Below are 42864 nucleotides of genomic sequence, written 5' to 3'. Positions count from 1 at the left end.
AAGGCCCGTCATAGCCACAAGCTAAGCCAAAAAACCCGGTTTCGACCGGGTTTTTTATTTTTGCAACATTCTCTGCAAATCTGCGTCTCGGTAAGAGAAGGAGTCCCCCATGCGCAAACATCTCAACTGGCTGGTGATAGTCGTCCCACTGTTCCTAATGATTTTAGGTAATGGAATCGCCTGGCCCCACCTGGCTGATCGCATTCCCATTCATTGGAATTTCAAGGGCGAAGTCGATAGCTGGGGAGGCAAGGGCATGATCTGGCTTTTGCCGTGCCTCTTCCTCTGGACTTCGTTTCTTCTGAGTATGATCACCTTAAGACTCCCAGGTCCCCATGACGATGCCAATCGCAAATCCGTCCTTTGGGTGCAGACGGGCATCGGCATCCTTTTCGTCTACATCCAGGGAGCCATTCTCAAGGTGGCCTCCGATTTGAAAACAGGCCTCTCCAGTGTGTTTATCGTGTGGGGCTTCGGCATTTTCATGATCACTCTCAGCTGGAGCTTCAAGGCCTGCAAACGCAATAACCTGGTTGGCATTCGAACGAAATGGACACTGGCGAGCGATGAAAACTGGGATCGCACCCATCGCTTTGCAAGTTCCATTTTCACCCTGGCCGGCAGCCTAATGATCGGCACGGCTTACTTTGTGAATCTTTTGGCCCCCGCCGGAATTTTCTTTACGGCGGGCGGACTTTTTCTGGCCGCAGTCCTTGCGACCCTCATCTATTCCTATAGGCAAAGACCAGCATGATTCGCCGCTATTTCACCCTGATCATGATGGTCGCACCCTTTGTGGTGGGTCGGACTTTCCGCGTGAGATTCCCCTGAGCTGGAATGCTCAAGGGCATCCCGATGCCTGGGGATCACGGCAACATCTATGGCTCTCGGGTTCGGTCGTCCATTCCTATCAGCTGCATAAAGGCTCCAGGTCTGCACCCGTCTCGTGATCGTCGAGCTGCTGACTCAATCCGACGATTTCAATCGCCCGCATCAGCGCCCGATTGATCGGCATCATCTCCAACGCCCAGGATCCGCCGATTTCCACCAATCTTTCATGCGCCGGCGTGAGGCAGGGAATGGCGAGCGAGCCGCTTTTCAATTGGGCTTCAACCTTTTGAATGCGCTCCGCTTCCAGCTTATGCAGGACGCGGCAGGCTCCATAACGCGGCTGCCCCGTTTTATCCCGTGAGCCCATATAACCAAAGAGCCGACATAGAACAGGACGGTGATCATAGCTCCGGCAGCGGCCTTTTTCCGGCTGACCCGGCAGCGCTTCGTACTGCGCGCAGGTCATCCCGCTCGCCTGCAGCCTTTCGATGACCGGGTCCACTTCGTCCCTTTCAAATAGAAAAAGGGCAAGCGGCAGCATTTCCGCTACCGTGGTTTCCACATGCGGACTGAGGCAACACGCCCCGCAACCGGGCGGGCAATGCATACCTGAACCTTTTACAAAGGATGCGACGTCCCGGTCGAGCTGTGCATAAAGATCCATGATGTCCGACGCTATCTGCGTCCATCTCTGATTCGACATGACATAGCACCGTGATGGAAAGTGGATAAGAAAATGATGCTACCATGGGTGGCAGCGAGTGGCTAAAGGCTTTCAAGGAGGGGGATGCGCCCCCGCGTTGACGTGGGGGCTAATGAGGATGATCAGTCAAGCGACTTGAATATCGCTTCCTGCTTCGTCTCCTGCATATCAATCGAGGACCTCACATCCATATCATGCTCGATGCAGGCCAGGGACATCACAAAATCCTGGATGAAAAGCGCGAGTCCGATCATCAGCAGAATCAGGGCCAGGATGAAAAAGAACTGTGGGATATAAAGCGCTTCGAGTCCATAGGTCAGCGAGAAAAACAGCACGAAAATCGTGATCGAAATACTGAAGATCGACACCACGCCCATGATGATGGACGTCCTGAGAAGCCGCGCGCGCTTATAAAGAGAACGCAGCTCACGATTCAGGTGATCCACTCCGATTTCCTTCCGATAGAGTTTCGGCCCGTCGCGGAGCAGAGTCCGGATGCGATCGATCACGCGTCCGTAACGCAAAGCCATGGTCGAAAGAATACCGCCGATACCTGTGATTAAAAACACGGGTGCGATGGACGCGGACATAAGTTTGGCCAGTTCAGAACTGTCCGTTGCCAACATGCTGGGAATCTCCTTGAGGGGGTCTTTCCATCTTAACAAAATGACGGACTTTACTTCACATGTCAATTCGACATTATTAATCCGCGGTAAGATTGCTCTCTTAATCAATGAGCATCGCAGCTGTCAAGAAGCGGACTGGTATTCTTCAGATTCCAGGTCTAGGATGTGTCCTCAACCAATTCGTTCGGACCTCAGGACCTAAGCATGCAAATCGCGACAGCCTTCGGGGCGGCATTAAAAAAAATTCGGCGCTCCCGTTCCTTGAGCCAAAAGCAACTGGCGCTGGATTGTGGCTTGGATCGTACCTTCATTTCCCTTTTGGAACGCGGCAAAAGGCAGCCGAGCCTCGGCACTGTGTTTCAGATCTCGAAGGCCTTGGACATTCCGGCGGTTGATATCATTCGATACACCGAAAAAGCCATGACACGCCCGGGACGGCGCCAGCTTCCTCTCAGGCGTTGAGGGTGCTCGTCCGTGACGGAAGGGAAGCCTGAGGAAGGAGTACCGTGAAGGTGGCTCCACATCCTTCGCCTTCGCTTTTCGCCAGAACCGTTCCCCCATGCATGTCCACAAGGTGTTTGACCATGGCCAACCCCAGGCCAAGCCCCCTGTTGGCGTGTGCCCCCGAGAGGCGGCCCGGTTGAAAACAGTAAAAGAGCTGGGCGATATCCTCGGCGGCGATCCCCTTGCCCGAATCGCTCACTTTAAAGCGCAGATACGAGTCCGCTTGATCGAGCGTGACTCTGATGCAGCCTCCGTCATCGGTGAACTTGGAGGCGTTGGATAAAAGATTCCAGAATACCTGATGAAGACGCGCCCCATCTCCATGCAGGCGCAGAGGAGCTTCCGGTATCATGGTTTCAAGCGTCTGCTGACGGGATGCGATCGTGGGCATGATGCTGCTCAGAACTTTTTCCACGAGTTCCCTCGCGTCCAGTTCCTCGCGAACCAGATGGACGGATCCTGAAATCATCTGCGAGATATCCAAAAGATCCTCGATCAGGCGCGACTGATGCCGGACACTGCGCTCGATCGTGTGCAGGGCATCCTGAGCCCGCGCAGGATCCACATCATCGGCTTGCATCCTCAGCACCCAACCCGTCAGCGCTGTCAGGGGCAGCTTGAGTTCATGCGACACGGCCGCGAGAAAATCGTCTTTGACCTTATACTGCCGCACGCTGTCCGCACGCCCATGCTCAAGAGCGCATCGCTGCTCGTCCCAAAGACTCAAAAGCCGCGCCTTATGCAGGGCCACTCCCAGCTGGCCAGCCAGGATCGTAAGGGTTTCCAGATAATCGTTGATGTCTTCACCGTATTCGAGCGTGATATGAATCTGGCCCAAAAACTGCTCGTGCCTTGCAAGGATGGGAATGCTGATGTGCTGCCGCACCGAGGCGATCCGCGGCATCATCGACACAAAACTCTTATCCTCGTTTTCATGGGGAATCGCGGCTCCGAGTGGACCTCGGGCAGGGATCAATTTGATCACGGCATGCGCATTCTGCAGAAGCGAGCGCAGCGCCCCATGCGCGATCTGGCAAATTTCGTGCTCGGTCGTGGCACCGGCCAGCGCGAAGGCCGAGTCGCTCAGGATTCTCCAGCCGGTGATTTCGCGATGCTTTTCCTTATGCAGGGCCAGCTGCTGCAGAAGGTTATCGGAGAATATTTCCAGCATATGACCGTGCATGCGCAGGCGATCCCCTGAAATCGGCGCCATCATGCGAATCTGCTGCCAGATTTCTTCCAACGGAATTTCAAGCACGTTCGCAAGGTGTTTCAGCGTCTCCGAATCCGCTCCGTGCTGAGGCACCCAGCCCAGCACAAAAACAAGGGCCACCTCACCCTGGTGGGAACAGGGCAGGGCGAGTTGCCCGAAAAGCCCTAGAATGGATTCCTGAACGGCCTCTTTCTGCCGAACGCAGCCCTGGACCAGCTGCCGTTCATGAGCCAGGCCCCAGCCGCCTTCATCCCATATGCCCGCGCGCGCCAAACGCGAGGCGAGACTCTGATTGAAGCAGGGCCCGCACAAGCGCCTTCCCTTGGGATCGTAAAGGCTAATGACCAGACCTGAAACCTGAGCAAATTTGAAAAGAGGTTCCGTCCATACGGAACGATCCAGGAACGGCTGTTCACCATCACCAGGGATTTGCTGCATTCAGCGTCCTTTCCTGCTCCGGGCTTTGCCTGTGCTCTCTTTTTTATCCTTGAGCGAGGATTTGGGCAGCTTGGACTTCGGCAGAGGCTTGCCCGCTGCCACATGCTCATCAATGATCGGACTGTGCCGCGTCGGAGCCCGGGCCAGGACACCGTAATAGCTGGACAAGGGCAGCTGCGGCACGCGTTCCACGCCCTCGACGGACTTATCATCGAGGATGGTGATGCCGCCCTGCTCGATCCGATATTCCCGCGTGCGATGATCGGGTTGACTGCCGCGCGACTTGGGAATGGTGATGGCCCGACGGATCATGGTGGAAATTTCAATGTAGTTCAGCAGCACGATGCTATCGGCGATGGCCGAGGACTTCATGCGATCATTGATCTGGGAAATCCCGAGCAGCTCGGGGCATTCAAAGTTGAAGATCGTGGTCACCATGCGGCCTTTCAGATAATTGGCCAGCGCCACAGAAAACTCACGGGATTCATCGGGCAAGGCGTTTTCATAGGTCGCCACGGAGTCGATGACCACCCGCGTGACATTGTGTTTTTCCACAAGGCCTTTGACCCAATAGAAATGTTCATCGAGTTCCACTTCCAACGGCGAATCGTAGTGAAGAAGGATATGCTCCGCTTCGTGGAGGCTACGGAAGTCGAGTCCAAGAGCATCGGCGTTTCTTAGGATTTGCTCGGGATGCTCATCCAAGGATACCAGAAGGCAGCGCTCCTGCGCTCGGGCGCCTTCGCTGAGGAACTGCATCCCCAAAATGGTTTTTCCCGTGCCCGAAACACCGCTGACCAGAGTGATGGAGCCTTTCAAAAGACCACCGCCGAGCATGCTGTCGAGCGACGCATTGCCCGAGGAAACGCGATACGTGGAGGTCGGCTGCTCCTCATTATCCCGAGGACGGGCATAAACGCGGGGAAAGACGGAAATGCCGTGCCCTTCGCGAATCTTAAGAGAGTGCCATCCCGAGATAAAGTCCTGGCCGCGCGACTTGGCTATTTCAATCGAGCGATGCACGCTGCGGCGCCTGGCCTGTTTGCGCAGGGTCATGACAGTATCACCCAGGTACTGTTCGGCCAGCGCCCCGGTTTCTCCAACAGGCCGGGTGCTGCTGATTTCTGTCGTGATCATGGCGGTCACCGGAATCTTGATCAGCTGATCGAGCAGTTTATGAAGTATGGCGCGCAATGCATAAGGACCGTTCTGCTCCGCCATGATTCGCAGCGGTGTCAAACTATCTATCACCAAGCGTTTCGCGCCCAGTCGATTCAGCTCCTGAAAGACAGGGCCTTCGCCATTCTGCAGATCATCCCAAAGGCCCTTCGGTTCCGGTTCCAGGATTTTCAATTTGTCCTGGCGCTCCAGTTCGAGCAGATCCCAACCAAAGCCCGCCGCATCCCGTCGCAGCTTTTCCGGCGAGGTTTCGAAGCTGAGCAGAAGCCCCGGCTCATTCATCTCCGCCGCGCCTCGATAAAGAAATTCCAACGCCAGCGTCGTTTTCCCGGTCCCGGGCATGCCCTCGAGAATGATCACGTTGCCCAGCATCACACCGCCGAGCAGGATATCATCCAATCCTGAAATTCCTGTCGGAACAAGCTTTCTCGTTTGAAGACCGTCCAAGGCCATAGTCGTCTCTTCGTGCGTTTCACGTTGAAGGGTTGCGCAAGAAAAATAGCCGGAATTTTCGTTCTTCGCAAGGTTCTTTGCAAGAAAAGAACGGCCCAGCATCTCGGTGATCAGAAAAAAAATGCAGACAATTGTCTGCAGCGTTCACAGGTATAAATCAGCGATTCCATCATGTTAAAGAATCCGGGAAATAAGGTGCGAAAAGGTGCGTGCGTTTTAATTAATTTCTGACGCAGAGCAAGGGATTGAAAAAATGGATACTGCGCATTACTGTTGAATGTCGTTTGAATAATATTGGAATCACACGATGAAAAATGATCCGACCGATCGCACCGTGGATCTCACCAACTGTGACCAGGAACCCATTCACATCCCTGGATCCATTCAGCCTCATGGCGTGCTTGTGGGAATCAAGGAAAGCAGTCGGGTCATTGAACTTGTCAGCAACAATATTTTCGATTTCTTCGGATACTCGGCCGAATCCATTCTGCAAAAAGACATTTCGATACTGTTTGATGAGCCCAGCCTGAAGAACATCTTCGACTGCCTCGGCAGCGTGAGTGATCCGCGCCTCTGCGGACCTTTGGAGGTCAAGCATCAGAACGCGGGCCAGAGCCGCCTGATGCAGGGCATTCTGCATCGCAGCTCGGGTCTTCTCATCATCGAGCTTGAGGATCATGGAAGCAGCGCAAACGGAATTTTCGACAATTACCATCTGCGCCTGCGGCAAACCATCTCCGGCATGCGGGAGATGGATAGGGTAGATGAGATGTGTCATCGCGCGGCGCAGGAGGTCAAACATCTGACAGGATTCGATCGCGTCATGCTTTATCGCTTTGACAGCGATTGGAATGGCCAGGTGGTGGCGGAAGCCAGGGAAGCCCACCTGGAGCCTTTCCTGGGCCTTCATTATCCGGCCTCCGATATACCGGAGCAGGCCCGGCGCCTTTATACCATCAATAGGCTGCGCCTGATTGCAGATCGCGATTACACCCCGGCTCCTTTGATCGCCCATTCTCAGTCCAAGCTGCACGAACCCATTGATTTGAGCCATTCCGTTCTAAGGAGTGTGTCACCCATTCACCTGCAGTATCTTCGCAACATGGGCGTTGAGGCGTCCATGTCGGTTTCTCTGGTGCAGGAGGGAAAGCTCTGGGGACTGATCGCCTGCCATCACTATGCCCCCAAGCATGTGTCCTACGATGTGCGACTCGCCTGCGAATCGCTCGCGCAGATCCTATCCTGGCAGATCGCATCCCGTGAACGTAGCGATCATAATTCGCCGCGCGCGGCCGCCGCCCAGTTCATGTCGGATATCCTCACCAGCGCTGCCGCAGCCTCATCTTTGATCGAAGGCCTTTTGCAGCGCTCGGCGGATCTTTTGCAGCTGGTGCAGGCTCAGGGCGTAGCCATCAAATATCGGAATCAGATCGCGACTGCGGGCGTCACGCCGAGCAAGACCGACATTACCGAGCTGGTGGCCTGGCTTCAGGCTCAGGATAAAAAAGACGTTTACGTGACTCATAAACTGTCCAGGGATTTTCCGGAAGCCGCGCGTTTTGCTCATACCGCGTCTGGCATCATTGTCATTCATCTGCATTCCGGACACGACGATTGCATCATCTGGTTTCGACCGGAGTTGGTCAGCATCGTCAACTGGGCTGGAAATCCCGGCAAGATTCAGGATCCAGAAACCAATCGTCTGACCCCGCGCGGTTCTTTTGCGCTGTGGCAGGAGACGGTGAACGGACAATCGCAGCACTGGCTTGATTGGCAGGTGGAAGCGGCCACGCGTTTTCTTTATCTCCTGGTTGCCAGCATCGTGCGTAAGGCTGAGGAGATTGAAAACCTGAACCGGGAGCTGCAGTATGCGAACCAGGCCAAGGATGAATTTCTGGCCATGGTCTCGCATGAACTGCGAACGCCTTTGAATTCCATGATCGGCTGGATGCAGATGATACGCGGCGGGCTTTTGCATGAAAGCGAATATGAAGATGCCTATCAAACCATCGAGCGCAATGCCTATGATCAGCTGCAGCTGATCGAGGATCTGATCGATATCTCGCGCATCGTCAGCGGCAAGATGCAGATCCACGCCGAGGTCATCGATGTGAATCGCGTGCTGCAGAATGCCATCAGTTCGGTGAAGCCCGCGCTTCAGTCCAAGGGTATTCAGCTGATCAATAACCTTAAGCAGCCGGTCATGGTCTATGCTGATCCCGATCGTCTGCAGCAGGTTTTTTGGAACCTTCTGAACAACGCTGTGAAATTCACGCCCAAGCAGGGGCGCATCGACCTTGAATTCGCGCAGGAGGATTCCAACGTCCGCATATCCATCCAGGACAGCGGTCAGGGTATCGAACCCGACCTTCTGCCTTTCATTTTCGATCGCTTCCGTCAGGGCGACAACAGCATGGCCCGCAAGCATCTGGGACTCGGCTTGGGCCTTGCCATCTGCCGTCACTTGATAGAACTGCACGGTGGTCGCATCCGGGCGCATAGCACGGGCAAGAATCAGGGGGCGCGTTTTGAGATCGAACTTCCGATCGCGCCTTTGGACATGGCCGTGCAGGGACTACGGGAGACACCGAGTGATTTTTTTCGCCTGGAGTGTCCGCCCGTCCTGCAGAACAAGCGCATTCTCATAGTCGATGATGAGCCGGCGTCACGCAAGGTTCTGGCTCTGGTCTTCACGCGGCTGGGGCTGACTGTGGAGCTGGCGGAAAGTGGCGAGGCGGCGCTGCAGATTCTGATCGGCAAGACCTTTGACTTTATAGTTTCCGACATCGGCATGCCGACGATGGATGGTTTTCAATTCGCCGAGGCCCTTAGGGCCCGTGGACGCACAGGAGGCGGCGCGATTCCGGCGATTGCCCTGAGCGCCTATACCCGAGGGCAGGATAAAACCCGGGCCTTTCGCAGTGGGTTTCAGGCTCATGTGGCGAAGCCCGTGGATATCAAGGAATTGCTTGAGGTGATGGAAAAGCTGTGTGAGAGCGGGACTTGAAACGTGGGGCGCGGGGGTTTTGAAAGACCTCCGCGGTTCGGGAGTCTCCGCGGTTTGGAAAATCTCTACAATTCGAAAAAAACTTTCCGTTTTCACAGCCGAAAAGAAAAAACCTCTCTGTTTTCACAGAGAGGTTTTAATCTTCGAATTTAAGTGGCGGGAGCGACGGGACTTGAACCCGCGGCCTCCGGCGTGACAGGCCGGCGTTATAACCAACTTAACTACACCCCCATCCGACGAGTTGTGAAGATACAGAAACTGGTTCCGCTTGTCCAACTTTTTTTTCAAAAAAATGAAGAATTTCAGCACTCTGCAATGACACGTCAAAAAGCCTCTCTCAGGGTTACTGAGAGAGGCTTTTATTTTTCTCGCTTAACGCGATACCTTGCAAAAATGGCGGGAGCGACGGGACTTGAACCCGCGGCCTCCGGCGTGACAGGCCGGCGTTATAACCAACTTAACTACACCCCCGCTAGGAGGACTCCATAATTATTGGTTTCAGATATTTTTGTCAACACCAAAGCCTGAAAAAAATTTCATTTCTTGGGCGAGAAGACGGTCGTACTTTCAAACAGCCATTTGGCAAGCTCTTTAGCCGATGACTCCCCTATCAAAAGCAGGTAGTAATCGTTACCATAGTTGGTGGCGATCAAATTCTCGTTCTGTCCTTTGAGGGAAGGGATCTCCGTTTGCAGCGCCATAGGCGAGCCTTCCAGGTCCTTGCCATACTGAAAGAACCAGGCATCCTTATGCACGAAGCTGCGCGTCTTCGGAAAGTGCCGCTTGGCAATCGGGAACATGGCCAGGCTGAACTGGGCGCCTTCAGGATGTTTCAGACGCATCATCAGCAGCGGGCGTTCATCCAGAGTCGTCTGACTGACGTTGAGCAGCTCATACTTCACAGCCGCTCTTTTCATGGCAAGGCCTTCATACGGCGTCAGCTGCTGCATCACAGCGTTCACCTCTTCCTTGTCCCAGGTCTTGCCGTCATGCCCCGGTGCGGGCGGATTTTTATGAAAGGCCACGAACTTTTCCACGAGCGCCGGGAAAGGCCCGATCTTCGAGCTTTCCACGCTGCGTGGAACTTTCTTGATGACGATGGTCATGTAAACAGCAGTCAGTGCTACCAGAGCGGCCAGAATCCAAAATACCACGCGGGCGTTGTAGGTCTTTTTGATCGTTGCATTCATCGAGCGTATCCTTAGACAGGTAAACGTTTGGTTCGAAGGGAAACATCAGGCTGCAGCGTCATCCAGGATAGAAACGCCGGATAACGGCGGCTCTGCAGCTTGAAGGCATCGGAAAATATTTCACGCCGCGGGGGCTGGCCACCGGGCAATCGAGCAAGCAAGGCGCGATATGGAGCGCTGCCGAACACAGCAGCCACTCTTTGATCAGCCCGCAGAGCACTCGCACGGCTGAACCACCAGAAGACGATCGCGCCCGGCAGAGTCAGAATCAGAATCAGACCGCCAGTGACAAAGAGTTCCGCAAAATCAGACGAGGTCGCTTCCTCTTCCGTCTGTCTCAGGCTGGTCCCCATCAGAAAGGCCAGCATGCGGGCCACATAAAGGGTGAAGGCGAAGATCATGCCTTCCATGAAAGCGAGGCCGATGAGGTCGCCACTTTTAAAGTGCAGGAGTTCGCGGCCCATCAGAATTTCCAGCTCGTCCTCGTTCAGGTTCTGAACCGCTCCGCGCGAGAGCACCAAAGTGCTATTTTTCAGGCTAAATCCTGCGATATACGCATTGATTTCCGGCTGCTCGTAAATCCCGAGCTGAGGCGCACGCGCGAGCTTCAGTCGCGTCACCGTCTTTTTCAAAACTGCCTCAGCGCGCGCGACATCCGCATCGACCTGATCCAGGGGCAGAAGGTCCACGCGCATGGCCCAGTTGGCAATGTGCCGCGACATGAAAAGGCAGCTGAATCCACCGACCAGGGCCCAGATGGCCAGCATGATCAGAACATTTTCGGGATTACGATCCCACTCAGCGAAGTGGGGAGCCAAAGGAATGACTTCGTACCAGAAGACAAAGGTCCCCATGATGCCAACGAAGGTCAGGAGCGAACCCAGGATTTGACGCAGCATAGGGCTGTCCTTCCTAAAGGGTGGCGGCTGCCGTCGAGGTCTTGCTTTGCGGGTGCAGGTCAGCCGTCGACGCTTTCTTTTCGGTTCGCATGGTCTTCAGCATATCATCCAGGGCGGCAATTTCCTGCTCATTCAGCTGACCCTTGACCCGGTAGCGCACACGTCCTTCCCCATCAATCAGGACACTTTGGGGAATGGCGCGGACTTTATACGTGACAGCCGTCGTGCCTTCCTCGTCCAAAAGCACGGTGAACGGCGTATCCTCCAGCATTCCCGAACCGCGCAGCGCGGCCTCGGTTTCATAGCTCGACACACCGATCACGATCATCGACCCGTCCTGATGCTTCTTGACAAGCTCCGCCAGGATCGGTTTTTCTTCGCGACACGGCGCGCACCAGCTGGCCCAGAAATGCAGAAGGACCGTTTGGCCCTTCAGGTCAGCCAGCGTCACGTTCTTTTTCCCGGCCAGCGAATCAGGCTTCACCAGCTTCTGCAGGGGCAGCTCGAAGGCAGGAGCGATTTCAAAACGCTCGTACTCGACCAGCTTGTCATCCAGATCACTGAACCAGCGCTGGATGGCAAAATAGGATCCGATCAGCACCACAACGGCGAAGACGGAAATGGGCCAGGACTTACTGTTGTTCTTCTGCGTTTCCACGTTTGACGGCTCGAATAAAGAAATAAATCACCGATCCCATGAAGATCAGCGGAATAAACGACAGCCAGGCCGTCGAGTAATTGTAAGCCTGCCGCACAGGTTCCGGCGTTGCCCCTGTGCAGCTTGCACAGGCCAGGACATCCGGGGCCTTCAGAGTCAGAACACAAAACGCCAGCAGGAGAAGCCGATCAGAAATAGACGAGACCATAGAAAAGAGGCCAGATAAGGACGATGAAAAACCAGAAAATCTGGAGTGCTTTGAAATGATCACTGTTGATCCTTCCCCGACTCATCAGTCGGTAAACTATCATCATAGCCAACACACCCGAGGCCGCGTGCAGACCGTGGCTGCCCACCAGGAGGAAGAAGGTCGCGCCGAAGACGCCCGAGGTCATGGTCAGACCGTAGCGAATCAGCTGGATCCACTCATATCCCTGAAGCGTGACAAAGAAGAGTCCGGTGACGATCGCCAAAGCAAAAAGAGTACGGGCCTTTTCTTTGCCGAAATTGCGACCAGCCAGGAACAGGAACACACCGCTGCTCAGAAGCACGAGAGTATTAAAGCCCGTGGTCAGGATCGGCAGACGTACGGATTCAGGCGGAGACCAGACGCCGGCTGTGGACTTGATCACAGTATGCGAGCTGACCAAGGCGAAAAAGAACATGATCTCCGTCGTAACGAAAATCAGCATACCAAAAACGCTACTGGGGATGGCAGTCTTGCGAGCAGGTCTTGATCCCGCGGATAGACTCATAGTCTGAGCCATAGGGACTCCTTGAGGGACAAGCAACCCGGCCGTATGGCACGACCGGGCACGCTGTAAATTTCAAAAATCAATGGGGCGCTGGCGTGCTGCCCTTGTGCTGCTCAATCAGCCGATGGGCGGCTTCGTTTCTCCAGTTGTTTCCATCGGGCTTCATGGTGTCAGCCGCGGTACCAAGGAAGAACAGGAAAACCATGAGGAGCATGGTATAGAGCATATACCAGATGTACTTCTTTTCGATCTTCAGATGCATGAAGTACGCAGCCACCATCAGAGCCTTGACGATGGCGATACCAAACGCGGTAATCAAGGTCAAGTGCCGATTGCCCAGCTCCGGACCGATGATACTGACCACAAGAAGGGCCAGAAGGACCCAGTAAATCTTAACGTAAAAAGCCGGACCGTGATGTTCTTCGTTATGCGCGTGATCTGCCATTTAAGCCTCCCAACCAATCATTTCGCGATATAGAGCAAGGGGAACAGAAAGATCCAGACGATATCCACAAAGTGCCAGTAGATACCGATAAGTTCGACGCGATGCATGTTTTTCTTCTGCAGAACATCGAAGGAGATAATTCCCATGATCACCATACCCGCGATAACGTGGACGGCATGGATCCCGGCAGCTGTATAATAGAAGGACCAGAACAGTTCCGAAGTGATCGTATAACCGGACATGATTTCGTTGGTCCACTCAATGGATTTTACCACGAGGAAGCCAAGACCACCGGCGATCGTCATCCAAATGTACTTGAAGGATTTCAGGTGATCCTTCTTCTCAGCATAGTAGTGAGCCAGAACAATAAACAATGACGAAGTCAAAAGGATGAAGGTGTTCAACGCGCCAGCCATGGTGGCAGTATGCGCCGAACTTTCAGCCCAATAATCGTACTTATTACGCAGCATAATATAGTACATCAGAAGACCGCCGAAGATCACGATCTCCGACCCAATGACCCACCAGACCGCCAAGCGGCCTGTTGGTATACCTGTTACACTGCGACCCGTCGCTACTGGAGTTTGCATTCCCACGTTCTCTTCCTCTGCAGATTAGGCTTTCTCGTTTTGTGGCCAGAAATCTTGAGCGCGACCTGGCACACTGAACTCATAAGGACCCCGATACACTTCAGGGAACACATCAAAGTTACCATGTGGAGGCGGCGACGGAGCAACCCATTCCAAGGTGTTCGCATTCCATGGGTTCTTGCCGGCTTTGGCACCACGGAACATGCTGTAGAAGAAGTTCCAGAAAAAGAGGAATTGGAAGCAGATCAGGATCACAACCGAAACGGTCGCGATAATGCGGAGATCCTGCAGACCTGGTGTCGCCAGCTGAGGGAAATTCGCATAGGTGAAGATACGGCGGTGGTCACCTGCTGCGCCTGTAAAGAACAGAGGCAGGAAGATCGTGTTGAACGGGAGGAAGGTACCCCAGAAGTGAATTTTACCCAAAGTCTCGTTCATGAAACGACCGAACATTTTCGGGAACCAGTAATAGATACCCGCAAACACCGCGATCACAGCGATCGGCACGAAGGTGTAGTGGAAGTGCGCGATCACGAAGTAGGTATCATGGAAGTAGATATCCGCGCCGCTGGCACCCAGGAAGATACCGGTCACACCACCGATGAGGAAGGTGGCCAGGAACGCCAGGGCGAAAAGCATGGCAGTGGTGAAGCGGATCGACCCGCCGTAAAGAGTCGCGATGTAAACGAAGAGCATTTCCGCGATGGGGATCGAGATCAAAACGGTCGTGACCGTGAAGATGTTCGCCATGCGCGGGTCGATACCGGCGATGAACTGATGGTGAGCCCAAACAAAGAAGCTCAAGACACCGGTTGCGATCGTGGTGAAAAGGACGGTTTTATAGGCAAAGAGTTTTTTGCGCGAGAAGGTCGTCATCACTTCAGCCACGATACCCATGGCAGGAAGAAGAACGACGTAAACCTCGGGGTGACCGAAGAACCAGAACAAATGCTGCCACAGGACAGGGTCGCCGCCGCGGGAGGGATCAAAGAAGCCCGTGCCGATGAGCTGGTCAAAGAGGAGCATGATAGCGCCGGCGATCAGCGGACCAACCGAAGCCATGAAGAGAATGCTGGCGATCACGATCATCCACAGAACGATGGGGATATCCAGATACTTCATGCCCTTGGCACGCGAGTTCATCAGAGTCGTAATGAAGTTGATACCACCCAGGAGGAAGGCCACGAATTCCAAAGCCACCGCCAGAAGCCAGAGACTCGAACCCCATGGCGTCAGGTTATATTCGGCCTTGGCCGACAGAGGCGGATACGCGGTCCAGGCTCCACCGAAACCGCCGCCTGGAACGAAGAAGCTGACGATCAGGATCACTGCGGACAGAAGGAAGATCTGGTACGAAAGGCGGTTGATGCGGGGGAACACCATATCATCCGCACCGATCATGAGCGGAATCAGGAAGTTGCCGAAGGCCGCGATCAAGACAGGCATCGCGAACCAGAAAATCATGATCGAACCGTGGTTGGTGATCAGAGCGTTGTATTCAGCAGCGGTCACGAGGCCGAAGAAGGGGACTTCTTTACCAGGGAAAGCGAGCTGCATACGGAAAACATAGGACATATAAGCACCGATAACACCCATAAGGATACCGGTGAGGAGGTACTGCATCCCAATGACCTTGTGATCGACAGAAAAGACGTATTTCTGCCAAAAGCTCATATGGTGATGATCGTCGTGATGTGCTGCGTGCGTGCTTGACATGTTTCACCTAATCGTTAAGCGAGATTCAAATCATCAGTGTGATTGGGCAACTTTCTGTTGGGTCGACAGCCACTGGTCGTATTCTTCAGGCGTCTGCACATGGATGCGGCCCATCATGATACCGTGACCAATCCCGCACATCTCTGCGCACTGGATGTCGAAGGTACCCGTCATCGTGGGCTTGAACCAGCCTGTGATCACGCGACCGGGGATGGAGTCCTGTTTCAGACGGAAGACCGGGACCGAGAAGTTGTGCAGAACGTCCGTCGTTTCCAGTTTGAAATGGTAGGTCTTGCCGACCTGAACGTGCAGGTCTTCGACCGTTTCCACGTCATCAGGCGTGCCGAGGATACCATCCTTGCCGGAATGCACGAAACGCCAGGACCACTGCTGACCGATCACGCGGATCGTGTCATCGGCAGGAGGCAGCTTCTGCTTCACGTTGTACCAAACATTGATAGCCATGATGATGATGGCGACGTCACAGAGCAGAATCAAGTTGTGAGGCCAATGAATCCACTTCATTTCCTCTTTCTTTTCGCCTGTGATGTACTGGGCGCGAACGCCTTCTTTATGGCGGAATTTAACAATCAGCCAGACCAAAACGCCTTCGGCGATCAGCCACCAGAAGCCGCCGAGGATCGCAACCCAGGCGATCAGGTGGTCAATGTCACGAGCGAAGGTCGACGCGCTTTCACGCAATAGAGACATAAAATCCAGCATAATATCTTATCCCTCAACGTCTTAGCGCAAAACAAAATACAGCACTGCGGCGCCGTAAGCTACGACCCCCGCAACGATGATGTAAAACAACTTCTTACTCAGCTGATCAGCGTCATCCGATTTCACCGGGCATCCTCAAGTCTTATTGTTTTGGTTGTTGCTGCTGTTTTTGATGAAGCAGGTTGATGTACGAAACAACATCAGCCATGGCCTTAGGACTGAGCGCAGTGGCCATAGGCCGCATGCTGGCGCCCGTGGGATCCTTGACTGGATCGCCGCCGCGAATACCCGCTTTGAAATTCTTCAGCTGAGTGACGAGATACCAGTCGCTGGCACCGGCCAAAGGAGGCGCGTTGAGTGCCTGGTTGCCCTGGGCGTTCTCGCCGTGACAGGAAACACAAACCTGGAACGTAGCCTGGCCTTTGATAGGACGGCCTTTGACAGTAGGCTGCAGCTGCGGACGGGGCAGACCGGCGACGTATTTAGACACGGCGTCGATGTCGTTCTGATTGGCAAAAAGAGTCCGCGCCATGGGACGCATTTTCATTCCGCCCAGATCCTGCGGGTGAAGACCCCGCGCACCTTCCGAGAACTTCGTGAGCTGAGCCTTCAGATACCACTCTGGCAAGCCTGCAATCGAGGGCGATGCCAAATCCTGACGCCCTTCACCCTGCTCCCCATGACAATAGGTACAGAGTTTATAGGCACGTTCGCCCCGACCTTCATCCTGAGACATAGCGTGACCAGGAGCGAAAAGGGCTGCAAGGGAAATAGAAAGAAAACCCACCCGGAAAAACTTCATCTAGCACCTACTGAGGTCCATATTGCGACGATAACGCATTTTAAAATCCGGCCTATTACATCATAACTCCGCAAAGGGAAGCAACCGAAAGCTGGTTTTTTTTTACCTTTGTACACCGCGTGAAATCCAAAAGACCGTAGGACTTCACGCGAACGAGCAGCGCAATAAAACGCGAAGGAATATCAGGCAACTTGCGGTAGAATTTAAGTTCGGCGAGATCCGTGGAAAAAAAGCAAAAAGCCGAAACACAGCATGCTTCGGCTTTTTGAGACGATTTAATTTTCAAGCGTCGTGAAGGAATCAGCTCAGAACGGTCTTCGAAGCTTTCGCTACGCGGACTTTTTCGCTCTTCTGGCCTTGGTAGGCGATTCCTGTTCTTTTCTTGGACTTGGGATCGACCAAGGCCACGTTGCTGATGTGCACAGGCATGGCTTTGTCGATGATGCCACCTTCAGTGCCATCGGCACCAGGACGGCTATGTTTTTTGAAAATGTTTTGACCGGCGACAAAGACTGCGTTCTTCTTGAAGTCAACGCGATCGATCTTGCCAACACCGCCTTTGGATTTGCCGGTGAGGATGACGACTTCGTCGCCTTTCTTCAAACGAAACTTTTCCTGATATTTCGTCTTTGTAGTCTGAGCCATGTCGGGTATCCATTTAAACGTTGATGATTCTGGTTTTTACAGCTTTTTTGGCGAATCTTGCCCTAAGCGAACTTCTCTAGTACGGGAAAGTCCCCGTCAAGTCAAGAGAACTTTGACCAGAGCTGGCCTTGGAGCCCGTCCGGCTTCCCCCGGACAAGTCCGTCGGTTATAAGAAATGAGAACCCTGTAGATGAGGAGTCTGGTTTTGAAATGTATCCGCCTGCTGCTTTGTATGATCGCCTTTTTGACTTTATCCGTCCAAGGCCTTGAGGCTCAGGATCTCGATCCGAACGCCAAGACCAGGCTCGACATACGACCAAATGACGTCATTATCTGGGAAGGTGTGCAGGCTGTGCAGGACCGCGACGGTCACCTGCTGGTCGGACTGCGTCTTCGTACCAAGGATAATTTCGCCATTTATAAAAGTAGATTGGAATTGCGCGCGCCCGGCGATTTCATTGTCGCCATTAAATCCGCTCCGACCGCACGCCTGCAGGACGATCCGATGGGTGAAGGCCAGGTGGAAGTCTACGATGGAGGCGATTTCGAGATTGAGCTGACCGGTACCCAGAAATACACCGAAACAACACTGCCACTCAGCGTGACGTTTCTCGGCTGCACCCATCAGATTTGTCTTTTTCCCTATACCGAAGACCTCAAGATTCCAGTCTACAACGAAGAAGCCACGGCAACACCGACCGCCAGCGGAACGCTCCAGGATCTTTCGAATCCGGATGATTCCGCGGCTAAAATCAGCGAAGGCGCAAGCAGCGATGATCTCACCACGGAAGAGCAGTATGCCGAGCAATTGAAAAGCGGCAAACTTTCCTGGGGCGTTGTGCTGCTCGTCGTCTTCCTCGGCGGCATTGCCACTAACCTGACCCCCTGTGTTTTCCCGATGATTCCCATTACTTTAAGGCTCCTGGCGCAGCAGGGTCATGCGCGCCTCGCGTCCACCCTCGTTTACGCTCTGGGTATCGTCGTCACCTATACAGGCCTTGGACTGCTTGCGACTCTGGGTGGCGGCGTGTTTGGTTCCGTGCTCGCCAATCCCTGGGTGAACGTAGGCTTCGCCCTTGTTTTCGGTCTGCTCGGGCTCACCATGCTCGGCTTCGGTGATTTGAGCAAGCTGCAGGCCTTCGGCTCGCAAATGGGCGCTGGAAAATCCTCGTTCCTGAATGCCTTTGGAATGGGCGCGGGCGCTGGACTGGTCGCCGCTCCCTGCACAGGTCCCATCATGGGCGCTTTGCTTGCGTACGCCACGACGCTGAATAGCACCTCGCAGTCGCTGGGGCTCTTTTTCCTCTATAGCGTCGGCTTCGCTTTGCCTTACGTCTTCCTCGGAATGGCGGCCAAGCGGGTCAGCGCCTTTAAAGTCAGCCCCCGCATCCAGGTCGCCGTGAAAATCATCTTCTCGGCCGCCATGTTCGCCCTCGCTCTTTACTATCTGAAAAATCCTTTGCAGGAGTGGATCAAACCTTTGCAAGGATACTGGTTCAAACTCTTCATAGGTCTTCTCATCATCACTCTGCCGATCCTGATTCTGATCGTCCGCGACGCGTCTTTGATTCTGCGCAAGGGTGTTCAGCTCGCGCCGACCATTATTCTCGGGTGCTCGCTCTTTGCGGGGATTCAGTGGCTGTCGGGCAGCGATATCGCTACGAAACTTCATTGGCTGAAGGACGAAAGCACAGCGTACACCGAGGCGCAGAAAACCGGCCGCCCCATCCTCATCGATGGCTGGGCCGACTGGTGCATCGCGTGCAAGGAAATGGATAAGACGACATTCCAGGACCCCGAAGTGATTTCCTTGCTGCAGGACGAATGGGTTACCGTTAAACTTGACATGACCCAGAGTTCAGACGCTGATATGGCTCTTGCAGAAAAGTACGAAATGCCAGGGCTTCCGACTTTGGTCATGGTTCCTCCTGACGGCGATCTGAGCAAGAGCCGCAAGCTGACAGGCAAGGTCAGCGCGAAGCGTCTGCTCGAAGAGTTGCGGGCTTTCAAAGGAAAATGATCATGCGGCAGTATCTGCTTTACGTTACAGCTCCATCACGTTCGGCGGCTATCATGGCCGCGCTCGAACGCCTTGGAGCCCGGAAGCTTCCCGACGACGGGGCCTTGAGCCAGAATTTCGAATTGAATCATCGTCTGCTGAAAGGCATGACGATGCGCATTCATATCATGACCGACATCGACGGCGTGACCCCTTTTCTGCGGCAGCATCCCGTCGATCTTCTGGTTTATGATGAGCGCGGCGACGATGCGACGGAAGCCGTGGCCGCCGTGCAGCATATCGCCCGCGACGTGAGTTCGCTCACGCAGCTTTGGGGTCCTGACTTTCATTTCCCCAATTCACGCATCGTCACCGTCCTGAAGCAAACGCCGGACGTCGATCACCGGGTCTTTATCCTGGGTCGCCTGAACGTGCGCGATGTGATCGTGGAACCGGAAAAGACCGCGCTCATGCTCCGCTGGTTGCGCGACGTCCTTTATGCCGGGATTATTCGGGAAAACAAGGTCGGGCTGGCCCTGAGCGGCGGCGCGATCGAGGGCCTCCTTTACCAGGCCGGAGCCATCCTGGCTTTGAAACACGCCTTTGAAGGCCGCAGCATTTATACCTGCGACGTGATTTCCGGTATCAGCAGCGGCAGCATCGTCGGCTCCATGGTCGCCAACCAGATCGAAGTCGAGGAACTGGTGCGCGGCGTCATGGATCTCACGTCCCGCTATCCGCCGTTCAAGCTCTCCACCATCTTCGATCTGGCCGGCCTGCACATTCTGAAGCGGATGATCAGCAGCTCTTTGAAAATGCGCCGCGTGAAGCTCAGCCAATGGCTGGAGGCCACGATGGAATCCATTCCAACCGGCTTTTTCAAAGGCGATAAGCTCGAAGCCTATCTGCACGAACTCTTTGTGGATCATGGTGTCAGCGATCAATTCGATGGCGTCAAACCCAAGCTCTATATCGGCGCCACGGATCAGGACACCTTCGATCATGTGACCCTCGGCCGCTTTCCGCACGATCGCATGCCCATAAGCGCTGCGATCCGCGCCTCCTGTTCCCTGCCGCCACTTTTTACGCCCAAGGCCATCGGTGACCGTTGGTATATAGATGGGCAGGTGACCAAGAGCTGCAATCTGGAATCGGTGGTCGAGGATGGTACCCGCCTTGTTTTCGTCATAGATCCGATGAAGCCCTATCGGGCCACGATCGCGGGCACGGCGGATATCAAGGGCGGTTACTATGGGGTCGTCCAGATGGTGAAAGCCCTGGTTTCCACGCGTTTTGAAACCTCGCTTCGCGCGGTCTCCGAACAGTATCCCGATGTGGATTTTCTGGTCTTCCAGCCCGATGAGGAATGCGCCCGACTCATGGCCGGCTCGCCTCTTCGGGCGCGCCTTCGCATCGAGGTGATTGAAGTGGCGTTCCAGAGCACGCTGCGAAGGCTGCGGGAGAGGCATCGCATCTATTCTGCCAAGACGAGTCGTTATGGATTTGAGCTCAAGAGCATAGATGCCTTGCGCAAACTTGAGAATTCATACAAAGACATCATTGAGAATATCGGCGATTCCATCTAAGGGCTTTCTATGCAAACGGCACTGACCCTCTATCACTACTGGCGTTCTTCCTGCTCCTGGCGTGTGCGCTGGGTTCTGGCACTCAAAGGCGTCCCTTATGAATCCATTCCTGTGAATCTTTTGCAGGGTGAACAGAAAGCGGAAGCCTATCTTGCCGTGAATCCCAGCGGACAGGTGCCCACCCTCAAGGTCGGCGAGCGCTGCCTCAGCGAGTCCATGGCCATCATCGAATGGCTCGAGGAAACCTATCCTTATGAACCCATCCTGCCCAAAGATCCCTGGGATCGGGCTCTGGTGCGTGAAATGGCTCTGATGGTGGTGGCCGGTATTCAGCCGGTGCAGAATCTGAAGGTCGGCCGCTTCTATTCCGAGGATCAAAAGCAGCGCGAAGCCTGGAACAAGCACTTTATCGAGGAAGGTTTTCAGGCTCTGGAAAAGAAACTCGCGGCTTATCCGGGACCTTTTGCCTTCGGCTCCCAGCTTACGCTGGCGGATATCGCGCTGGTCCCCCAGGTCTATAATGCTCTGCGCGTCGGCGTGGAAATGCGGCGTTTTCCGCGTATAGAAGCCATCTATTCCCACTGCATTAAAACCGATGAATGCGAGAAAGCGGCTCCGCATCGTCAGCCCGGAGCCCAGCCCTGAAGTGCTGTCGCTGCCAGGCACCAACGCACTCCAGGCGTAGCGGGACCCCAGGGAATAGAGGATAATCTCTTCGGCTCCATGGCCTGGGAGGACCTTATGAACTTGACCCGCTTTGTCCCGCTGCTCCTGATCCTGCATCTGAGCTTGGCCTGTGCACCTCAGGATAAGTCGCGGCGTTCGCCGCTGCTTTTGCCAACGGCAACAGAACCAGCCGAAACTCCGCTGCGTCCTGCGGATGAACCCACACCTCGGCCAGCACCCGCGCCGCCCCAGGAAAAGCCACCTCAACCCGCCAGTGGTCGTGACACAATAGCCGTGATGGGCAGTGGATTTAATCTGGGAAATCTTTTTGATCGTGCGGGCCAGCCCGCGTCACGCGATGATATCAAGGCCATCATTGACCTTTATTACGCCGCTGGATTTCGTCATGTCCGCATCCCCACGACCTGGATGGATGGCTTCGACGGCGATCACCTGGCCAATGCCAGCGCGGTCATCAACACGAAGCACCCCCGCTTTTTGGATCTTGTTTTTACGATAGATTATGCCCTCGGCCGATCCATGCACGTGGTGCTGAATGCCCATCATGAGCACTGGCTCAAGAAGGATTATCAGGCAGGAAGCTCGGATGTCCTCTTTGGAAAGCTGTGGCAGAACATCGGTCGATATTTTGCGAACTATCCGCATGAACTCATCTTCGAAGTTCTGAATGAGCCCGAGGGACGTTTCGGTGATTTTTCGGGAACGGTCAGTCCCTTTCAGGCTGAAGCCATTGCGCTGACACGTCACATCAATGCCGTGGGTTACGAAGCGATTCGCGCCTCGGCTCCTGGAAATAAAGAACGCATCATCCTGATCATGCCGAACGCCCAGGGCAATCAATCCCTGCTGGATGAAGTCTATCCCAACGCAGAAACCCTGCCCGCCGGCGGGCGCGATCCTTACCTCGCACTCTCAGTTCATACTTATGATCCCTGGGATTTTTGTGGTCAGGACGGATCCAATGCCAAATACCCGGGAGCCGCCAATATCATGGAGCGCATCCAAACCACAGCCAAACACGCTGAAAAGCTTGGGCTTGGATTGAACTACGGGGAATTTGGAGTGGGCCGCAAGACGACTCAGGACGAGCGGAATACCGACCTTGTGCGGCAGTACTATCGGATCATGGGAAAAACCATCCGCGATCATGGTTTCTCACCCACACTTTGGGACGATCGCGGTTGGTTCGGTCTGGTGGAAAAAACAGGCAATCAAGGCTGGCAGTTTCGATATGGATTGGCTCCGGCTGCCTTGCAGTAAGCCGAAGCCGGAAGATCACGGCACGCTGCTGGCCTGGTACTGGGACTTCTCAACTCCCGCCAGAGCCTGCGGCAAAAGCCCATCAAAGAGCGGCATGGGAGCATCGGCCCCTTCATACCAGCGCTTATAATAAAAATAATTCCGCATCACGAGCTTTACATAAGATCGCGTTTCCCGATAAGGAATGCGTTCGATGAAGACGATCATATCGCTGCTGTCGATCGACTCCAGCCAACGCTCCGTCGCCCGCGGGTTCGCGTTGTAGCTTGTCAGCACGAAGACCGGGCTCCGATATTTCTGAAAGAGCCGCTGCACATGCTGCACGCCCAGCGTGATATTCACTTCGGGCTCGCTCAGGATGGATTCATCATTCAGAACCCGATTCACCCGCGAGAGCTTTTCCGCCTCGACATAATCACCGCGCATGGCCCGGGCTTCCATCCGCGCCGTTCCCGGCATCAGCTGCATCAGGCCGCGTGCCCCCACTATGGACTGGGCTCGTGGATTGAACACGCTTTCCTGCCGAATGATCGCGTTTACATAGGCAGGATCCACTTTCAGTTTGTTCGCATAATGGGTCACAAGGGTACTGTAAGCGCGCGGGAAGAGAACCCGCTCCATACCGCGCGGCAAAGTCAGGCGATAGGACTTCGGCAGATTCTGATAGATGCGCACCGCGGCCAGCCAATCACCGGCGGCATACTGAAAAAGAGCCTTGGCCAGCTGCCGATGCGTGTCATTCGCGGTCGTACGAATCTCCTTGATCTCGCAGGCCGCATCATCCTTCATGCCCGCCAGCAAAAGTCTCTCTGCGCGCTCCAGAACCTTACGTTCCGCCAGTGGGAATTCCTTGAACATCTCGCCTTTATTGAAATTCGGCGCATGGACCGGTGGCAGCATGAAGCGCTTATGAGTCAAGCGCTCAAGGGAGTAGTGACCCAGCGCGCCGTAGAAGGTCGAATAAAATTCCTGAGCAAGACGGGCCCAGAAAAATTCAGCCCGACTGTTGTCACCCTTTTCCAGATAGATCTTGCCCGCCCAGTAAAGCGCCATCGGCAAGGCTGCACCATCGCGTTCATCCACTGGCTTGACGGCCTCAAGCTCAATCATCTGCAGAGCAAAGCGGAGAGCATCATCACTGCGCTTTTGCAGTGTTGCCAGCACGATCATGGACGAGAGAGCCTGGTTGGCCTGCTCATGTTTCGGATAGAGTTCGATGAAGAAGCGATACTTCTCGATGGCCTCGTCGAACTTGCCTTCGTTCTCGACGACCCGCGCATAAGTATAAAGAGTATCGGCATGAATCGCGGGATATTCCTTTTCCGAATCGAGCAGCATCTGGCTGAAGATCTTGCGCGCATCTTCAAATTCGTCACGTCCCCAGTAAATCAAACCCAGGCGTCTTTCCACCAGCGCTTCCCCAGGAAAACCATAGGCTTCCTTGAGCGGCGCCTGGAGTTCCTGCCAGTATGCGATGCGAACCTTATCACCCTTGGATTTGAAGCAGCCGTCGATTTTTCCGGCAACCGCTTCCACTGTGATGAGGTGCTGCTTGCCCGCATCATCCTTCACGCCCCGCACAAGGTTGTCCCGGGCTCCTGTGCAGTTGCCGTCACCGGCCTGTTTTTCCGCCTGATAAATCGGACCGAGCGCCTGGGCGCGTTTGCTGCTGTCGCCGGCGCTTTCTTCAAAAAGACCGGGATTGTCACTCACAAGGCGCGGGAAAGGCTGCAGCGCCGATGCGAGCTCGGCCCGCATCTCCTTCTGCGCAGTCGGACTCATTCCATAAAGAAGGGCCCGCAGACTTTCCTCCATAAAACCCAGCGCTCCAAATTCCTGGATCGTGCTGAGATACTTGCGCGCCACATCGGTTTTCAGGCTGCCTTTATCCTGGGCCCTCAGATCCTGAAGTATGGTTTTTTTCCGTGGGCAACTGATGCCGCCACGCTCCAGAAGAAGGCTGCGTGCCTGCGCCTTCTCCTTCGCATCAAGGGCGGGATGATCCACCAAAGCCTGCAATACGTAAGGGTACATGGATTCATTGGCAAGCTGGCTGCCAGTGTCGAGGGCCTGAGCCAAAGCCCCTTTGGCCACGGTCTTATCCGAAGTGGCCTCGGTGCGCCGCAGACGGAAGAGCCATGCGCTGGCTGGATCCCAGCTTTGCAGCGCAGCTTCAAATTCCTTGTCGCTGGTGGCCGCGAGCGGTGAGCGGCCATCATGAATTTTCTGAAGCCAGACTTCCAGGGACGGATCGGCCTGCGCATAACCCATCTTATGCTCGCGCAGCACATGCGTCTCCGGAGGAGTCGGGGCTTCAGCGCTTACAGAATAGGTTAAAAACTGGAAAAGGCCGACGAACACAAGACACCATAAGGCTCGCAGCATATCTTCTAACCACGTGAATGGCTTCTGGGATGAACTCTGAAAACAAGTCTACCATAGCAAGGGAAGAGAGGTTAAGCGGCCTTTTTTGGGGCCGCATTAAGATTCAAAGCGTGGGTTTTTCCGCGGAAGGCTCGTTTTGCGAAGTCTGATAAGAAAAAAAATTTTTGCCAAAGATCGCAAGGTGTTCGCGCGGAATCCAGCCGCTTTTCCCGTCCGAGAGTTGGACCTTGTACCAATCCCCTGATTCATTGATCACGGCAAAGGGCGCCCCTTCATGCAGCTGGAAAATCACCACTGCGTTCCGGACGGTGGGACTTGCCAGCACGTCCACTTCTGCCGTTCGCACTGCCCCCCAATCCGGCGCTTGCCATAAAGCACGGGCCAGACTGAGCCCAGGATAAAGGGCACCGATCAGAAGGAGGAAAGCCCCGATCCAGGACAAAAGCGAAGCCTTGCCTGTGAAAAGGATCCAACCGACGAGACTGAACATCATAATCAGCGCGATCGACGTCCACCAGAAAAGGACCCTTTCGGTAAACCAGCGGCTCGCGCTCCATTCACTCAGATGGTCGCCTGGAAGCTTCGTATCCAGTTTATCGCGGGTTTTTTCCTGAAGAAAACGCAGATTGTAGCGAATGTCAGGATCGGAAGGATCAAGGCTCCTTGCGCGCAAAAGGGCCGCCACGGCCGAACCCAATTCCCCGTTTTTATAAAGGCTGGTCCCGAGGTTGTAAAAAAGGCTCGCGTTCTCTTCACCATCCTGGATGGCCGCAAGATAAATATGAATGGCCTCTTCAAAATCACCCTGGCGATAGGCATCCTCGGCGGCCGCATAGGAACCGCCTTTTCCCTGGGCCCAAAGAGGGTTCATGAAACTCAGTAACAGGATGAACATCAATGCGCGCATCGCTGTTCCACCTCCGTGAGAAGCTGATTCACTTTCTGCAGGGCCTCGCGTCCCTGGTCCTGATCCGCGGACGCGGCCGCAAAACGCAGCTGATCAAGATTCTGCCAGACCTGCCGCATCTCGGTGAGCGTCGGCCCCGACAGCCCATGCTGCACGAGCTGCTGTTCAAGGTCGCGCAGGGTAAGAGCACTGCCTTTGATATTGAACTTATCGCTCATGTACTGACGAATCGAACTCTGGGCAAGGCCCACGGCCGCTTGAATATCCTTTTGATCCAAAAGCTGACGCGCTTCCAGCAGCTGGCGACTGGCTGCGCGCAGAGCCCGATCGGCCTTCTTTCTTTGTTCATGCTGTCCGCCCTGACGCCGGATCCAGGCGCGCCTCGCGCCCCAGCCTAAAAATCCCAGGCTGCCGACCAGCATGACAGCGGCCGCGATCACATCCAATGTCTGAACTGTTTCATGCGTCCGAAGACGCTCGGGTGGATGCGGTTCCAAAAGATCCCGGGCGAGTGACTTCACTTCCGCAGGGGCATTGGATGAGGGAGTCGAGGGCCTGGTTTCTGCCGCCTGCGGCTGAGGACTTGCCGCAGGAGGTGCTGCTGCCGCGGCCGGCGAGCCTGTGACCTGCAGGTGCCCCAGGTCAATCGTCATATCCTGATACTGTCCGACGGCCGTGTTGAAATACTGGATTTTAAGGGTTCCGAGCGCCAGATCCCCAGGCACGCTCGGAACGATCGCCATTTTTATGAGGCGCTGCCCGAGCACACCCTCCTGCGCATCGAAGGTGTCATCGGACTGCGGCTTATCCTTATAAACCTTCGCGCGATCCCCAAGGCCAAGCTCGGGATCGGCCATGCCACTGGTCGCGCCGCGGCCTTCGATGGTCAAAGTCAGAGTCACGGTCTCGCCCACTTTCACCGCACGCGAGGCGATCTCTGCGCGCCCTTGGAATTCTCCGACCAGCCCACTGAAATCCGAGCGGCGTCCCGCCACGGGAAGCGGCAGGACTTCAATCGAGGCCGAGCCGCTGCGGAAATGTTTTTCCACCGTATTGCCCTGGCCCCAGAAATCTTCGAGCAGGGAACGCGGCGTGCGGCGCGGTTTGCTCGTATCGACAAAGCGCACATCAAGTCCGGCCGCAGGAATTTCAAAACGGCCCTCCTTGGTCGGAATCAGAATGGCATTGATTTCCGTGACGTTGAAGGCCTGGCCATCGACCAGCTTGGAATAGTTTTTCTCGCCGTCGATTTTCTTCACTTGAAAACCATCGGGATAACGAAAGTCAGGCTGCGCACCCAGAATACGGACCCGTGAATAAACGCGGATGCTCGAAGGAACAGCTTCCCCGACGTAGACTTTATCTTTGGCTACGACGCGCTCTAAAAATAGCGGTCGATCCGCCTGACCCTGGGGGCTCGTGCCGGCGGCCGTGACCCGGAATTCAATGGGCAGCGTCTGCTCTTTTTTTCCGTCCACCGTCATCACGATCGGAGGAATGGTATAGCTGCCTGCTTTGTCCGGGATGATGACGAATTGATACTGCACTTCACGCGACATGCGGCCGTTGATAATGGAAACACTCTGGCTCGTTCCCGCCTGCCGAATGCTAAGACCAGGAACTTCGGGAAACGCCGGTTCACCATCGGCGGAACCCTGCACTGCAAGCGTGTAGACGAACTGGTCTTCGACACTGCCCTCGGGCTTATCCAATTCGCCCGTGATCATGCCGGCCAGCGCCGCGCTCGCGAAACACCAAAAAGAGATGAAGATGCCTGCGAGCTTACCAATCCTTGCCATTGCGTGACTTGCCCTCCGTATTCGCCTGTTCCGGGGTCAGAATATAAGTTCCTATGCGATCATCCACCGAGCGCAGGATTTTTTCGGCCTCCTGCTTTTTCAAATCCTTGACCGTCAAAACCCGCTCGCCTTCCTGCGGCTGCGCCCCTGGGCTGCCTTCCCCCTGCCTGCCCTTCTCGCCGGGCTGGCCTGGTTTTTCCTGCGCCGCCTGTTGCTGGGCTTCGACCTGCCCGGCCTTCTCCTGCCCGGCCTTCTCCTGCCCGGCCTTCTCCTGTCCGGCCTTCTCCTCCGCCGTCTTCTTCTCGGCTTCCGACTGCCCGGATTTTTCCTGCGCCGCCTGTTTCTGAGCTTCTTTCCCCTGCTCAGATTTCTGCTGCTCAGGACTTTGGCCCTGGCCCTTTTGATTCTGAGCCTGCTTCTCCTCAGGCTTTCCGCCCTGCGGTTGACCCGGCTGATTCTCGGCCTGTTTCTCCTCGGCCTTCTCTTCCTTCTTCTGCTGCTGATTATTCTGGGCCTGCTTGTCCTGAGGCTTATCCTCTTTCTGTCGATCCTTCTGTTCACGTACGAACTGAAGGTTATCCTGAATCATCTTATTGTCGTTGTCATAACTCAAAGCATCCTGGAACGCGGCCTCAGCCTCGGCCCACTTCTGCTTCTGAGCCAGGGCCACACCTTTGTTATAAGCCGATCGACTCTTCAGACCCGGATCAGGCGACTGCATGGCCCGATCAAAATAAGTCATGGCTTCCTCGTGCGCGCCTTTCTGAAAAAGCGCGACGCCGGTGTTGTAGAGCTGATCATAATCCTCGGGCTGCTTCTGCGCGTGGGATTGAAAACCTTTGGCGGCCTCTTCGAACTGACCTTTTTCATAGGCCCGGTAGGCATCCCCCAGCGAATCCGCCTGCAAGGGAAGCGCGGGCAGAAGGAAAAGCCCGCCCAGGCCCAAGGCCCAATTCCATGTCATGAAAGCGCTCCGCGCCTGAGCTCGTGAATCCATGCCTTGACCTTTTCCCGCCATTCCTGTGATTCAGCGGCATCCCGCCACTGACCGGCAAATTTCAATTGGTCCGCCAGACTCAGAAATTTTATCAGGTCCTCCTGAAAATTTGCTGAGAGAGCCGGACTTTTCTCCAGGCTTCGTTTGGTTTCGGCCCAGGTTTGCCCGGTAATAGGCAGGCCGGTGCGGAGTTCCAGGGCCTCACGCAGGGCAAAACTGAGGCGGAAGAAATAATCCTCGCAGGCTTCGCGGGTCCAGGGTTCAGCCAGGGAAAGCCCATCCATCGACAGTTCCAGGCGTTGCCAGGGATCCTCGGGCCGCAGGGCTGCGGTCTCGGGCTTCAGAGCGGCTCCAGAGCGCAGATGCTTCCAGACCAAAAAAGCGATCAAGGCCAGGAGCACAAGGCCAAGACCTATCAGAATGACAGTCATCCAGGGAAAAGACTGGGGTTGAAGCCCCATGATTCCATGGGGCAATTGGGAAGAACCTGCGACTTCAGGCATCAGCTTTCCTCACGGCGCATCGACATGAGCAAAGATATCGGCAATCATCTGCTCGACTGCAATGTTTTCCGCTTCCGCTTCATATGTGGGCAAAACGCGATGCCGCAGAATATCGACGCCGACGTCTTTCACATCCTGGGGCGTGACATAGGCGCGGCCTTGAAAGAGCGCATTCAAACGCGAGGCGCGTTCCAGATTGATGGAAGCCCGCGGACTGGCTCCGACCTTGATCAGGCCCTCCAATTTCCTGAGCCCGTACTGCCCCGGTTTGCGGGTCGCAAAAACCAGTTCCACGATATAGCGCCGAATTTTATCCGACACATGAACCTGCTTCATCAGATCCTGGCAGCGCAGAATGTCTGAAGCCTGCATCACCTTTTCCAGCTGAATGTCATCACCGCTGGCCATGCGCTGCACGACTTCGATTTCCTCGTCCAACGTATTGTAATCGACCTTCAGTTTGAAAAGGAAGCGGTCCATCTGCGCTTCAGGCAGGGTATAGGTGCCTTCCTGTTCAATCGGATTCTGCGTCGCCATCACCAAAAAAGGTTTGGGCAAAACATAGGTCGTATCCCCCAATGTCACCTGGCGTTCCTGCATCGCTTCCAGCAAAGCCGATTGAACCTTGGCCGGCGCGCGGTTGATTTCATCCGCGATCAGCAGGTTGGTGAAGATCGGACCTTTTTTCACTTTGAATTCAGCCTGGCGTGGATCATAGATCTGCGTGCCGATCACATCAGCCGGCAAAAGGTCCGGTGTGAATTGAATGCGGGTGACCGCCAGATCCGAGCAGTCGGACAAGGCTTTCACCGCCGTGGTCTTGGCCAGACCGGGCAGACCTTCCAGAAGCACGTGCCCCTGGCCAATCAAACCCATGAGCAGGCGTTCCATCACCAGCTTCTGTCCCACCATGCGTTTGCCCACGGTCGTCAGCACAAGGTTGATGTGGTTGGCTGCGTTCTCCACATCCCGATCCAAATCGTGTCCCATCATGGGCGCTTATCTCCTCATTGTCTGTTCAGGCCGTTCAACGCCAGCGGCGGCGACTGACAAAAAGCAGAGGCAGCGCCAGCCAAAACCAGGACCATGCGGAAGAGGCTCCGGCCCCCACCACTCCACAGCCGGCACGCACAAGATCGTTTCTCTGCGTTGTCACCGGCGGGGATTGATCGAGCGTGGGATCCAAAGCAAGGTTGGCATTGACGACACCGCTGCCCAGCATGGGCACCAGACCCATGCCTTTGATATTCGGCCGATACCCGTTATTCACGGAATCGGAGTAGAGTTTATCGGGCTCGGCGGTATCAAGCAAACGTCTTTCCACCTGATCCGCGGTGAGTGTCGGATCCTTCGACAGAAGAAGCCCGGCAATCCCCGAAACGATCGGCGCTGACATCGACGTTCCTACTTTGCACGACGCGTAGCCACCCGGCACGCTCGACAGAATACCAGGACCATCAGGGCATTGTCCGTCACCAGGCGCGGCGATATCCACCCAGGTTCCATAATTGGATGACTCGCTTTTTTTCGGCGCCGTGACGCTGCTGTAGACATTAGATACCGCGATGACGGAATCAAAGCCCGCCGGATACTGACGGCGCATGGTGTCCTCGTTTCCCGCAGCCGCGACCATCAGCGTTCCGCGACCAAACGATTTCAAGGATTTGATGAAGAGTTCCACCGAGCGTGAGCGTTCGAACTTTCCAAAGGAAGCATTGATCACGCGCACCAGGGGCTCACCCTTCTTTTTGAAACCGGAAACATAAGCCAGGCCCGCAATGATCGACGCGTCCTTGATCACAAAGGCCGTATCCGTTCCGTTCTGCTCCAGGTCCACCACCTTCACCACCAGGATCTGGCAGTAAGGGCACATGCCGACGTAATCATCGGCATCGCGCGCGGCTATGATACCCGCGACGTGTGTTCCATGCTGGCACTGACCTTCCTGACCACAGCTCTGATTGAAGTCGGAGGTACCGGCCGGATAAACATTGCCATCGCCCAGGTTTTCCTTCTTGGCGACTGTCGTATTGCAGCCATAGATATCATCCTTACAGAGCTTGTTTTGCCCTGTTTCATTCACATAGATGGCCGGCCGCACATTGGGATGGAACACATCCACGCCACTGTCCATGACGGCAATGACGGGCGGATCCTCGATGCTGGAAAGCTGACCCATCTGCTGAATGGCGGGCAGAAAGGCGATCTGCTCCAGCCACGGCGTCATCTGCTGCTTGTCTTTGAAGCGATCTATGATGGAATCTTCCAGCGCGCCCTTCATCTCACTGCGGTCGTTCGGTTCCGCATAATAAATGCGGCCTTCGTCGAGCCACTTTTTGAGCGTCGCGCGCGCCTCCTCATCGCTCGCAAAGGTCACTTCCATCAGGCTGGCCATACTTTCAGCCGTGGATCCCTGCGGGCTCTGCCGCAGCAAAGCTGGCCCCAGCGTGGCCGGCGGCGGCGTGAAGGACTGCGAAAGGTCAGAAAGGTTCAAAGACCCCAGATAACGCGGCTGAACCGTTCCGAGATCCCGCGAGAAGCTGCGCATCATGGCCTGCATATGCGTCCGAAGTCGCGCAGGGAAGGCTGTATAATGGTCCTGCGTGTTATCCAGAAGACGCCGGAAGGCCACAAGATAACTCTGGGGCTTCTGCGACGTCTCCCCATCCACTGTGGCAAAACGTAGAAGCGGCTCCTGCGTAGCCGCCTGGTCCAGTTGCGAATCCTCTTGTCGACCACAGCCCCAGACGAGGCAGGCCAGACCTATCCACACAATCAGCTTCCGCACTGTATGCTCCCTTCACCAGGAAAAGCGCGGCTGAACAGCCGCCAGACAAGCCTTCGGATCCGATTTTCGACCGAGGCATGATTGAGCCTGTATGATACGTCTGCCTTTCCGCATACCACAAGCAAAAGTCTGCATACCCCGTCTGCCGCGATCCTGGTAATAACCCCTACACATCACAATTGACACTCTATCCAGTGCATTGTGGACCGTTTGATGTTATCCACAGGCTCAGTGGATAAGCCACTTAATTAGGCTAATTTAGTTAAACATTTCAATATGTTAATCATTTTGCTTAAATTTTAATCATAGCGTGAAGGCTTGAGAATTCACGCTATATGTGGTAGCTCATAATGACTCGAAAAATCCAAAACACTTTAGCAACCGCAGCCATGATCGACGTCATGAATGGATTGATGTGGCAGGTGTTCGACTGCAATTCCGACGGTCGAGAAGAGCTCAAGCGAAGTCCGGGTGCGATATTCACGGGCATAATAGATTTTGCGGACGTTGCCGAGGTTGATCAAACGCTTGGCGCACGCAGCACAGGGCATGTGGGTCACGAACACAAGCTTCTCGATGAAGCGGGGACTGTCGCAGTTGATGACAGCGTTTTCTTCGGAGTGAAGGCAGCCGCAGTTGCCGGGTTCATCGCGATCGCAGCCATTGGGAAGGCCCGTGGCGTTGCCGTTATAACCGACCGCCAGCACCTTGCGAAAGTCCGTGCTGGTGATCACGGTCCCCACATGCAGCCGTTTGCAGGTGGAACGTCGCGCCAGGCTGAAAGCCAGATCCATATAAATCTCTTCAAAACTTGGACGCACTGCAGATACCCCCGGTCAAACTATGAAGTCCTTTGACTTACCGTGGGACCGGATATCTGTCCAGATCATTTCGCCTGACGCCGTTTCAGACAGGCGGCGGCCACTTTCCGGTCGTCAAACGGGAATTTTTCTTTGCCGATGATCTGATAATCCTCATGACCTTTGCCGGCAATCAGAATGCTGTCACCCCGCTGGGCGCCCTGAATAGCCCGCAGGATGGCGCTTTCCCGATCGACAATAGCCTGATGTTTTGACTGTGTGAGCCCTTGAAGGATGTCCTTCAGGATGGTCTCGGGATCCTCGGTACGTGGATTATCCGAGGTCACCACAAGGACGTCCGCCTCTTTCTCAGCCACTGCGCCCATCAAAGGACGCTTGCCCCGATCGCGATCCCCACCACAGCCAAAGACCACCCAGAGGCGTCCCTGGGTCAGCTCACGCAGTTTATGCAGCGTTTTTTCCAAAGCATCCGGAGTATGTGCATAGTCGACGATCACCGCGAGTCCATGCGCAAACGCTTCTGTGACAGGCTCAAAACGTCCAGGCACCGGCTCAATGTGGGACCAGGCATCGGCACTCACACGACCGGGCAAAAGGCTTTCCACAATCAAAAGCGCCAGAGTGAAATTGGCAATGGCAAAATCCGCCCCAAAGGGCAGATGGCCCTGCCAGGTTTTGGAATCCAGCGTCACCGAAAAATCCGTGGACTGAAGGGTCATGGCCGCGACTTCATAATGCGAATCGCCCTTTTGCATCGTGCGTCCACTGCGTGCTGGCCCATAGAAATGCAGACCGCGTGTAAAAGCATCGGGCGGCAGCCATTCCTCGATTCCATGCGACAGCCAGCCCACAGCTCCCGGCTTCAAAAGCTGGGAAAAAAGCTGCCATTTGGCGGCAAAATAATCGTCCATGGTCGGATGAAAATCGAGGTGATCACGCGAAAAACTGGTAAATCCGGCTGCATCAAAGCGCAAGGGCCCGAGGCGCTTTTGCACGATGGCATGCGAAGAGACTTCCATGGCTGCCCACGAAACGCCTTTTTTTACGGCCAAAGCCAGTTGCTGGAAAAGTTCATCGGGATCCGGCGTGGTATGGGTGGCAGGAAATTTTTCTTCACCGCAGTAAACACCGAGGGTGCCGAGGATCAAACAGGGTTCCTGAATCGTGCGCAGAAGCTGCCGCAGAAACCAGACCGTTGACGTCTTGCCATTCGTTCCCGTAATTCCGATCAGGCGCAAACGATCCTGAGGATTTCCATGACTATGAGCGGCCAGCCAGGCCCAGGCCTCACGGCTATCTGTCACAAGACAGGCAAAAACATCCTGAGGCAAGGCCTCGAAGGCCTCCTTCTGCTCCACGATGAAGCCCAGGCCGGATTGATTCTGCTGAAGGTCCTTCAGAGCGCTGTGAGCATCGAAACTGACGCCCTTATAGGCAATAAATAGCGAAGCAGTCTGCACCTGCCGCGCGTTGGTCGTGTGCCCGTTGAAGGTCTGATCGGGACGCGGGGCGCGATGGTTCAGCAGCAGTCCGGCTTTCTTCAAAACAAGGACGATATCCTGAGCGATCATAGGCAAGGTCATGGCAACTCCCTTTCGGATCGCCCCTATCCTAATCGCTCTTTTTGGGATCTGTCCACGGACATCAGGACTCGGAGGCCTTTTTCATTTCCAGGACCAGGTCACGCACCAGCCGATCGAGCACGGAATGCAAACGGCGGTCGGTATCCTGATCCACGGCCTGCCAGCTCAGTGAGCATTCGATCATAAGCCGCGAACTCGTCTTGTCCTCGCGCACGGCAAAGCGTCTTTCTCCCTTCAGCGCCTGCCCCCCTTCGAGTCTCAGGGTGACTTCGCCCTTCTGGGGATCGAGACTGATGCTTTCCTGAAGATCGAGATGAGCGATCTTCAGCTGCTGCCGGGGCGTTTGAACGCCGCCCTGGGGAACGGCGATCCGGGACACGGATTGCCAAACTTTTTGATAGGGAGCATCGACCAAACATCGAAAGGAAGCATAGGCCATGGGATAGCCCTCTCACTGTCGTTTGACTTGCGACGTGCAATGTCACCCTATCTTACCCCATTTTCAGCGAACTTTGGGATTAAAAGTCGTTTTGATCCCTTGCCAGCAGGCGGCGTAATCCTTCTGCAGGAGTCCCCCTTCCAGGGCAAAGCGGGTCGGACGATACAGCATGCAGGATTCAAACATGAAGGCCATGGTCTTATCCATATACTGGGGCTTCAGTTCCGCATGCGTGGCTTCTTCGAAGGCCTGGGCCTCAGGACCATGCGCCAGCATGCAGTTATGCAGGCTGCCGCCGCCCGGATCGAAACCTCCGGAGGGCTTGGCATCATAGACGCCATAGATCAGGCCCATGTATTCGCTCATCACGTTCCGATGGAAATAGGGCGGACGGAAGGTATTCTGCGCCACCATCCAGCGCGGGGGAAAAATCACGAAGTCCACGTTCGCCCGGCCCTCATGATCAGTGGGCGAGGTCAAAACCGTAAAGATCGAGGGATCTGGATGATCATAACTCACGGTGTTGATCGTATTGAACTTGCGCAGATCGTATTTGTAGGGCGCATAGTTCCCGTGCCAGGCGACAACATCCAAAGGCGAGTGCTGCACCGACGCTTCGAACAGTTCGCCGCCGAATTTCAAAAGAAGCCGAAAGGCGCCCTCGCGATCTTCATAAGCGGCCACCGGCGTTTCAAAATCCCGCGGATTCGCGAGACCGTTCGATCCGATCGGCCCCAGATTCGGCAGGACGAAATGCGCGCCGTAGTTCTCGCAGATATAGCCGCGGGCCGTGGCCTCAAGCAGATGGACCTGAAATTTAATGCCGCGGGGAATGACCGCGATTTCACCGGGGATGACATCCATGATGCCGAACTCAGTCCTGAGTGTCAGGCCTCCGCTCTGCGGGACTATGAGAAGGTCACCGTCCGCGTTCTGAAAGAAATCCTTGTCCATGGACTGATTGCACGCATAAAGATGCACGGCGTTGCCGGTCTGCGCATCCGCGTCGCCGTTGGCGGCCATGGTCAAGAGTCCGCGGACGAAATCAGTTTTTTCCTGGGGGATGGGCAGCGGGTTCCAACGCAGTTGCGCGGCGGGTGTGATGATATCACGCGGCGCCCCGGTCACGATCGAGCGTTTATCCAGAAGTCGGAATTCACCGTGCAGAACCGAGGGGCGAATGCGGTAAACCCACGACCGCAGGTTTTCTGATCGTTTGACAGTGAAGGCCGTGCCGGACACGAGTTCAGCAATCAGTCCGTATGGCGGTCGCTGTGGGGAATTCTGGCCTTCCGGCAGCGCCCCGGGCAGGGCTTCGGTGGCAAAATGATTGCCAAAACCGCTTTGGTATTTTCGATCAGAAAGCATAATGGCCCCCTCTTTGAGCGCAGTTATCGGAATCTGACCGAAACGTATCAAATGGAAGCCCGCCTGCCAAGAAGCCGAAAGGGGCAAGCCCGAACGCCGGCTTAACTTTTTTCGTGAAGCGCCGATAGGCCTCGTAGCTCACTTTTGTCAGGGAAAAAAGGAGTTATGCTGTGAAGGCTATATGGTTTGGCGTTATCGCTCTTATGCTGACTACCAGCGCCTGTGAAAAGCGCAAAGGCACGCTGATGCCGCCGCGTGATGCAGCCCACAAAGCCGACTCGAAAGCCCAGGCCGCGGCCCCGACTGGTGAGCGGAAGCATCTCAGCGCCAAGGCTTTGCCTGAAGGCCTGATGGATGAAGAAAACAGCGAACAGAACCTTGTGCCGCTCAGCGATGGGGAAGCCAAGGACCTGCAGAAGGTGAAGCAGGAAGCTCTGGAGCGCATCAAAAAAAGCCCCGAGGACAGGCTCGCCGGACATACCGCTGCCAAAGGCAAGGCCGCTGCTCTTTATCAGCAGGGTCGCCGCTTCGCGTCCAAGGGAAATTTCGAGGAAGCTCAGGAGTATTACCTGGTCGCCTGTCAGTTCGGTCACTCCGAAGGTTGCCACAAGTTCGGCTGGCATGAAGAACGCATGGGCAATCTGAGCAACGCGCGCCAATTCTATAAGACTGCCTGCGAAGGCGGTTTGAGCAAAAGCTGCAATAACCTTGGTTTTCAGCTGGAAAAGCTCCAGCACTGGGACGAGGCCCTCGACTTCTATGCGCGGGCCTGCCTGGAAAAACATGAAACCGGCTGCGACAATCTGAAAAGACTGCGCGATCAAAGACTCAAACTGCGCTGATCATAGAGCATCGTTCGCCAGCTCGTCCCACTCTTCCTCTTCATCATCGGGACGATCGAGACGATGCTGTTCGCACCACTCGATGATATCCCCCACAACCTGATCGCGCTCCTTGTGCAAAAGGAGATGATGATCCTGACCTTCATAGCGCAGCACCGACTTGTCCACCGAAGCGATGGCATCGAGCCAACGTTCCAGAGCTGACGCGCGATTGGTCACTGCTTCCAGAGTATGGATGGAAAGTATCGCAAACGGCAGCTGCTCGCTGCTCTTTTGTATGGATGCGCACGCGCCTAGAATCTCCCGCACCGTCGTCGGCCGCACCGGACCACGGAACGCCAGCGAGTCCTCTTTCAGTTCGCCTTCGAGCGCCGGACCTAAAAGAGCCTTCTTCACATCCTGCATGCCCTTGGAATTCTGCAGGAGAAAACCTGCATGCTTCATCAGAAGGCGTTCCATGGCGCCGACCGGCAGATCCATCACGAGTCCGCACAGGATCAGCCCCCGCATCCGCGGCTTGCGCGACATCGCATAGCAGGCACCGATCAAGGCGCCGAGGCCCTGGCCCAGGATAAAAACCGGCTGGTTCGGTTCCCGATCCTTGACCCGCGCCATCAGCAGATCGAGGTCTTCCAGATAATCATCAAAGCGCGTGATCAATCCCCGTTCCCCTGGGGATTTGCCGTGGCCGCGCAGGTCAGCCGCGTAAATGCTGTACCCCTCCTGACAGAGGCGATCAAAAATCCCGCGATAAACGCCGCAGTGTTCGCCGTAGTCATGCACAGCAAGGATGACGCCCTTTGGGGCCGGGCCGCTGTGAACCTCGCAATAGATATCCAATCCGTCAACGGCTTCCAGGGATTCCACCCGGGTCTGGCAGGCCATAGGTTCTCCTCGATTCGCGATGTCAGGGTTACCTCATATATTTGGCATATTTTACCCTTTTTGACCAGCTTGTTCGACGGTATTTGTCCTCAAACAGCGGAAAAAGCTGTGTTCCCTCATCCTGAAAAAGGGTACACTCCAGCGCCGTACTGCGCTTATTTATCGAGTGTTTACAAAGGTTGAACTCATGCGTTACCAAGACATTAAATGGGAAGATGAATCCGAATTCGAAGACGAAGGGAAAAAGGCCGGCAAAAAGCAGGTCGATGAACTTTCGTTTGCTGAGCTTTTGGAGCAGGAATCGGTTCCCGAAATCGAAATTCGCCGCGGTGCCCAGGTGAGCGGCGTGATCTCAGCCATCAGCGCCACCTCGGATAACGTCCTCGTCGAGCTGGATGCCCTGCATACGGCTGTGATGGATAAGAACCAGATCTTCAATGAAAAAGGTGAACAGCAGTATCACATCGGTGATCGCATCACCGCTTACGTCGTCTCCTATACGGCGGACGAAATTCAATTGAGCATGCGTCTCAGCGCTTCGAAGCAATCCTTCGAAGATTTGCTCAACGCACGTCAGATGCAATTGCCCGTCCGCGGCAAGGTCACCGGAGAAAACAAAGGTGGCTTTGAAGTGACAGTCATGGGTAAACGGGCCTTCTGTCCCGTGTCTCAGATTGATACGCGCTTTGTCACCAACAAAGCCGAATTCATGGGGCGCGAGCTTAACTTCCTGATCGAAAAGATCGAGGAGGGTGGACGCAATATCCTTGTGTCCCGCGCCAAGCTCCTGCGGAAGGAAGCCGAACTCAAGATCGCTGAACTCGAAGAGCGCAAGAACCAGGGTCAGGAGATCATCCTCGATGGTATCGTGACCGAACTGCGCGACTACGGTGCCTTCGTTGACCTCGGTGGTTTCGATGGCTTCCTGCACGTCTCGGAAATGAGCTATGCCCGCGTGAACCGCGCGTCCGACTTCCTGCAAAAAGGCGACAACGTTCGCGTGAAACTGCAGAAAATCGAAACGACAGCGGACGGCAAACGCCGCATCAGCCTCAGCATGAAGGCCATCCAGGAAGATCCCTGGGCGACCATCGGCAGCAAATACGAAATCGGCAAATCCTATTCGGGAACGGTCACACGCCTCGAAACCTTCGGTGCGTTCGTGAGTCTTGAGCCCGGTGTGGAAGGTCTCGTTCACATTTCGGAAATGTCCTGGGAAAAGCGCATTCATCATCCGAATGAAATCCTCAAAGTCGGTGACAAGGTGGATGTGCGCATCGTCGATATCCAAACGGGATCGCAGAAGCTGTCCCTGAGTCTGAAGAACATCGAGCAGGATCCCTGGGCTGCGATCGACGCGAAATTCCCCGTCGGTGCCAAGGTCAAGGGCACGGTGGAAAGCCTGAAGGGCTTTGGTGCCTTCGTCGTGCTGGCTCCCGGCGTCACGGGTCTGGTTCCGACCGAGATTCTGAAAAAAGTCCACGGCGAGTCCTATAAGAAAAAGGCTTCGCCTCCGCAGGAACTCGAAGTGGTGGTGCGGGAACTGAATGTGGCGGAACGCAAGATGCTTCTGTCCTTGCCTGAAATCAAGGATGATGCCGACGACATCCAGGCTTATCACGAATACATGCAAACGCAGCAGGACAAGGCGAAAAAGGAAACCGCCAAGACCCCACGCGGCAGCTTCGGTGATATCCTGGCAGCGAGTCTTGAAGGCAAGAAAAAGTAAACCCGAGGAACCACCATGCGTTTGGATGATTACATCCGCAACATACCTGACTTTCCGAAGCAAGGGATCTCCTTCAAGGACATCACGCCCCTTTTGAAGGATCCCAATGCGCTGCAGTACACCTATCGGGCGATCGCCAACCAGTACAAGGAAGACGAAGTCGATCTGGTGGTCGGCGCGGAGAGTCGTGGGTTTCTCTTTGGAGTGGGCGTTGCCCTTCTGATGAACAAGGGCTTCGTTCCCATTCGTAAACCGGGCAAGCTGCCCGCTGCTGTCTTCAAGGAAAGCTACGATCTGGAATACGGCACGGACACCCTGGAGATTCACCAGGACGCGATCCGTCCCGGCCAGCGCGTGCTGCTCGTCGACGACCTGCTCGCTACGGGTGGGACGGCGAAAGCTGCGATTGAGCTGGTGAAAAAGTGCGGCGGCATCATCGTCGGCTGCGCCTTCGTCATCGAGCTGACCTTCCTCACAGGTCGGCAAAAACTGTCTCCCTATCCGGTTTACAGTCTGATTCGCTACTGATTCATCCAGCCGGGTCCAGCCGGGCCCGGCGTTTTTTGCCCTTAAAAATGTGCTAAACTCTTCTTATCAACCCATGATAAGAGGCGCGCAGCTATGCTGGAATTTTCCTTGCCTGGTGGTGGTCTTTGGGGAATTACACTGACCGGATTTCTTTATGCCCTGCGGGATCGCAAGGCTCTTCCTGAGGTCATCAGTGGTGTTTCCTCGGGAAACCATGCTGGATATCTGGCCTTCAGTGACGCTGACTATCAAAAAGCCCTGGCGTGGTTTCGTACCAGCGGCGAATTCCTGAAAAGCCGTCCGATCCGCCGCTTCCTGCCGCCTTACGATATGAACGGCGACCACATCAGCAGCTTCACGCTGCCCTTCATGGTGGATAATTCCGTCCTGGTCCGCAACGGTCTTCGTCACTTCTACGTCGGTTATATTCAGACCAAAAACATGCAGTTTGTGGCCGAAGATGTCCTGCTTTACAACACCTATGAAGTCTTCCGCACCATTCTGAAATCCTCATCCATTCCCTTTATCACCAACTTCGTCCCCCACTTCGGCGGCGGCATCGACGGCGGTTTTGCGAAAAACAATTTCCCTTCGCCCGTCGATTCCCGCGAACGCTGGATGATCAGCTACGGCCTTGACCCGAATACGCCGCTCGATCGCACCATCTGGTCCCGACGCATCGTCCTCCCCCGGCCCAAAGGCAATCCCATCCTTCTGAATGAACAGCATCTGGTGGATAACTTCCATCGGGGTTATGACTTCGGAGCGACGCTCGCCGGTCTTTGAAAACGCTCTTGAATCTGTCCAGTCTCCCTCAGACCCTGTGTGGTTCTGAGATTCACTCCTCATTCTTTCGACAGATCATGAAATTCCACAATGGGAACCGGCTCTCGAACATGCTCCTGAAGGTCGAAAGCGCCACAACTCCAATGCTTCTGTAGATTTCCCCAACAGCTCCTGGAATCACCTAAATAATATCTATAGTCGGCTTCACGCGGAAATGATTGGAACTCTATGCGTTTTCCAATTCCTGAAGGGCTTGGCCCGCACTGTGCTTAATCCTGGGAAACACACTTTCATTGTTGAACTGAGCAGCCAGTTCATCCCCAGGAGGTCTTCGCGATGAGAATAAAGCACCTTGTTTTTCTAGGATTCATGCTGGCCACGGTGGCCTGCAGAGAGAACAGTCAACCCTCAACTCAGGAACTCGATGCGGCCATTGCTAAAAACGCCGAGCTTACCCGCGAGGTCGAACTCCTGAAGCTGGAAAGAGCGCGTATCAATGATGATCTTGCAGGCAACTATCGCACAACTGAGGACCTGAAGAGTCAGATCACTCAGTTGAACTCAAAAGCCGAACTCGAAACCAAAGCCTATTCGACTGAGCGTTCCGCTCAAGTCACAGCCCGGCAGCAGCTGGAAAGCGATCTGACCGTGCTCAAAGCCCAGCTGGATAGCGCGGCTCAGGCTTCGGCGACCGAAAAAGCCAATCTACAGAAAATGATCAATACGAAGCAAAGCGAACTGAATAATGTCAACACGCAGATCCGGAATCTGGAGCAGCGCGTTCAGACTCTTGAAAGCAATAACCAGGCAGCCGTTGCCAAGGTTCAAACTCAGCTCGACGCCAAGAACGCTGAGTTGAGCAAGATCAGCGCCGAACTCAATGACTCCAACAGCAGAATGCTGGAGCTGACGGCTGAAATGAAGCTGGTAAAAACCGAAAACGTCGAACTTACGAATAAGCTCAATGACGAGAAAAAGCTTCGTGTCGAGAAAGAATCCGAGGTCGCCACGCTGAATGGCAAGGTGAAAGAGCTTGAACAGAAAATGGCCGCAGCCGAGAACCCGGATCAGTTGAACAAGCTCAAGGCCGAAAAGGAAGCCGCAGACAAGCAGCTGGCGACAGCCACGGCGGATCTTGACAAGCAAAAGCAGCAAATCAAGGACCTGGAAAGCGAACGCGATGATTTGAAAGCCGACAATTCGAAATTGAACGAGGAGATCGAAAGGCTTAGAGCCGAAAATGCCCGCCTTTCCAAGCAACTGAACGAGATGACCGCCCAGAATGAACTTCTGAAAGAGCAGGCTGCTGGGTTGGAAGGTATCAAGAAAAGCCAGGCGGCCACCATTTCATCCCAGGCGGAAACAGCCCAGGGTTACCTGAAACAAATGGAAACCATGGAGAAGCTCCATCAGGCTGCCATTGACTCCTTGAAATCACAGCTCGCGGGAGAGCAGCAGACAGTCAAGGATCTGGAAACTCGTATCGCTGATTTGATAAGACAGCTCGATGCGCAGAAGGCTGCGACGGCGACGGCCCAGGCCGCCGAGAAAGCGGCCAAAGACGCTCTGGCCGCAGAACGAGCGAACGCGACTCA

General features: G+C 55.0%; 39 protein-coding genes and 2 tRNA genes (1 of these 41 cut by a window edge). 12 read left to right on the top strand and 29 right to left on the bottom strand.

Features of this window, described 5'->3' with window-relative positions; all coding sequences use genetic code 11:
* The first annotated feature begins 109 nt into the window (after positions 1 to 109).
* A complete protein-coding gene (locus tag VFO10_RS01560; protein ID WP_325136905.1) occupies positions 110 to 754 on the top strand; it encodes an SdpI family protein in 645 nt (214 codons plus the stop codon).
* Between the two features lie 156 nt (positions 755 to 910).
* Here VFO10_RS01560 and VFO10_RS01555 read toward each other — a convergent pair whose 3' ends face one another.
* Both VFO10_RS01555 and VFO10_RS01550 read right to left on the bottom strand, forming a co-directional pair.
* Positions 911 to 1534: a YkgJ family cysteine cluster protein gene (locus VFO10_RS01555; protein WP_325136904.1), complete on the bottom strand. Its 624-nt coding sequence runs from the start codon at positions 1532 to 1534 to the stop codon at positions 911 to 913.
* A gap of 122 nt (positions 1535 to 1656) precedes the next feature.
* Positions 1657 to 2160 (bottom strand): DUF2721 domain-containing protein, encoded by a 504-nt coding sequence (locus VFO10_RS01550; RefSeq protein WP_325136903.1) that lies wholly within the window; start codon positions 2158 to 2160, stop codon positions 1657 to 1659.
* 204 nt (positions 2161 to 2364) lie between these two features.
* Here VFO10_RS01550 and VFO10_RS01545 point away from each other — a divergent pair, with 204 nt between their 5' ends.
* Positions 2365 to 2622 carry a helix-turn-helix transcriptional regulator gene (locus VFO10_RS01545; RefSeq protein WP_325136902.1) on the top strand — a complete coding sequence of 86 codons (258 nt, stop codon included), beginning with the start codon at positions 2365 to 2367 and terminating at the stop codon, positions 2620 to 2622.
* Here the strand turns inward: VFO10_RS01545 and VFO10_RS01540 are convergent.
* Both VFO10_RS01540 and VFO10_RS01535 read right to left on the bottom strand, forming a co-directional pair.
* Positions 2612 to 4315: a HAMP domain-containing sensor histidine kinase gene (locus VFO10_RS01540; protein WP_325136901.1), complete on the bottom strand. Its 1704-nt coding sequence runs from the start codon at positions 4313 to 4315 to the stop codon at positions 2612 to 2614. The two genes, VFO10_RS01545 and VFO10_RS01540, sit on opposite strands and share 11 nt — an antisense overlap.
* Positions 4316 to 5947, bottom strand: a complete 1632-nt coding sequence (locus VFO10_RS01535) for an ATPase domain-containing protein (protein ID WP_325136900.1) — start codon at positions 5945 to 5947, stop codon at positions 4316 to 4318.
* A gap of 307 nt (positions 5948 to 6254) precedes the next feature.
* On the opposite strand from VFO10_RS01535, the gene VFO10_RS01530 reads away from it, so the two are divergent.
* A complete protein-coding gene (locus VFO10_RS01530) occupies positions 6255 to 8954 on the top strand; it encodes an ATP-binding protein (protein WP_325136899.1) in 2700 nt (899 codons plus the stop codon).
* 154 nt (positions 8955 to 9108) lie between these two features.
* Here the strand turns inward: VFO10_RS01530 and VFO10_RS01525 are convergent.
* From VFO10_RS01525 to rplX, 13 genes are all read right to left on the bottom strand, one after another.
* Positions 9109 to 9185: transfer RNA gene (locus VFO10_RS01525), tRNA-Asp, on the bottom strand.
* 163 nt (positions 9186 to 9348) lie between these two features.
* Positions 9349 to 9425, bottom strand: a tRNA-Asp gene (locus VFO10_RS01520).
* 65 nt (positions 9426 to 9490) lie between these two features.
* Positions 9491 to 10144, bottom strand: a complete 654-nt coding sequence (locus VFO10_RS01515; RefSeq protein WP_325136898.1) for a hypothetical protein — start codon at positions 10142 to 10144, stop codon at positions 9491 to 9493.
* A gap of 11 nt (positions 10145 to 10155) precedes the next feature.
* The gene (locus VFO10_RS01510) at positions 10156 to 11043 is read right to left on the bottom strand and encodes a M48 family metalloprotease (RefSeq protein WP_325136897.1); all 888 of its coding nucleotides are present in this window, start codon (positions 11041 to 11043) and stop codon (positions 10156 to 10158) included.
* A 13-nt stretch (positions 11044 to 11056) separates the two neighbouring features.
* Entirely contained in the window at positions 11057 to 11701 is a 645-nt protein-coding gene (locus VFO10_RS01505; RefSeq protein WP_325136896.1) for a TlpA disulfide reductase family protein, read from the bottom strand.
* Positions 11676 to 11909 (bottom strand): hypothetical protein, encoded by a 234-nt coding sequence (locus tag VFO10_RS01500; RefSeq protein WP_325136895.1) that lies wholly within the window; start codon positions 11907 to 11909, stop codon positions 11676 to 11678. The genes VFO10_RS01505 and VFO10_RS01500 overlap by 26 nt, the downstream gene beginning before the upstream one ends.
* Entirely contained in the window at positions 11890 to 12468 is a 579-nt protein-coding gene (locus tag VFO10_RS01495; RefSeq protein ID WP_325136894.1) for a cytochrome c oxidase subunit 3, read from the bottom strand. The genes VFO10_RS01500 and VFO10_RS01495 overlap by 20 nt, the downstream gene beginning before the upstream one ends.
* A 67-nt stretch (positions 12469 to 12535) precedes the next feature.
* Positions 12536 to 12901 (bottom strand): cytochrome C oxidase subunit IV family protein, encoded by a 366-nt coding sequence (locus VFO10_RS01490; RefSeq protein ID WP_325136893.1) that lies wholly within the window; start codon positions 12899 to 12901, stop codon positions 12536 to 12538.
* Positions 12902 to 12918: 17 nt separating this feature from the next.
* Positions 12919 to 13491 carry a cytochrome c oxidase subunit 3 gene (locus tag VFO10_RS01485; protein WP_325136892.1) on the bottom strand — a complete coding sequence of 191 codons (573 nt, stop codon included), beginning with the start codon at positions 13489 to 13491 and terminating at the stop codon, positions 12919 to 12921.
* A gap of 24 nt (positions 13492 to 13515) precedes the next feature.
* Positions 13516 to 15165, bottom strand: coding sequence for a cytochrome c oxidase subunit I (locus tag VFO10_RS01480; RefSeq protein WP_325136891.1), 1650 nt, complete (start codon positions 15163 to 15165; stop codon positions 13516 to 13518).
* A 75-nt stretch (positions 15166 to 15240) separates the two neighbouring features.
* Complete coding sequence (locus VFO10_RS01475; protein ID WP_325136890.1) at positions 15241 to 15930, bottom strand: cytochrome c oxidase subunit II; 690 nt, start codon at positions 15928 to 15930, stop codon at positions 15241 to 15243.
* A 142-nt stretch (positions 15931 to 16072) separates the two neighbouring features.
* On the bottom strand, positions 16073 to 16666 hold the full coding sequence (locus VFO10_RS01470) for a c-type cytochrome (protein WP_325136889.1): 594 nt from the start codon (positions 16664 to 16666) through the stop codon (positions 16073 to 16075).
* Positions 16667 to 17032: 366 nt separating this feature from the next.
* Positions 17033 to 17377: a 50S ribosomal protein L24 gene (gene rplX, locus VFO10_RS01465; RefSeq protein WP_325136888.1), complete on the bottom strand. Its 345-nt coding sequence runs from the start codon at positions 17375 to 17377 to the stop codon at positions 17033 to 17035.
* A gap of 205 nt (positions 17378 to 17582) precedes the next feature.
* Here rplX and VFO10_RS01460 point away from each other — a divergent pair, with 205 nt between their 5' ends.
* The 4 genes from VFO10_RS01460 (at position 17583) to VFO10_RS01445 (ending at position 22909) form a co-directional block, all read left to right on the top strand.
* The gene (locus VFO10_RS01460; protein ID WP_325136887.1) at positions 17583 to 19397 is read left to right on the top strand and encodes a protein-disulfide reductase DsbD family protein; all 1815 of its coding nucleotides are present in this window, start codon (positions 17583 to 17585) and stop codon (positions 19395 to 19397) included.
* A 2-nt stretch (positions 19398 to 19399) separates the two neighbouring features.
* Entirely contained in the window at positions 19400 to 20962 is a 1563-nt protein-coding gene (locus tag VFO10_RS01455) for a patatin-like phospholipase family protein (RefSeq protein ID WP_325136886.1), read from the top strand.
* A gap of 9 nt (positions 20963 to 20971) precedes the next feature.
* The gene (gene maiA, locus VFO10_RS01450; RefSeq protein ID WP_325136885.1) at positions 20972 to 21607 is read left to right on the top strand and encodes a maleylacetoacetate isomerase; all 636 of its coding nucleotides are present in this window, start codon (positions 20972 to 20974) and stop codon (positions 21605 to 21607) included.
* A 96-nt stretch (positions 21608 to 21703) separates the two neighbouring features.
* Complete coding sequence (locus tag VFO10_RS01445; protein WP_325136884.1) at positions 21704 to 22909, top strand: glycoside hydrolase family 5 protein; 1206 nt, start codon at positions 21704 to 21706, stop codon at positions 22907 to 22909.
* Between the two features lie 15 nt (positions 22910 to 22924).
* Here the strand turns inward: VFO10_RS01445 and VFO10_RS01440 are convergent, their stop codons facing one another.
* From VFO10_RS01440 to hmgA, 11 genes are all read right to left on the bottom strand, one after another.
* Positions 22925 to 25294 (bottom strand): transglycosylase SLT domain-containing protein, encoded by a 2370-nt coding sequence (locus tag VFO10_RS01440; RefSeq protein WP_325136883.1) that lies wholly within the window; start codon positions 25292 to 25294, stop codon positions 22925 to 22927.
* Positions 25295 to 25397: 103 nt separating this feature from the next.
* On the bottom strand, positions 25398 to 26201 hold the full coding sequence (locus VFO10_RS01435; protein ID WP_325136882.1) for a tetratricopeptide repeat protein: 804 nt from the start codon (positions 26199 to 26201) through the stop codon (positions 25398 to 25400).
* Positions 26189 to 28000, bottom strand: a complete 1812-nt coding sequence (locus tag VFO10_RS01430; protein ID WP_325136881.1) for a BatD family protein — start codon at positions 27998 to 28000, stop codon at positions 26189 to 26191. The genes VFO10_RS01435 and VFO10_RS01430 overlap by 13 nt, the downstream gene beginning before the upstream one ends.
* On the bottom strand, positions 27984 to 28964 hold the full coding sequence (locus VFO10_RS01425; protein WP_325136880.1) for a tetratricopeptide repeat protein: 981 nt from the start codon (positions 28962 to 28964) through the stop codon (positions 27984 to 27986). The genes VFO10_RS01430 and VFO10_RS01425 overlap by 17 nt, the downstream gene beginning before the upstream one ends.
* Positions 28961 to 29500 carry a hypothetical protein gene (locus VFO10_RS01420; RefSeq protein WP_325136879.1) on the bottom strand — a complete coding sequence of 180 codons (540 nt, stop codon included), beginning with the start codon at positions 29498 to 29500 and terminating at the stop codon, positions 28961 to 28963. Before VFO10_RS01420 ends, VFO10_RS01425 begins: the two co-directional genes overlap by 4 nt.
* Before the next feature lie 9 nt (positions 29501 to 29509).
* Entirely contained in the window at positions 29510 to 30493 is a 984-nt protein-coding gene (locus VFO10_RS01415; RefSeq protein ID WP_325136878.1) for a MoxR family ATPase, read from the bottom strand.
* A gap of 34 nt (positions 30494 to 30527) precedes the next feature.
* Positions 30528 to 32288: a S8 family peptidase gene (locus VFO10_RS01410; RefSeq protein WP_325136877.1), complete on the bottom strand. Its 1761-nt coding sequence runs from the start codon at positions 32286 to 32288 to the stop codon at positions 30528 to 30530.
* A 374-nt stretch (positions 32289 to 32662) separates the two neighbouring features.
* Positions 32663 to 33109: a deoxycytidylate deaminase gene (locus VFO10_RS01405; RefSeq protein ID WP_325136876.1), complete on the bottom strand. Its 447-nt coding sequence runs from the start codon at positions 33107 to 33109 to the stop codon at positions 32663 to 32665.
* 65 nt (positions 33110 to 33174) lie between these two features.
* The gene (locus VFO10_RS01400) at positions 33175 to 34692 is read right to left on the bottom strand and encodes a UDP-N-acetylmuramoyl-L-alanyl-D-glutamate--2,6-diaminopimelate ligase (protein WP_325136875.1); all 1518 of its coding nucleotides are present in this window, start codon (positions 34690 to 34692) and stop codon (positions 33175 to 33177) included.
* Between the two features lie 61 nt (positions 34693 to 34753).
* Positions 34754 to 35131 (bottom strand): hypothetical protein, encoded by a 378-nt coding sequence (locus VFO10_RS01395; protein WP_325136874.1) that lies wholly within the window; start codon positions 35129 to 35131, stop codon positions 34754 to 34756.
* Positions 35132 to 35194: 63 nt separating this feature from the next.
* Positions 35195 to 36499 carry a homogentisate 1,2-dioxygenase gene (gene hmgA / locus VFO10_RS01390; RefSeq protein ID WP_325136873.1) on the bottom strand — a complete coding sequence of 435 codons (1305 nt, stop codon included), beginning with the start codon at positions 36497 to 36499 and terminating at the stop codon, positions 35195 to 35197.
* A 170-nt stretch (positions 36500 to 36669) separates the two neighbouring features.
* Between hmgA and VFO10_RS01385 the strand changes: the two genes are divergently transcribed.
* Entirely contained in the window at positions 36670 to 37341 is a 672-nt protein-coding gene (locus tag VFO10_RS01385) for a hypothetical protein (RefSeq protein ID WP_325136872.1), read from the top strand.
* Here the strand turns inward: VFO10_RS01385 and VFO10_RS01380 are convergent, their stop codons facing one another.
* The gene (locus VFO10_RS01380) at positions 37342 to 38226 is read right to left on the bottom strand and encodes an alpha/beta fold hydrolase (RefSeq protein WP_325136871.1); all 885 of its coding nucleotides are present in this window, start codon (positions 38224 to 38226) and stop codon (positions 37342 to 37344) included.
* A 187-nt stretch (positions 38227 to 38413) separates the two neighbouring features.
* On the opposite strand from VFO10_RS01380, the gene VFO10_RS01375 reads away from it, so the two are divergent.
* The 4 genes from VFO10_RS01375 to VFO10_RS01360 all read left to right on the top strand — a co-directional run.
* A complete protein-coding gene (locus VFO10_RS01375; protein ID WP_325136870.1) occupies positions 38414 to 39955 on the top strand; it encodes a S1 RNA-binding domain-containing protein in 1542 nt (513 codons plus the stop codon).
* 15 nt (positions 39956 to 39970) lie between these two features.
* Complete coding sequence (locus VFO10_RS01370; protein WP_325136869.1) at positions 39971 to 40483, top strand: adenine phosphoribosyltransferase; 513 nt, start codon at positions 39971 to 39973, stop codon at positions 40481 to 40483.
* Between the two features lie 93 nt (positions 40484 to 40576).
* Positions 40577 to 41269: a patatin-like phospholipase family protein gene (locus tag VFO10_RS01365; protein ID WP_325136868.1), complete on the top strand. Its 693-nt coding sequence runs from the start codon at positions 40577 to 40579 to the stop codon at positions 41267 to 41269.
* Positions 41270 to 41605: 336 nt separating this feature from the next.
* Positions 41606 to 42864, top strand: partial view of a hypothetical protein gene (locus VFO10_RS01360; protein WP_325136867.1) — the 5' portion only. It continues 13 nt past the right edge of the window; the window shows 1259 of its 1272 coding nt (coding positions 1-1259); the start codon lies at positions 41606 to 41608; its stop codon lies beyond the right edge, outside the window.

Source organism: Oligoflexus sp. (assembly GCF_035712445.1).
Classification (GTDB): Bacteria; Bdellovibrionota_B; Oligoflexia; order Oligoflexales; family Oligoflexaceae; genus Oligoflexus.
Note: the sequence above shows the minus strand (reverse complement) of the source record. Positions and strands in the feature narration are given on the sequence as shown.

Coding starts and splice junctions, on each gene's coding strand:
- VFO10_RS01560 (WP_325136905.1), top strand. CDS start 110: ATGCGCAAACATCTCAACTGGCTGGTGATAGTCGTCCCACTGTTCCTA.
- VFO10_RS01555 (WP_325136904.1), bottom strand. CDS start 1,534: ATGTCGAATCAGAGATGGACGCAGATAGCGTCGGACATCATGGATCTT.
- VFO10_RS01550 (WP_325136903.1), bottom strand. CDS start 2,160: ATGTTGGCAACGGACAGTTCTGAACTGGCCAAACTTATGTCCGCGTCC.
- VFO10_RS01545 (WP_325136902.1), top strand. CDS start 2,365: ATGCAAATCGCGACAGCCTTCGGGGCGGCATTAAAAAAAATTCGGCGC.
- VFO10_RS01540 (WP_325136901.1), bottom strand. CDS start 4,315: ATGCAGCAAATCCCTGGTGATGGTGAACAGCCGTTCCTGGATCGTTCC.
- VFO10_RS01535 (WP_325136900.1), bottom strand. CDS start 5,947: ATGGCCTTGGACGGTCTTCAAACGAGAAAGCTTGTTCCGACAGGAATT.
- VFO10_RS01530 (WP_325136899.1), top strand. CDS start 6,255: ATGAAAAATGATCCGACCGATCGCACCGTGGATCTCACCAACTGTGAC.
- VFO10_RS01515 (WP_325136898.1), bottom strand. CDS start 10,144: ATGAATGCAACGATCAAAAAGACCTACAACGCCCGCGTGGTATTTTGG.
- VFO10_RS01510 (WP_325136897.1), bottom strand. CDS start 11,043: ATGCTGCGTCAAATCCTGGGTTCGCTCCTGACCTTCGTTGGCATCATG.
- VFO10_RS01500 (WP_325136895.1), bottom strand. CDS start 11,909: ATGGTCTCGTCTATTTCTGATCGGCTTCTCCTGCTGGCGTTTTGTGTT.
- VFO10_RS01495 (WP_325136894.1), bottom strand. CDS start 12,468: ATGGCTCAGACTATGAGTCTATCCGCGGGATCAAGACCTGCTCGCAAG.
- VFO10_RS01490 (WP_325136893.1), bottom strand. CDS start 12,901: ATGGCAGATCACGCGCATAACGAAGAACATCACGGTCCGGCTTTTTAC.
- VFO10_RS01485 (WP_325136892.1), bottom strand. CDS start 13,491: ATGCAAACTCCAGTAGCGACGGGTCGCAGTGTAACAGGTATACCAACA.
- VFO10_RS01480 (WP_325136891.1), bottom strand. CDS start 15,165: ATGAGCTTTTGGCAGAAATACGTCTTTTCTGTCGATCACAAGGTCATT.
- VFO10_RS01475 (WP_325136890.1), bottom strand. CDS start 15,930: ATGCTGGATTTTATGTCTCTATTGCGTGAAAGCGCGTCGACCTTCGCT.
- VFO10_RS01470 (WP_325136889.1), bottom strand. CDS start 16,666: ATGTCTCAGGATGAAGGTCGGGGCGAACGTGCCTATAAACTCTGTACC.
- rplX (WP_325136888.1), bottom strand. CDS start 17,377: ATGGCTCAGACTACAAAGACGAAATATCAGGAAAAGTTTCGTTTGAAG.
- VFO10_RS01455 (WP_325136886.1), top strand. CDS start 19,400: ATGCGGCAGTATCTGCTTTACGTTACAGCTCCATCACGTTCGGCGGCT.
- maiA (WP_325136885.1), top strand. CDS start 20,972: ATGCAAACGGCACTGACCCTCTATCACTACTGGCGTTCTTCCTGCTCC.
- VFO10_RS01445 (WP_325136884.1), top strand. CDS start 21,704: ATGAACTTGACCCGCTTTGTCCCGCTGCTCCTGATCCTGCATCTGAGC.
- VFO10_RS01440 (WP_325136883.1), bottom strand. CDS start 25,294: ATGCTGCGAGCCTTATGGTGTCTTGTGTTCGTCGGCCTTTTCCAGTTT.
- VFO10_RS01435 (WP_325136882.1), bottom strand. CDS start 26,201: ATGCGCGCATTGATGTTCATCCTGTTACTGAGTTTCATGAACCCTCTT.
- VFO10_RS01430 (WP_325136881.1), bottom strand. CDS start 28,000: ATGGCAAGGATTGGTAAGCTCGCAGGCATCTTCATCTCTTTTTGGTGT.
- VFO10_RS01425 (WP_325136880.1), bottom strand. CDS start 28,964: ATGACATGGAATTGGGCCTTGGGCCTGGGCGGGCTTTTCCTTCTGCCC.
- VFO10_RS01420 (WP_325136879.1), bottom strand. CDS start 29,500: ATGCCTGAAGTCGCAGGTTCTTCCCAATTGCCCCATGGAATCATGGGG.
- VFO10_RS01415 (WP_325136878.1), bottom strand. CDS start 30,493: ATGATGGGACACGATTTGGATCGGGATGTGGAGAACGCAGCCAACCAC.
- VFO10_RS01400 (WP_325136875.1), bottom strand. CDS start 34,692: ATGACCTTGCCTATGATCGCTCAGGATATCGTCCTTGTTTTGAAGAAA.
- VFO10_RS01395 (WP_325136874.1), bottom strand. CDS start 35,131: ATGGCCTATGCTTCCTTTCGATGTTTGGTCGATGCTCCCTATCAAAAA.
- hmgA (WP_325136873.1), bottom strand. CDS start 36,499: ATGCTTTCTGATCGAAAATACCAAAGCGGTTTTGGCAATCATTTTGCC.
- VFO10_RS01380 (WP_325136871.1), bottom strand. CDS start 38,226: ATGGCCTGCCAGACCCGGGTGGAATCCCTGGAAGCCGTTGACGGATTG.
- VFO10_RS01375 (WP_325136870.1), top strand. CDS start 38,414: ATGCGTTACCAAGACATTAAATGGGAAGATGAATCCGAATTCGAAGAC.
- VFO10_RS01370 (WP_325136869.1), top strand. CDS start 39,971: ATGCGTTTGGATGATTACATCCGCAACATACCTGACTTTCCGAAGCAA.
- VFO10_RS01365 (WP_325136868.1), top strand. CDS start 40,577: ATGCTGGAATTTTCCTTGCCTGGTGGTGGTCTTTGGGGAATTACACTG.